General features: G+C 45.6%; 40 protein-coding genes (2 of these 40 cut by a window edge). 19 read left to right on the top strand and 21 right to left on the bottom strand.

Going from position 1 to position 57,671, the window contains the following annotated elements:
- On the top strand, nt 1-1,449 hold the 3' portion of the coding sequence (gene hsdR / locus Q0230_RS12825) for an EcoAI/FtnUII family type I restriction enzme subunit R (RefSeq protein WP_298610541.1). 984 nt of this gene lie to the left of the window's left edge; only the last 1,449 of its 2,433 coding nucleotides appear in the window; its start codon lies off the left edge, out of view; the stop codon is at nt 1,447-1,449.
- Nucleotides 1,450-1,550: 101 nt separating this feature from the next.
- Here the strand turns inward: hsdR and Q0230_RS12820 are convergent, their stop codons facing one another.
- Both Q0230_RS12820 and Q0230_RS12815 read right to left on the bottom strand, forming a co-directional pair.
- Complete coding sequence (locus Q0230_RS12820; protein ID WP_298610540.1) at nt 1,551-1,925, bottom strand: type II toxin-antitoxin system VapC family toxin; 375 nt, start codon at nt 1,923-1,925, stop codon at nt 1,551-1,553.
- A gap of 1 nt (nt 1,926) precedes the next feature.
- Entirely contained in the window at nt 1,927-2,166 is a 240-nt protein-coding gene (locus tag Q0230_RS12815; protein ID WP_298610539.1) for an AbrB/MazE/SpoVT family DNA-binding domain-containing protein, read from the bottom strand.
- A gap of 138 nt (nt 2,167-2,304) precedes the next feature.
- On the opposite strand from Q0230_RS12815, the gene Q0230_RS12810 reads away from it, so the two are divergent.
- Together Q0230_RS12810 and Q0230_RS12805 are read left to right on the top strand one after the other, a co-directional pair.
- On the top strand, nt 2,305-4,116 hold the full coding sequence (locus tag Q0230_RS12810; protein WP_298610538.1) for an N-6 DNA methylase: 1,812 nt from the start codon (nt 2,305-2,307) through the stop codon (nt 4,114-4,116).
- On the top strand, nt 4,106-5,821 hold the full coding sequence (locus tag Q0230_RS12805; protein ID WP_298610536.1) for a hypothetical protein: 1,716 nt from the start codon (nt 4,106-4,108) through the stop codon (nt 5,819-5,821). Before Q0230_RS12810 ends, Q0230_RS12805 begins: the two co-directional genes overlap by 11 nt.
- On the opposite strand, the gene Q0230_RS12800 is transcribed toward Q0230_RS12805, so the two are convergent.
- Nucleotides 5,818-6,519, bottom strand: a complete 702-nt coding sequence (locus tag Q0230_RS12800) for a DUF2270 domain-containing protein (RefSeq protein WP_298610533.1) — start codon at nt 6,517-6,519, stop codon at nt 5,818-5,820. The two genes, Q0230_RS12805 and Q0230_RS12800, sit on opposite strands and share 4 nt — an antisense overlap.
- 118 nt (nt 6,520-6,637) lie before the next feature.
- Here Q0230_RS12800 and Q0230_RS12795 point away from each other — a divergent pair, with 118 nt between their 5' ends.
- From Q0230_RS12795 to Q0230_RS12785, 3 genes are all read left to right on the top strand, one after another.
- Nucleotides 6,638-7,000: a cupin domain-containing protein gene (locus Q0230_RS12795; protein WP_298610531.1), complete on the top strand. Its 363-nt coding sequence runs from the start codon at nt 6,638-6,640 to the stop codon at nt 6,998-7,000.
- A gap of 151 nt (nt 7,001-7,151) precedes the next feature.
- Nucleotides 7,152-7,730: a peptidase inhibitor family I36 protein gene (locus tag Q0230_RS12790; RefSeq protein ID WP_298610529.1), complete on the top strand. Its 579-nt coding sequence runs from the start codon at nt 7,152-7,154 to the stop codon at nt 7,728-7,730.
- Nucleotides 7,731-7,845: 115 nt separating this feature from the next.
- Nucleotides 7,846-8,592 (top strand): SDR family oxidoreductase, encoded by a 747-nt coding sequence (locus Q0230_RS12785; RefSeq protein ID WP_298610527.1) that lies wholly within the window; start codon nt 7,846-7,848, stop codon nt 8,590-8,592.
- Here the strand turns inward: Q0230_RS12785 and Q0230_RS12780 are convergent, their stop codons facing one another.
- The 14 genes from Q0230_RS12780 to bioH all read right to left on the bottom strand — a co-directional run bounded on the left by Q0230_RS12780 (nt 8,593) and on the right by bioH (nt 21,551).
- On the bottom strand, nt 8,593-9,105 hold the full coding sequence (locus tag Q0230_RS12780) for an ACT domain-containing protein (protein ID WP_298610525.1): 513 nt from the start codon (nt 9,103-9,105) through the stop codon (nt 8,593-8,595).
- A 72-nt stretch (nt 9,106-9,177) separates the two neighbouring features.
- Nucleotides 9,178-9,603 carry a GFA family protein gene (locus Q0230_RS12775; RefSeq protein WP_298610523.1) on the bottom strand — a complete coding sequence of 142 codons (426 nt, stop codon included), beginning with the start codon at nt 9,601-9,603 and terminating at the stop codon, nt 9,178-9,180.
- A gap of 2 nt (nt 9,604-9,605) precedes the next feature.
- Nucleotides 9,606-11,609: a hydantoinase/oxoprolinase family protein gene (locus tag Q0230_RS12770; RefSeq protein ID WP_298610521.1), complete on the bottom strand. Its 2,004-nt coding sequence runs from the start codon at nt 11,607-11,609 to the stop codon at nt 9,606-9,608.
- Complete coding sequence (locus tag Q0230_RS12765; protein ID WP_298610519.1) at nt 11,606-13,618, bottom strand: ASKHA domain-containing protein; 2,013 nt, start codon at nt 13,616-13,618, stop codon at nt 11,606-11,608. Before Q0230_RS12765 ends, Q0230_RS12770 begins: the two co-directional genes overlap by 4 nt.
- A 9-nt stretch (nt 13,619-13,627) precedes the next feature.
- On the bottom strand, nt 13,628-14,524 hold the full coding sequence (locus Q0230_RS12760; protein ID WP_298610517.1) for a methyltetrahydrofolate cobalamin methyltransferase: 897 nt from the start codon (nt 14,522-14,524) through the stop codon (nt 13,628-13,630).
- Complete coding sequence (locus Q0230_RS12755; protein ID WP_298610515.1) at nt 14,521-15,597, bottom strand: methylenetetrahydrofolate reductase; 1,077 nt, start codon at nt 15,595-15,597, stop codon at nt 14,521-14,523. Before Q0230_RS12755 ends, Q0230_RS12760 begins: the two co-directional genes overlap by 4 nt.
- Nucleotides 15,594-16,055: a methylenetetrahydrofolate reductase C-terminal domain-containing protein gene (locus Q0230_RS12750; protein WP_298610513.1), complete on the bottom strand. Its 462-nt coding sequence runs from the start codon at nt 16,053-16,055 to the stop codon at nt 15,594-15,596. The genes Q0230_RS12755 and Q0230_RS12750 overlap by 4 nt, the downstream gene beginning before the upstream one ends.
- A gap of 10 nt (nt 16,056-16,065) precedes the next feature.
- Entirely contained in the window at nt 16,066-16,371 is a 306-nt protein-coding gene (locus tag Q0230_RS12745; protein ID WP_298610511.1) for a virulence factor, read from the bottom strand.
- Nucleotides 16,372-16,376: 5 nt separating this feature from the next.
- Nucleotides 16,377-16,979: a DUF1638 domain-containing protein gene (locus Q0230_RS12740; RefSeq protein WP_298610509.1), complete on the bottom strand. Its 603-nt coding sequence runs from the start codon at nt 16,977-16,979 to the stop codon at nt 16,377-16,379.
- A 10-nt stretch (nt 16,980-16,989) separates the two neighbouring features.
- Nucleotides 16,990-17,691, bottom strand: a complete 702-nt coding sequence (locus Q0230_RS12735) for a B12-binding domain-containing protein (RefSeq protein WP_298610507.1) — start codon at nt 17,689-17,691, stop codon at nt 16,990-16,992.
- A gap of 12 nt (nt 17,692-17,703) precedes the next feature.
- Nucleotides 17,704-19,242, bottom strand: a complete 1,539-nt coding sequence (locus tag Q0230_RS12730) for a trimethylamine methyltransferase family protein (protein ID WP_298610505.1) — start codon at nt 19,240-19,242, stop codon at nt 17,704-17,706.
- Nucleotides 19,243-19,365: 123 nt separating this feature from the next.
- Entirely contained in the window at nt 19,366-19,749 is a 384-nt protein-coding gene (locus Q0230_RS12725) for a polyhydroxyalkanoate granule-associated phasin (protein ID WP_298610503.1), read from the bottom strand.
- A 181-nt stretch (nt 19,750-19,930) separates the two neighbouring features.
- Nucleotides 19,931-20,803 (bottom strand): malonyl-ACP O-methyltransferase BioC, encoded by an 873-nt coding sequence (gene bioC, locus Q0230_RS12720; protein WP_298610501.1) that lies wholly within the window; start codon nt 20,801-20,803, stop codon nt 19,931-19,933.
- Entirely contained in the window at nt 20,793-21,551 is a 759-nt protein-coding gene (gene bioH, locus Q0230_RS12715) for a pimeloyl-ACP methyl ester esterase BioH (RefSeq protein WP_298610499.1), read from the bottom strand. The genes bioC and bioH overlap by 11 nt, the downstream gene beginning before the upstream one ends.
- A gap of 62 nt (nt 21,552-21,613) precedes the next feature.
- Between bioH and plsY the strand changes: the two genes are divergently transcribed.
- From plsY to Q0230_RS12675, 8 genes are all read left to right on the top strand, one after another.
- Nucleotides 21,614-22,219, top strand: coding sequence for a glycerol-3-phosphate 1-O-acyltransferase PlsY (plsY, locus tag Q0230_RS12710; RefSeq protein ID WP_298610497.1), 606 nt, complete (start codon nt 21,614-21,616; stop codon nt 22,217-22,219).
- A gap of 14 nt (nt 22,220-22,233) precedes the next feature.
- A complete protein-coding gene (locus Q0230_RS12705; RefSeq protein WP_298610495.1) occupies nt 22,234-22,929 on the top strand; it encodes a metal-dependent hydrolase in 696 nt (231 codons plus the stop codon).
- Between the two features lie 141 nt (nt 22,930-23,070).
- Complete coding sequence (locus tag Q0230_RS12700; RefSeq protein WP_298610494.1) at nt 23,071-23,595, top strand: hypothetical protein; 525 nt, start codon at nt 23,071-23,073, stop codon at nt 23,593-23,595.
- A gap of 58 nt (nt 23,596-23,653) precedes the next feature.
- On the top strand, nt 23,654-26,662 hold the full coding sequence (locus Q0230_RS12695) for a hypothetical protein (RefSeq protein WP_298610493.1): 3,009 nt from the start codon (nt 23,654-23,656) through the stop codon (nt 26,660-26,662).
- Nucleotides 26,663-26,807: 145 nt separating this feature from the next.
- Entirely contained in the window at nt 26,808-33,020 is a 6,213-nt protein-coding gene (locus Q0230_RS12690; RefSeq protein ID WP_298610492.1) for an OmpA family protein, read from the top strand.
- A complete protein-coding gene (locus tag Q0230_RS12685; RefSeq protein ID WP_298610491.1) occupies nt 32,998-35,685 on the top strand; it encodes a hypothetical protein in 2,688 nt (895 codons plus the stop codon). The genes Q0230_RS12690 and Q0230_RS12685 overlap by 23 nt, the downstream gene beginning before the upstream one ends.
- 223 nt (nt 35,686-35,908) lie before the next feature.
- Complete coding sequence (locus Q0230_RS12680; RefSeq protein ID WP_298610490.1) at nt 35,909-38,473, top strand: GEVED domain-containing protein; 2,565 nt, start codon at nt 35,909-35,911, stop codon at nt 38,471-38,473.
- Nucleotides 38,474-38,626: 153 nt separating this feature from the next.
- Nucleotides 38,627-44,044, top strand: coding sequence for an SdrD B-like domain-containing protein (locus Q0230_RS12675; RefSeq protein ID WP_298610489.1), 5,418 nt, complete (start codon nt 38,627-38,629; stop codon nt 44,042-44,044).
- Between the two features lie 52 nt (nt 44,045-44,096).
- On the opposite strand, the gene Q0230_RS12670 is transcribed toward Q0230_RS12675, so the two are convergent.
- Nucleotides 44,097-46,340, bottom strand: a complete 2,244-nt coding sequence (locus Q0230_RS12670) for a DEAD/DEAH box helicase (RefSeq protein WP_367274138.1) — start codon at nt 46,338-46,340, stop codon at nt 44,097-44,099.
- Nucleotides 46,341-46,586: 246 nt separating this feature from the next.
- On the opposite strand from Q0230_RS12670, the gene Q0230_RS12665 reads away from it, so the two are divergent.
- Nucleotides 46,587-47,309, top strand: coding sequence for a proteasome-type protease (locus Q0230_RS12665; protein ID WP_298610488.1), 723 nt, complete (start codon nt 46,587-46,589; stop codon nt 47,307-47,309).
- Between the two features lie 66 nt (nt 47,310-47,375).
- On the opposite strand, the gene Q0230_RS12660 is transcribed toward Q0230_RS12665, so the two are convergent.
- From Q0230_RS12660 to Q0230_RS12650, 3 genes are read right to left on the bottom strand one after another with little or no spacing between them, the layout of a single operon-like run.
- A complete protein-coding gene (locus tag Q0230_RS12660) occupies nt 47,376-50,726 on the bottom strand; it encodes a DUF2126 domain-containing protein (RefSeq protein ID WP_298610487.1) in 3,351 nt (1,116 codons plus the stop codon).
- A gap of 12 nt (nt 50,727-50,738) precedes the next feature.
- Nucleotides 50,739-51,707 carry an alpha-E domain-containing protein gene (locus Q0230_RS12655; protein WP_298610486.1) on the bottom strand — a complete coding sequence of 323 codons (969 nt, stop codon included), beginning with the start codon at nt 51,705-51,707 and terminating at the stop codon, nt 50,739-50,741.
- Nucleotides 51,704-53,167, bottom strand: a complete 1,464-nt coding sequence (locus Q0230_RS12650; protein ID WP_298610485.1) for a circularly permuted type 2 ATP-grasp protein — start codon at nt 53,165-53,167, stop codon at nt 51,704-51,706. The genes Q0230_RS12655 and Q0230_RS12650 overlap by 4 nt, the downstream gene beginning before the upstream one ends.
- Before the next feature lie 372 nt (nt 53,168-53,539).
- On the opposite strand from Q0230_RS12650, the gene phbB reads away from it, so the two are divergent.
- The 4 genes from phbB to Q0230_RS12630 all read left to right on the top strand — a co-directional run.
- Complete coding sequence (gene phbB, locus Q0230_RS12645) at nt 53,540-54,280, top strand: acetoacetyl-CoA reductase (protein WP_298610484.1); 741 nt, start codon at nt 53,540-53,542, stop codon at nt 54,278-54,280.
- 194 nt (nt 54,281-54,474) lie between these two features.
- Entirely contained in the window at nt 54,475-55,575 is a 1,101-nt protein-coding gene (locus tag Q0230_RS12640) for a TRAP transporter substrate-binding protein (protein WP_298610483.1), read from the top strand.
- A gap of 75 nt (nt 55,576-55,650) precedes the next feature.
- On the top strand, nt 55,651-56,193 hold the full coding sequence (locus Q0230_RS12635) for a TRAP transporter small permease subunit (protein ID WP_298610482.1): 543 nt from the start codon (nt 55,651-55,653) through the stop codon (nt 56,191-56,193).
- A protein-coding gene (locus tag Q0230_RS12630; RefSeq protein WP_298610480.1) for a TRAP transporter large permease subunit crosses the window boundary here: on the top strand, nt 56,193-57,671 show its 5' portion. The gene runs 375 nt beyond the window's last position; only the first 1,479 of its 1,854 coding nucleotides appear in the window; its start codon is at nt 56,193-56,195; its stop codon lies beyond the right edge, outside the window. The genes Q0230_RS12635 and Q0230_RS12630 overlap by 1 nt, the downstream gene beginning before the upstream one ends.

Below are 57,671 nucleotides of genomic sequence, written 5' to 3'. Positions count from 1 at the left end.
GAGATAAAGCCTGTCGAAGATGCGGATGGCAAGCGTATTATTAAAGACCCTGAATATAATTTCAAATACTTTGGCGAGCCGATTTATACCTATTCTTTGAAACAAGGTATTGAAGACGGCTTCTTAGCGCCCTATAAAGTGATTCGGATTGCCACCGATGTGGATGCCTTGGGCTATACGCCGGAACAGGGCAAAACCGATAAACATGGTAAGCTGATTGAACAGCGCCAATACAATAGTATCGATTTTGATAGAACTTTGATCTTAACGAAACGTACTGAATTTGTAGCCAAGCGCGTCTGGGAATACCTGAGCAAAACTGACCCAATGGCTAAAACCATAGTGTTTTGTGATGACCAAAATCATGCCGAGCGTATGCGTCAAGAGCTAGTCAAACTCATTCCCGAAGCGGCGCACAATCGGCGCTATGTAATGCGTATTACCGGCGATGACAAGGAAGGCAAGGCTGAACTATTTAACTTTATTGATAACGACAATCCCTACCCCGTGATTGCGACGACTTCAAAACTAATGACCACGGGTGTGGATGCCAAAACCTGCAAGCTCATCGTACTAGATCAAACGATTAACTCCATGACGGAATTTAAACAGATTGTTGGGCGTGGCACGCGACTACGTGAGGATTATCACAAACTGTTTTTCACGATTATGGATTTCAAAGGGGCTACACGCTTATTCGCGGATCAGGAATTTGACGGCGAGCCTGCCACTATCTATGAACCGAAACCGGATGATTCCGTCGTGCCACCAGATACACCCGACTCCTCTAAACCGAGCGGTATTCAAGAAGAACCACAGCCTTATGGTGGCGGCATAGGTATACCCAAACCGCCCCCAACACCTCGAGAACGTTATTATGTCGATGATGTGGAGGTGAAACCTGCCACTGAATTGACTCAGTATCTGGATGCCAATGGCAAATTGATTGCCACGGAATATCGCGTATTTTTACGCCAACAGCTACAAGCCGAGTTACACGCTAGCTTTGGCTCCTTGAATGAATTTCTGCAAAAGTGGAATGCCACTGAACGCAAGCAAGCGATTGTCGATGAAGTCAAAGCACGTGGCATTGAAATCGAATATTTATACGAGGCGGTGGCGAACAGCTCGGATTTAGATGTATTTGATTTATTAGCGCATATTGCTTTTGACCAAAAACCCCTAACCCGCCACGAACGCGCCAATCATGTGAAAAAGCGTGATTATTTTGGCAAATACGGCGCGGAAGCTAAACAAGTTTTGGAAGCTTTATTGGATAAATATGCTAGCAATGGCGTATTGACGATTGAAAATCCGAATGTGCTAGAAATGCCGCCCTTTGATCAACTCGGCTCTAAAACACAAATCCGACGCAAGATTTTTGGCAGCCCTGAAAATTATCAACAGGCGATTAAGGAATTGGAGGCGCTACTGTATGAGGCGAGTTAGCGCTGAGCTAACTGTCTCAAAGCAGTTCTATACTTTTTCATAATTTTCTTAGCGATGCTTATTTGCCTTTTCAGTTCTTTCATAGGAACGCTCACGCTCTACTAACGAATGACTTCAATCTTGATGGGCAGGCTTAGCTTTTCCCATACTTTATCTGCTGTCATCACAGTCTGCTTCTTTTGTATGCCCAAGGCTATGCAAGCGCGGTCACCCAAGGATAAGCCATACGGTTTAGTTAGCGCCCAAAGTCCAGCACATATTTCTGCTTGTTGCACGGAAAAAGGCACAATTTTTAGTCCTGTCGCCTCCAGTTCTGGGCGAATATCGCTTGCGTTTGGATCAAACACACTGAGCTTTTGGATAACCTCAGCCCAATTCACGGAACTGATCAAGGCTTTAGGCAAGACAGCTTGTACTTGTGCTGCACCTGTTTCATTTTGCAAAAGTGCCAATAAGGCAGAGGCATCTAAAACCATATTAATCTTTTTTAGCCTCTTGGCGACGTTCTTCGATGAGTTCTTTCGCTAAGCTCACAGGAATCTTGCTAAAGCGCTTTTGTAAACGTTGAACGATATCGGCTGATTTTTCCATAATGATTAACTCATCTTGGACTCGTAATAATAAACGTTGCCCTTCTTGTAAGTTCAGGGCTTTGCGCAACGCGGTAGGAATTACAATGCGCCCGTTTTGTCCTAGTGAAACACTATATTCTTGCATGATGCCATGCTCCTTTGTGGTACTCTCTAAATATTACCACAGGTATTAAGTGGTAAAAATAAAATATGGTAATAAGATTAGATAGAAAACTTAACTTGGTTTAAAATACCCACCCCATTTTCCGATAAGGCTATGCCCATGAATCTCTCCTCCACCATTAAAACCATTCAAGACATTATGCGTAAAGACGCGGGGGTGGATGGGGATGCGCAGCGGATTGGGCAGTTGGCGTGGATGTTGTTTTTGAAGGTGTTGGATCAGCGTGAGCAGGAATGGGAAGACGATGATGCGTCTTATGAGTCACCCTTGCCGGAGCCTTGTCGCTGGCGCAATTGGGCGGAATATAAGAAAGATGCAGAGGGTAAATCTGCGCCGCAATTATCTGCCGAAGACACCTTGAAGCATATCAATGAGGTGTTATTTCCCACGCTGAAAGAACTGGATGCTAGCAGCGACCCCTTGAGCGCGGTGATTCAAGGGGTATTTGAAGACTCCAATAACTATATGAAATCCGGCACTTTGTTGTTGGATGTGATTGGTAAGTTGGAGGAGGCGATTGATTTTAATGACCTGAAAAATCGCCAACAATTGGGCGATATTTACGAGCAAATCCTGAATGATTTACGCAGCGCGGGCAATGCTGGCGAGTTTTATACGCCGCGTGCTCTGACGCATTTTATGGTGCAGATGGTTAATCCACGTTTGGATAAACGCGAAACCGTGCTTGATCCGGCTTGTGGTACAGGTGGCTTTTTGACTGCGACGATTGATCATTTCCGTGCGCAAATTAACACGCAATCCAGCATTAAAGATCAGCAAGCGATTGAAGCCAGCGTGTTTGGTTTTGAGAAAAAACAGTTGCCGCATTTGCTCTGCACCACCAATTTTTTACTGCATGGCATTGAAGTGCCGAGCCAGATTTTGCACACCAATACCCTTGCGAAAGGGTGGTCGGAATGGTCGGCAGCAGATAAGCATGATTGCATTATTACCAATCCACCGTTTGGTGGCACGGAAGAAGACGGCGTGGGCACAAGCTATCCCGGTGCTACGCGCACCCGCGAAACCGCTGATATGTTTTTGGTGTTAATCGTCGACAAGCTCTTGAAGCAAGGTGGGCGCGGCGCGATTGTATTACCGGATGGAACGTTATTTGGGGAAGGCGTAAAAGCCAAAGTCAAAGAAAAATTACTTAATGAATGCAATCTACACACCATCGTGCGCTTACCGAATGGCGTGTTTAACCCCTACACCGGCATTAAATCCAATCTGCTATTTTTCACCAAAGGGCAACCCACCGACACCATTTGGTATTACGAGCATCCATATCCAGCGGGCTATAAAAGCTACTCCAAAACTAAACCGATTCGTTTAGAGGAGTTTGAGGCGGAGAAGGCGTGGTGGGGTAATGAAGCGACCGGTTTTGCCGAGCGGGTGGAAAATGAGTTTGCGTGGAAGGTCGATTTTAAGGCGAAAAAACAAGACGCTTTGAATCGGGCGCAACCGCTTTGGCAAAGTGCTGAGCAATGTGGCAATCAAGCCTATGCTTTGGAAAATCAATTGAAAGCGGCGCGCGATACGTTGAAAACAGTCGAAGCGGCTAAGCGTGTTGAGTTGGAGCAACAGATTGAAGCCTTACGCACTCAGGCGGAGGCATTGCGTTTGCAGGAGCGGGATGAGAAAGCAGCAGCAGATCGGATTTATTATGCAATTTTCAATTTGGATTTGAAAAACCCGAATGCGCCGGAAGCGGAAAGCCATGATCCTGAGGTGTTGTTGGAGAAGTATCAAAGCTTAGAGTTTCAAATTGCGGAACATATAACCCTTTTGAAGCTGGAATTAGCGCAGGCACTCATGCCTCATGCTTATCAAGAAGGTGTATTTTTGAGTGACACTGAGGAAGACTTTTTGCGTGAAACAACAGGCTTTGAGGTGTCTCATGAGTCCTGATAAATTTCTGATACATTTTTACAAAATTGCGGATGCACCCAATGGCGTTCAGCGGTTGCGGGAGATGATTTTGCAACTGGCGGTGCAAGGGAAATTAGTGGCGCAAGATGAGGCGGATGAGCCTGCCTCGGTGTTGTTGGAGAAGATTCAGGCAGAAAAAGAGCGTTTGATTCAGGAGGGAAAGATTAAACGCCAAAAACCGTTGCCTGCGATTACGGAGGAGGAAAAGCCGTTTGCATTGCCTAAGGGGTGGGAGTGGGTGCGCTTAAATGATATTGGCTTCGATTGGGGGCAAGTTACACCACAAAGCACATTTACCTATATAGATGTTGCGTCAATCAATAATCAAAAAGGATTTATTCAATCACCATCTGTTGTTGAGGCAGAAAATGCTCCATCACGTGCTAGAAAAGTTATTAAGAAAAATACTGTTATATACTCAACTATTCGTCCTTATCTTTTAAATGTTTGCGTGGTTGAAAAAGACTACACACCGCAAGCAATAGCCAGCACAGCATTTGCAATTATTCACCCTTTCAAAGGTATATTAAGTTCATACATTAAAGCCTATTTGAGAAGCCCTGCATTTATAAAGTATGTCGAAGCTATACAGGTAGGTGTGGCTTATCCAGCTATTAATGATAAGCAATTTTTCAGTGGCTTATTTCCTATTGCACCTGAAAAAGAACAAATACGCATCCTCGCCAAAGTCGACTCCCTCCTCTCTCTCTGCGATCAACTCGAAGCCCTACAATCCCAACGCACTCAACTCAATCACAGCACGCGCCAAGCCGTTCTCGATCAACTCAGCAATGCGCAAAGCCCACTGGATTTACACAAGGCTTGGCAACGTTTGCAAACCCATTTACCACGCTTATTCACTGAGCCTCAGCATATTAAAGGCTTACGCGATGCGATTTTGCAATTAGCCGTGCAAGGTCGGCTCGTGCCACAAGATGAAAATGACGAACCTGCTTCGGTGTTATTAGCCAAGATTCAAGCCGAAAAAGAACGCTTAATTCAAGCAGGCAAAATTAAACGCCAAAAACCATTACCTGCGATTACGGAGGAGGAAAAGCCGTTTGAATTGCCTAAGGGGTGGGAGTGGGTACGATTTGATGATTTAGCTTTACATTCAGAAGCAGGTTGGAGTCCAACTTGTGAAACACAACCGCGTGATAGAAATAAATGGGGTATTTTAAAAGTTAGTGCTGTCACTTGGGGCAAATTCAAACCTGAAGAAAATAAGGAGCTGCCTGCCAATCTAGAACCACGACCAGAATATGAAGTTAAAGCAGGTGATTTTCTTATTTCAAGAGCAAATACTGCTGAATTGGTTGCAAGAGCTGTAATTGTGCCAAAAGATGCACCAGAACGTTTAATGCTGAGCGATAAAATTATTCGGTTTGTATTTGCTAGTGACGTTAATAAGCATTTTATTAATCTGGTAAATAACAGTGGCTTTGCACGTACTTACTATGCTGCTGTAGCAGGTGGAACAAGTAGTTCAATGAAAAATGTATCGCGTGAGCAAATCAGAAAATTAGCTTTTGCATTGCCGCCTGAAAAAGAAATACTGAGTATTTTAAAGAAATATTCAGCACTAAATAATCTCTGCGACCAACTCGAATCCAAACTAACCCAAGCCCGCCAAACCCAAGAGCAATTCGCCCTTACAGCTACCGCTATGAGTAAACCATGCTAGCCCATCGCCACCTTACTACTACGCCGTTTACGATCTGCTACATCTTTGCGCCAAGTCACATAAGCAAAGATCATCCACGAGCCATGAAATAAAATACCGCAGGCAATAACTACTTCACCTGGAATGGGTCCAACTACAGCGCGCGCATATAAATCATGCAAACTCTGCAACGGGCTAGGATGAATCGCTAATTTCCCGTAATAAGCAATCGCTTGTACGCTCAAGACCCAAGCATAATTGCGGCGTAAACGTCTGCCAATGGCACGTGGCAAGCTAATATGATGATGAGGTTTACAATAATCATCGGCGAGAATGTGATTCCACTTATTTAAATGCGCCCCCTCACCGCGCAACATCGGAACATAAAACTCGCGCTCCATATGCCGTGCACGCGCCCGCCACACATTGAAATAACGATAGCGATGCGCTTCAAATAGCAGAAACACACAAATGAGAAAGCCCACCAGAATTAAGGGCAGCGGCGAGGCATCTTTGCCTGCAAAAGTAATCGAGAAAGCTAAGCCAGTGGTCACTACCGCCCAGTTGGTGGTGTTATCTAAACGAGTTCGCCAGACCGTCGAGCGATAAACTTCACCCCGATATAAATGCGCTAGAGCACCTATTTCCGCAGCAGTAAATTCACGAGTGGAAATAGCAGGCGCGACAGTTTGTGCGCTTTCAGCTTGTTTTTCGTCCATTTAACGGTTTTTTTCGTTGTTAATCTGGTAGCTTTCCTCCAAGCTCACAATGACATAAAACCTTCTTCACAGCCAACAACAATCCTTAGAACTTCAGTATTCATTAGGAGTTATTTTTATGCAGCCTTTAATCATCTCTGCCAATCCGCACAATGAATATTATTTCCACGAAGGTTGTCATATTCTCGAACTGAGCAATAGTCCCGCTGATAGTGAAATTTCTATTGCACGGGCGCGAGTCGAAGCGGGGCAAACGACCCAATGGCATTGGTTATTACACACCACCGAACGCTATGTGATTTTAGCGGGTAGTGGTGTGGTAGAAATTGGGGCTTTAGAACCGCAAGCTGTACAAACGGGTGATGTGGTGCTGATTCCCCCTCACTGTCGACAACGCATTCGCAATACAGGGGACACTGATTTGATTTTTTTGGCTATTTGCTCGCCACGTTTTCGAGCGGAAAACTACTGCTCCAATTGAAACTGACATTTACCCTAGCTTCGCGCTAAGTCATTCATTTATTTACAGCCTATCCCTTATTTAAGGGATCATGTACTTGTTCAAAAACATCTATACTCAAACCATAATAATTCCAAAATCCACCAACTAGTTCTATCAATGCGAGGTAGATATGAGTAAGCATCCACTGTTCTGCTTATTAGTTGCTAATGCCCTAACGCTTAGTGTTGCTCAAGCCAATTGCGAAGTATTTGAGCATATTAATTATGAAGGGGGGCGCTTTTCAGTGCTTCCTGGGCAAAATATCCCTAGTGTTGGCCCAGCTTGGAATGATCGAATTTCGTCGGTTAAGACCTCCAATAGCTGCCGCCTTATAGCTTTTGAACACGATAATTATGAAGGTGATCAGCGTGTTTTCACGGGCAACACCAGTAGCGTCGGCAACCTATGGAATGATCAAATTTCCTCCTTACAATGCCAATGCCCTACTCCACCCCAGCCTGCCTGTTTAATGTATGAACATATTAACTTTACAGGTGCCGTATTACCGGTTCGTGGTAACTTGAATTCAGTCGGCCCTACCTGGAATGATCGAGTCTCTTCTGTGCGTGTACCCAATAACTGCCAACTCACTGTCTACCAACATATTGATTATGACGGAGATAGCCGAACTTTTGGACCAGGTGCAGTCGCCTCCGTGGGTAATTTGTGGAATGACCAAATTTCATCGGCTGTTTGTAGCTGCAGATAAATACTAAAATATCCAAGCTACCATCAGCATCAAGGCGAGGTTTTGATGCTGGTGTCTATTTCACTTTCTGACTCTAGCCTGCTTTAATAAGCTTTTCACTCAACGAGCTTTGCTTATGAGTAAGGTCATCCTCATCACTGGCGGTAGTCGTGGCATTGGTGCTGCTACGGTAAGGCTTGCGGTGCAACAAGCTTATGCAGTCTGCTTTTCCTATCACAGTCAACAACACACTGCTGAGGCTTTAGTTCAAGAGCTGCGAAAGCAAGGGGGAGAACTTCTAGCTATTCAAGCTGATCTCAGCCAAGAAGACGATATTCTCAAACTGTTTGCTGCTTGTGACCAAACTTTTGGGCGCTTAGATGCTTTAGTGAATAACGCTGGCATTCTGGAGCAACAAATGCCGGTGCAAGCCATGGAGGCAGCACGTCTACAACGCATTTTAAGTACGAATGTAATCGGTAGCTTCCTTTGCGCCCGCGAAGCTATCAAACGTATGTCGACTGAACTAGGTGGACGAGGTGGTGCTATAGTCAATCTCTCATCGGTTGCAGCGCGTTTAGGTGCACCTTTTGAATATGTCGACTACGCAGCTTCTAAAGGCGCTATTGATAGTTTCACTGTGGGTTTAGCCAAAGAAGTTGCACAGGTTGGCATCCGTGTAAATGCAGTACGCCCCGGCATTATTCATACTGAAATTCACGCCAGTGGCGGCGAACCGAATCGGGTCGAACGCGTGAAGGCATCCATTCCAATGCAACGCGGTGGTTATCCAGAGGAAGTAGCCAGGGCAATTCTCTGGCTAGTTTCCGAGCAAGCTTCTTATACCAGTGGTGCTATTTTAGAGGTCGCTGGTGGACGCTAATTAAGCGAAATTCAAATCCACCATCAATTGATCGCTTAATTCTTCCAGTTTAGTTTGCACCTGCTCTGCACTGACGCCTGCAGGCAAACTCAAGCTTAAAGCTGCAAAAAATAGCGTGCCACCCGACATCGGAGCAGGGCGCTGTTCACTAAATAGCTCTTCAATATTGACCTTGAGACTAGCTAATTGCGTGGTGATATCGCGAATAATACCAGGGCGATCTAAACCCAAGACCTCTACTTTCAGAATTTCATTGGTAGCAGGTACTGCATTGGTTTCTGCAATTAAGACTTTTAAACCATTATCCTGCAGCACATCTAAAGCTGCTTTCAGATTGGCCACACGCTCACGTGGCAAAGCTACTTGGAGTAAGCCTGCAAACTGTCCACCTAAATGCACCATACGGCTTTCAGTCCAATTGCCTTGTTGCTGATTCAGTAGTTCGGATAAGGACTTCACTAAGCCCGGATGATCAGGGCCTAAAACTGTAAGAATTAATGTGGTGTGCATCATTACCTCCTCGCAATAGGGCTTTATTATGAAGATAGCAAACTATCACTACAACCTTAGCTAAGGCTAATGATATTAAACTGGCAACTGCACCGAATGATTGCCATCCGCTAAAACCGGCACATTGTGATCAATTGAATAATAATCGCCCGCCTCAGCTGCAAAAATATGCGCAGCGATTTGCAGTCCTTGCGCTTGATCTAAAGAACCGGCAGCAATTGAAATGCGTTCACCCTGTTCATCTTCAAAAAATAAGCTAGAACCACAGGCTTGACAAAAACCTTGGCGCAAACCCGCTTGATAGCTATACCATTTCAAGCCATCCGCTTTCAGGAGTTGAAAATAAGCCTTACGTGTAGCGGTTGCTGCCACGAAATGCCCACTAAAGCGCCGACATTGCTCACAATGACAGGCAATCACCGGACGCAAAGACCCATTGACTTGATAGCGCACTGCTCCACAAACACAGCCGCCAGTGATGACAGGTTTAGTCTCACTCATAGTTAGGCTCCTATAGGGCGGGCTAAACACTCCGCCGTTAAACTAGCAGAAATTAAACCCACATCCCCTGTTAAACCCGGTACATCTAAACGTTCTATTTGTACTTCAGTCGCTAAAACCTCACCCGCCATCTGTTGAGCTTTGGTTTCTGCTAATTCCCGCACCAAACGATCCGCCTCTGCTAAGGCTGGTGAAGCCTCAGTGAAAATTAAAGGCTCACCCGTATGATGTAAGGTAAAACCACCTTGCTCACGCATCGCCACCGTAACCACTGCCTGCACACGAATCAAACCGATGGCAGCACCAATAGCATTAGCGACTTCACTGCCCGCAGGAATAACTGTGTCCACGCCTAAGCGCCTACCAACTTCACGATAAAATACGGGGGCTGGCCCACCGACCGCAACTAAAGGAATGGATGGCTGCAAACTGACTTGCAAATGATTTAATAGATTTTGACCGCGTGCCACTAAGCTCACTACAGGATCGTTCGCGGCAAAACTACAGCCTGCTAAAGATTCGAGGAGCACATGTACACTTTTTGCCACCATCACTTCAAAGATTTCTTGGGCAAAGGCTTGGCATTCCGCCGCACGATTCGCTTCATTATAAGAAACCTTGCCATAAGAACGCCCAATCATCAGGCAAGTTAACTCAGCAACCTCTTTCGACCATTGGGCTTGTAAACCCAATACATGCGCTGCATCACTTGGTGTAAAACCGGCTAATTGAACTAAACCACGCTCTACAAAACGCAAGACCCGCCGCCGATCACTCACTGAGCTAACGACTTGTGTCCAAGGCTTAGGCTCTTCACCAATCGCGGCTAATAAACTTTTTTCAGCGGCGGTTAAATCTGTAGGATCATTCGCGGGATCAAAACCCTCAGGGCGTAATAAGAATAAAGTGGCAATCCCTAAGCCCATACCTTGGGATAAGGAATTCTGTAAAGCCTTTTGCACACTCGGCCAGCGCGCGCCAATTAAAGCAACGGGTACCACCCGATTCGCTTGTAGCGAGACTTTGCCTTGCGGGTCAACGGCGACTTCACTATCCCCACCCAAACCAATGGTGCGCATATCTATCGCTTTCACCATCGTGCGATGAATCCCCACCATTGCGCCTTTTTCATTTAAGGCTGGCCAGCCATTGCACACAATGGCTACATCGGTCGTTGTACCGCCAATATCGGAGATAATAAAATCTTTTAAACCGGAGATGAAATTCGCACCAATCACACTCGCAGCAGGCCCTGAAAGTATCGTTTCAATCGGCTTTTCCATCACTGCTTGCGCACTGGCCAATGAACCATCACCTTTGACCACCATTAAAGGCGCGTGAATGCCCTGAGCCTGCATCGCGGTTTGCACGGCATTAATTAGCGCGACAATCATCGCAATAATACGTGCATTAAAAGCGGCAGTGAGCGCGCGCCTGGGGCCATTTAAAGCTTCGGATAAATCACAAGAAGCGGTAACGGGGCAGCCGGTTTTTTCTTGGATTAAAGCTTGAACGCGGCGCTCATGGTTGGGATTACGGACTGAATACACACCTGCCACTGCATAAGCATCGACCGTACCGGCGATAGTTTCTAATTCAGCGAATAAAGCAGCTTCATCTAAAGCAGCCAGCTCGCTACCGTCGTATTTATGCCCACCAGCAATCCGTACTACTTTAGCCGCTGGCAAAGCAGCTTTCAGCTCAGTACGTTCTAGCATGGTGTCATCGAAACCCAGCAGAATCACCGCAATCGCTGAACCTTTACCTTCCACTAGAGCATTGGTGGCTAAAGTGGTGGATAGAGACACTAAACCAATTTGCTGCGGATCAACTTGACCTCGACTGGCATCGAGGACTCGCTGCAAAGATTCGAGTACCCCAATGGATAAATCACCACGTGTCGTCAGTGCTTTCGCCGAAGCCAAAACTTTGCGCTGCTGAGTATCAACGACTACCGCATCGGTATAAGTACCGCCGGTATCAATTCCGATATTAAAAGCACTCATTTACGCCGACGCCGCCGTTGAGTTGAATCATCCGCAACGACTAAATCCCTCTCAGCAGGCTTTTCGACCACCGAAAATAAATGTGGGAAAGGATCAGTCTTATGCGGGAAAGCCATTGCACCTACAAAATACTCTTGGAATTTAGCTTCGACCGCAGTTTCTATTTTGGTAATTTGCCGTACTACGGTTTCTACAACCTGACGCGCATCTTGATTGAGCAAAGCAATCCGCGCCCCTGTCCCCGCTGCATTACCGGCTGAAGAAACCTTATCCAGAGGGCAATCGGGAATGAGACCAAGCACCATCGCGTGTTTGACATCAATATGATTACCGAAAGCACCGGCCAAACGAATACGTTCGACTTGCTGCACTTGCATCTTATCCATCAATAAGCGCACGCCTGCATACAGGGCAGCTTTGGCAAGTTGAATCTGGCGTACATCATTTTGTGTGACTGAAATCGACCGTCCTGCCCCATCGTTATACAGCACATACGACCAAGTACGGCCATTCGGGATAATTAACTTAGGATGTTGCTCAGCCAAACCGCCATCAATCACCCCATCGGTACTAATCACTCCGGCAAGATACATTTCGGCGATGACTTCAATAATGCCAGAGCCGCAAATCCCATTCACCCCAATCGCGGCTACTGATTCAGCAAAACCGGCTTGATCCGACCAAAGCTCAGAACCAATTACACGAAAACGTGCTTGTTTGGTGAGCGGATCAATCCGCACCCGCTCAATCGCCCCCGGTGCAGCGCGCTGACCACTGCTAATCTGCGCACCCTCGAAAGCTGGCCCCGTAGGGCTAGAACAAGCAAACAATTGATCACGATTACCGAGCACAATTTCAGCATTCGTACCCACATCGACTAATAAAGTGACTTCTTCCTGCAATTGCGGCTCTTCAGCTAGCACCACACCTGCCGCATCTGCGCCCACATGCCCAGCAATACAAGGTAATACGTAAACCATGCCGGCTGGATGAATTTGCAAGCCTATTTCAAGTGCTTTGATATTCACTGCTTCATCGGTCGCGAGGGCGAAAGGGGCACCACCTAATTCCACCGGATTAATTCCCAAGAAAATATGATGCATGATCGGATTGCCAACGAGCACCATTTCAAGGATTTCATTGCGCTGAATGGCTTGGTTTTGGCAGAGTTCACCAATAATTGTATTTAAGCCATCTCGAATCGCTTGGGTAAGTGCTTCAGCCCCTTCTGGGTGCATCATTACATAAGAAACGCGACTCATTAGGTCTTCGCCGAAGCGAATTTGTGGATTCATCAAACTACTAGAACCTAACACCGCCCCAGTCCGCAGATCACACAAATGAGCGGCAACGGTGGTTGAACCCACATCAACCGCAATCCCATAAACGGTTTCACGTAAACCCGGCCACACTGCCAAGATACGCTGATTTTGATAAACCGCAGCCGTTACCGCCCATTTACCTTGGCGTAAAGCGACTTGTAAATCGGCTAATAAGCTAAAGTCGTAAGTCAAACCCGCAAGCTGCCACTCAAACTCCAAAGCCTCCAGCAAGCGCTGTAAATCGCCTTTAGGATCATGCATATCCGCTTCGGTAACTTCCACATAATGCAAAGTCACACTGGGATTTAGGACAATATCGCGCTGCTCAGCCGCTTTGCGCACAATCTGTTTATGCACTTGGCTATCGGGTGGCACATCAATCACCACATCGCCTTGCAAATAGGTGTGGCAACTTAACCGCCGCCCCGCGGCCATCGGTTTGCGCTCTTGGTTATAGCGCATTTCAGTAAGCGTGAAATCATTCAAATGTTCAAGGCTAGAATGGATTCCATGCTTGGGAAAACTGCCTTCAGCACACAGAATCTGACAACGCCCACAGAGACCACGCCCACCGCAGATGGAGTCAATATCGACACCAAGCTTTTGTGCAGCCTGTAATAAAGGGGTGCCAATGGGAAATTCCCCACGTCGACCCGAGGGGAGGAAAACAACTTTAGCAGTACTCATAGTGCTCCTTTAAGCACGACGACGACGGCGATTCTCACGTGCGCCACCCTCACCTTCTGGTGCTGGCTCACGGTATTTACGAATCCAGTTCGCACAGTTGGGATCATGCCCCATCATAACATCCGCGCCTAAGACAGCGGTCATCACTTCGGCATGCAGCGGGTTGGTAATCGCTGAGGTCATCCCAGCACCAATCGCCATCGTTAAAAACGCGCTATTGATACCATTGCGATTCGGTAAACCGAAGCTCACATTGGAAGCACCGCAAGTAGTATTGACCTTTAGCTCTTCACGTAAGCGGCGCACTAAAGCCATGACTTGACGCCCCGAATCATTGATCGCACCAATCGGCATGACTAAGGGGTCAACAACGATACGATCCCGCGAAATCCCATGATCCGCAGCCCGCTCGACAATCTTTTTCGCGACGTTGTAGCGCACATTAATATCTTGGGAAATACCGGTTTCATCATTCGAAATCGCTACGACTGAAGCACCGTATTTAGCCACTAAAGGCAATACGCGCTCTAAGCTTTCATCTTCACCCGTGACCGAGTTGACCAAAGCACGGCCTTGATAAACCGACAAACCAGCTTCCAAGGCCGCAATAATGGAAGAGTCAATACAGAGCGGCACATCAGTAATCGATTGCACCAGTTGAATCACTTCCGCCAGAATGCGCGGTTCATCCGCTAGAGGAATACCTGCGTTCACATCCAACATTTGCGCGCCCGCCTCGACTTGCGCTAAGGCATCCGCTTGTACACGGCTGTAGTCGCCATTTTTCATTTCTTCTGCAAGAATTTTGCGCCCAGTCGGGTTAATACGTTCCCCAATAATTACAAAAGGCTCATCAAAACCGATGCGCACTTCTTTGCTGGGTGAACTGATAATCGTGACTGTCATACGGATGCTTCCTCTGTGGTAATCGGTGAATTGGCGGATTCATTAGTTTCATACATACCCGGATGCCAAGGGGTACGCCCCTCTAAAGCACCAGAGCGCTCAACAATCTCAGCGACATTGTGCTCTTGGCGATAAGCCATAATATGCACACCATGTACGCCTTCGATTTCACGCGCTTGATTAATCATATCAATACAAATATTGAGACCTTCTTGCTTCTGATTTTGCGCACCCTTCAAGCGATTAATAATGCTATCGGGGATATGCACACCGGCAACATTACTGCGAATCCATTCAGCAGTTTTAGCCGACGCCAAAGGACCAACACCAAGCAGGATAAAGACTTGTTCATGCAAACCTAAATCACGCACTTTCTGCATATAGGTTTTGAACATCTCCATATCAAAGCAATATTGGGTTTGTACAAATTGCGCACCCGCTGCAATCTTTTTCGCTAAGCGCAAAGGACGATAATCAAAAGGTGGGGCGAACGGATTAGCTGCGCCGCCTAAAAAGACTTTGGGTGGATAAGTGAGTTTACGGCCACTTAAAAAGCGGCTTTCATCACGCATGGTGCGGATAGTATTGAGTGCGGTCATGCTATCGAGGTCGAAGACCGGCTTAGCTTCAGGATGATCCCCTGCTTGCACCCCATCACCGCTTAGACAAAGGATATTACACACCCCCATTGCCGCCGCACCCAAGACATCGCCTTGAATCGCGATTCGATTGCGGTCACGGCAGGAAATCTGCATGACCATCGCATAACCTTTGCGAGTAAGAAGTGAACACATGCCGACACTCGACATATGACAATGTGCGCCAGAACCATCAGTCGCATTCATTGCATCGACATAGCCATCAAAGAGTTTAGCGCGCGCATAGACCTCTTCAGGATCAGCGGAATCAGGCGGAGCAATTTCAGTGGTCACGGCAAAATGCCCGGCGCGTAAGACCCGTTCTAAACGGCCGGGCGAGACGTGACCTGGTAAAATTGGTAAATTTTCCCCGGGCGTTGGCTCATCTGCATACGAGAAAGTGGGCAACTGACTTCTTTTTAGAATTGCACTCATGAACGCAGCTCCCGAACTTTCTGCTCAGCCGCCCGCAACCAAGCCGATTTACCTTTCAAACGCCAATCGAGCATCGGTTGAACGATTTGAATCGCACGCTCTTCGGGCTTTAGATTTTGTGTACCTTCCCAAGCAACCACCCAAACGCAATCCATCTCGGGTTTAACTTCACATTTGCCATTCGCACGCACCCCACCACATGGGCCATTGCGAATGGTTTTTGGGCAATTCATGGGGCAAGACATGCCTGTGGAACCTAGAGTACATTGACCGCACGATTGCGAATCAAACAGAAAGCTTTTGGTAGGTTTTTCAATGAACATCAACGGCTTTTCAATGTTCTGAATGCCAATTTTTTCGAATTGGGGATAAAGCTTTGCCAGTAGATTTTCAAGCTGGTGATATAAAGCTTTTAAGGTACTTGAATGGCGCGCGGACCAACGACGCATAGCATACATAGCAATCTCCTCAAGCAGCGACAAGGCCACCATTGCGTATGACTTGTTCTAAAACTTCATCAGGGAATTGCGCTTCTAATAAAGCCGCTTCTTGATGAGCCGCTGCATCTAAATCAGCACCGACTTCAACCTCACTGCTAACCCGATGCCATTCAGCTACATAATCATCCGTACCTGCTTTGCCGGCACGAATCGCTGCTTTATCAATCGCCTCTTGAAATTTTTCACTCAAAAGTGCCTTTCCTTTCAAGCGACCTTTTTTCAAAATGACTTGAGAAGGAATATCTCGCCAGTACACGATCACACGCTCTGCCATCGTTATCACCTTTGCGCAATCCGCGCTAATTCTGTGGCTAGTTCACCATAGCCGGTTGGAACCAGCTTAAATTCTAAGTGCAAAAACTCGGCTGCTGCTTGCGCTTTAGCGAGCAGATCAGGATTCGAGGTTTGAGCCAAATACACAAGACGCTTGTAGTGATTGAAATAAAGTGGCAATAGCTCGGGGTGCTTGTCGAGCTGCATACCCTTAATCACTAAGCGCTCAAAATGTCTGGCGAGAAAATCAGTTAAATAAAAACTACCTAACTCAGCCTCTGCTAATTCAGCAAACGGCTGTTGGCCGGCAAACGTAGCGTAACAATGTGCACCGGGTAGGCGTTCAATGTTCTCTTCTGCCAAAACCTTATCCAACAAACCACCTGTGCCACAATCTGCATAGGCTACAAAGATTTGCGAATATTTTGGTCGATAGCGTTGAATATCCGCCCTGATGCGCTCAGGAATGCGTTCAGGGCGATTATGTAAATCAGCTTCAAGGCACTTTATTTTGAGATGCTCCCAGCCATTGATTAGCTTAAGCTGTTGAATCTCTCGGGCTAAGGCACCACAAGCCAGCACTAAGACTGGCTCTACTTGAGCTGACATAGCTATTAACTTAGGCTGCTTGGCGCTGTTGAACCATGCTTAAACCGGTACTAGAAGCTGCTGCCGCATCCCGACAATAAGCATCTGCACCGACCGCTTTACCGAACTCTTCATTCAGTGGTGCGCCGCCAACTAGCACGATGTAGTCATCACGAATGCCTTTCTCGACCATCGCATCAATAACCACCTTCATATAAGGCATAGTCGTAGTCAAAAGCGCAGACATCCCAAGAATATCCGGTTTGTGCTCTTCTAACGCAGCTAAATATTCATCAACTGAGTTATTGATACCTAAATCGATCACTTCGAAACCAGCACCTTCCATCATCATCGTCACTAGATTTTTACCGATGTCATGGATGTCGCCTTTAACCGTACCGATTACCATCTTGCCAATCGGTTTAGCGCCGGTTTCAGCTAGCAGTGGACGCAGAATCGCCATCCCACCTTTCATAGCATTTGCGGCTAATAAGACTTCCGGTACGAATAAAATACCATCACGGAAATCCACGCCAACGATACGCATGCCTTCAACTAGAGCTTCGGTCAACACTTTGTCTGCAGCCCAACCACGCTCAAGGAGAATATTGACGCCTTCTTCGATTTCCTCTTTCAAACCGTCATACAGGTCATCATGCATCTGCGCCACTAACTCTTCGTCATCTAACTCGGAAAGAATTAGTTCATCACCATCATCGTATTCTTCTGCCATAACCTGTGCTCCTTAATAATCTTTATCGGGAAATTCTGCTTTGCGCTTAGCCATAAACTCGAGCAAAGCCTCATCAATAGCTTGATCCATCGGTGGGAGTTCATACTCAGCCAACACCCGCTTAAATAGGGTATTTGCGCGCTGTGCCATGTCTTGGCTGCCCTCCTCCGTCCACTGCTCAAAACTATTGTTATCTGCGAGTGTAGACCGATAGAAAGCTGTTTCAAAGTTACGCTGGGTATGCTCAGCACCAAGGAAATGTTTGCCAGGGCCAACCTCACGGAAAGCATCCATGGCTTGACCATTTTCGCTCATGTCTACACCGCCGAGCAGCACCGACATCATATTTGCTTGATCGACATCCATCATGAACTTTTCATAGCCCATGACTAAACCACCTTCCAACCAACCGGCTGTATGCAGCATGAAGTTCACGCCAGCTAAAGCGGCTGTTTGTAAGGTATTAGCTGCCTCATAAGCGGCTTGTGCATCGGGTAATTTGGAAGCACATAAGCCACCGCCACTCCGGAAAGGCACACCTAAACGCCGCGCTAAAGCCGCGACGGTATACATCACTAAGCTAGGCTCAGCACCACCAAAAGTAGGAGCACCAGATTGCATGGAAACAGCACTAGAGAAAGTCCCGAACACCACTGGAGCACCAGGGCGGACTAATTGCGCAAAGGCCATCCCGGCTAAGGCTTCCGCCAGAATTTGTGTGGCTGTACCAGCAACTGTCACGGGTGACATCGCACCAGACAGAATAAATGGAGAAATGACCGTAGCCTGCATATTGCGCGCATAGACTTTCAAAGCACCTAACATGGTGTCATCGTAGGTCATCGGCGAATTGGCATTAATTAAACTGGTCGTAACGCAATTATTGGTCGCAAACTCTTCACCGAATACAATCTTTGCCATATCCACGGTGTCTTGTGCGCGTGAATGATGGGTCACAGAACCCATAAACGGCTTATCACTGTATTTGAGATGGCTATACACCATATCGAAGTGACGTTTATTCACTGGCAAATCAACGGGTTCGCAAACCGTACCGCCGGAATGATGTAAGCCGGGGCTCATATAAGCGAGTTTGACGAAATTGCGGAAATCTTCGATGGAAGCGTAGCGACGACCTTTATCTAAATCGCGCACGAAGGGTGAACCATAAGCTGGCACTAAAACAGTGCGTTTACCACCGATAATGGTACTACGCTCAGGATTACGTGCATGTTGGGTAAATTCTTTGGGGGCAGTCGCTTGAATCAGCGAGCGGCACATGCCGCGTGGAAAGCGCACACGCTCCCCTTGAATATCTGCACCCGCATTTTTCAGCAGGCTGATAGCTTCGGGGTCATCACGGAAATCAATCCCGATTTCTTCAAGGATGGTGTCTGCATTGTGCTCAATCAGCGCCAAATTTTCTTCGCTGAGCACTTCAAAATAGGGAATGCGTCGCTCAATGAAGGCTGCTTGTTTGGTCTGAGAAACTTGGCGGGCTGCGCGCTTACTATCGCGTCCACCGCCTCGACGTGCTGGCCTTTCGCTCATGTTCAGTACCACCTGACAAACTGTTGATGTCTGGCATATTAAATATCGTTGACTGAACAGTCAATCAATAAAAGCAGTCACTTGAACTAACTGCTTTTAGAAAGCAAGCAAGGGCTTGAAAACTTAGATTAAGCTAGTCTTATTTAAGCGCTTCGCATTAGAAACTGCCCGCTTATGTAGGGGTTTAATGCCGCTGGTCAAAATCTGCGTTGCTGCTTGCTCTAGCTGCTCAACTGGGTTTTTGGAAGATGCTTGCGCTGCCCAAGGAAACCAGAAAGAGAAGAATAAACGCTGGTTAATTTGTAAAGATTGCAGCAGCATTGCATTCCAAGACTCATAAAAAGCCTCTACTTTTTCCGCACCCATTCGATAAAACTCACGTTGATCACGAGCAGATGGATTAGCCCCTGCTAAAGCCATACGGGTTAAGCGATGCGCAATCACTTGCGGTGCTGCATAAGCAACTTCAGTTGCTAAAGTCGGTAAAGATTTGGAAGAGCTTGCCACAGTTTTCTCCTAGAAAAACTCTAAATTGTTGCAGTGCAGCAAATATAGCATAAAGCCTTTACGAATAGATACAATTATCCACTTAAAACTACTTGACTAAAGGTATAGCTGGTCATTTAAGCTACTTAATTCAGCCCGAGATTAAGAACAAAATTTATCAGGCGATTCGCCTAATCCTTAGCTAGCGAGCTTGAATCGGAATAAAGCGCTCAGGCTTAGCACTAGGTTTAATTGGTGGTGCCCAAGCATGGCCAAAAATCACTTCATAAGTTGCCGGATAAGTTTCATCAGCCAAGCGATAATGTTCATAAGCCTGATAAAAAGCCTGCAAGCGCTGTTTACCCGTCAACCCCCGATTGCGCCCTAAAGTGGCATTATTGGCACCAATTGCTTTTAAATCCTGTAATAAACCTTTCACTACTGGATAAGTGACCGTAATCACGTCCCGATCCATCACCGGATCACGAAAGCCTGCTTGCAATAAGGCATCGCCTACATCGTGCATATCTACAAAGCGACTGGCATGGGTATAACCATCTACCTGCCCCCAACTATTCCGTAACTCATATAAAGTATCTGGCCCGAAAGTGGTAAAAGTGAATAGGCCTTCTGGCCGCAATACCCTTACACATTCTTGAAATACTGCCACTAAATCATTACACCATTGCAGCATCAGGTTAGAAATTAAGAGATCTACACAATCATCTTGAAACGGTAACTGCTGCACATCTGCACAAATCCCATTGAGCCTGACATTAGCGGTTTGGCGTTTAGTCTCTTCCACCATGCCTAAAGCCAGATCAAGACTAATGACCTCAGCTTGTGGATAGCGACTTAAGAGTTGTTTGCTAATCGCACCGGTTCCACAACCTAAATCCACCACCCGCTCCGGTTGTAAACGCACATAATCCAAACGCTCTCCTAAGCGATCACCGATTTCACGTTGGATAAAAGCCGCTTGGTCATAGGTTTGTGCAGCACGATTAAACCCTGACCTGGTTTTAAACGGATCAAGATAATAGGCTAACTCAGCAGGAACAGTCTTAGAGGCCATAAATAAAATTTTCCACTATTAGCATGAATTCATCGGGGTGCGTGACAAAAGGTACATGTGCAGATTTAGGTAACACTTGCACTTCGTTATAATGCAAGGCTTGCAAACCCTCTGCCAAACTAATAGGAATTAATTTATCCAAACGCCCTAAGATCCATAAACAAGGTAATTGGACAAGGTTTTGCCGGCAATCGGCAGTACGCAATATATCCAAACCCACGTTGAGTGCCTCCAAACTTGCTGGATATTGCAAAATTTGGTCACGCAAAGCATTTAAAGCAGCCGGATCACTCCGCACCCCCATAAACTGTAAGGCAAAAAAGCGCCGTACTGTGGCTGCATAATCTTGCTCCAAATTATCTGCAAAACCTTGTAGAACTTCGGTGCTAAGTGCATAAGGCCAATCCGGAGCCAGCACAAATCGTGGAGTACTGGCAACCAGAATTAAACCAGCCACTTGCTCTGGCAGGCGTTGCGCTAAAGCTTGGGCAATAAGACCGCCTAAAGACCAGCCCATAATGATGGCATTAGCTGGAATATGTGGCCTAAGTTCTTCCACCACTGCTTCAAGGCTGGTTAATTGCAGCTCAGCACTACGCCCATGACCAGGCAAATCGATCCAAGTCACTTGAGCTTGTTGAGTCAAACGCTTCCTAATGGGCTGCCAAACCAATTGATTCATTCCCCAGCCATGCAAAGCCACGAGTGGGCGGCCTTGGCCTTCGGTAATGGTAAAAAGCTGCGACAATTCTGTTCCTTTCAGGCTATCATGTTGGCGCATTCTACCAAGCAATAAGGGATCACGCTGCTATGTCCTACGCCCTATTAGTTTTAGCTTATTTATTAGGCTCGGTTTCGACCGCAATTATTACCTGCAAATTAATGGGCTTACCCGATCCGCGTACGGCTGGCTCAAATAATCCGGGCGCCACTAATGTCTTACGCGTAGGTGGAAAAAAAGCTGCCGCAATCACCTTGGCAGGCGATATGTTAAAAGGTTTAATCCCAGTCTTACTTGGGCAACTCTTGGGTTTGAGCTACGGTTGGTTGTTTTTAATTGGATTTGCTGCATTTTTAGGTCATTTATTTCCAATTTATTACAACTTTAAAGGTGGTAAAGGCGTAGCGACTGCCTTAGGGGTGTATTTTGGGCTACATTTGTGGGCAGGGGTATGTGTCGCTTTAATTTGGTTATTTATCGCCAAAGTTCTTAAAATTTCTTCCCTTTCAGCACTTATCGCTACTTTAGTAGCACCCATTATTTTCTATTTATTTACCCAGAGTGGGTATTTAGCCTTAGGTTTAATTTTAATGACTGCCTTAATTTGGTGGCGGCATCAGTCGAATATAAAAAACCTCTTAGCTGGTAAAGAGGGATTAATAAAAATGAATAATACAGACGATACTAGTAATTAGTAAATTTTCACTATATGGCTAACTTTCATACTCATATTACTTGGGCTGCTGCGGGTTCAGGCTTGCTGTCGATTCTTTGTTTACAAGTCGGCTTGGTCGGCCAACAAGATGCTTTGACTCTTGCCTTGGTTGGAACGATTGGCGGAATTTTACCAGATGTTGATTTACAACATGCTTATCCCAGTCGAATCATGTTCTCGATGCTTGGGATTTTTGTCGCTTTTCTCATGGTATTTTCAGTTAAAAATGACATGTCAATCAGTGAGTTATGGTTAGTGGGCATAGGTGCCTTTTTAGGGATTCGCTTTGTCTTTTGGCAGATCTTTCATAAATATACGACTCATCGTGGCTCTATCCACTCCTTGATTGCTGCTTTATTTGCTACTTTTTCAATTACCGCAATGAGCTACCACCTTTTAGGCAAGAATGATTTTACCTCGTGGCTAATTGGTTTGTTTTTATTCATCGGATTTATTCTACATTTAGTATTGGATGAAATTTATAGCGTTGACTTTATGAACTATCGCATTAAGCGCTCGTTTGGGACTGCTTTAAAATTATTTGATAGTTCCAAACCTGCTAAATCTATGTTTTTGTTAGGGATGACTTTTTTAGTTTGGTTTGCTACCCCAAGTGAACAGCGCTTTTGGGACACCTTCACCAGCCCACAAACTTATCACATTATTGCTGGCCGTTTACTTCCTGAATAAATACCATTAATTCCATTTATCGGCTTTTCCCCCTCTTCTGGCAATATTTAGTTACAATTCTTTATCCTTGCTAGGATTGATTAGACCACAACGCCAAATTAAAAAAATACATAACTACTAGTTGTTAAGAGGGGTTCATTCATGTTTCCAAAAATTCATCTGTTCAAAAAGCGCGACTATGCCTATTTATTAGTGGCCGCCTCAGTAATTGCCGGTGGTATTGCAATTGCTAATACTCAAGCCTCTAAAGCACCCTTGCAAAATAGTATGACCGCTTATGTGGTTAGTACTGATAAAGCGGGTAAAGAAGTTCTGCAACCTGCGACTGAAGTAGAGCCTGGTCAAACGGTTGAATATCAGTTGACCTATGAAAATACCGGTGCGAATCCATTAAAAGATCTAGTTATCACTGGCCCTGTGCCACGTGTAACCGCTTATATTGGTAAAAGTGCTTTTACGGAAGCCAAAGCAGCCTTACAAGTCAGTATCGATGGTGGCAAAACCTTCGAAAACGAGCCGGTAAAACGCATGGTTAAAGATGCGAATGGCAAGAAAGTTGAAAAAATTATTCCACCAAGTGCTTACACGCACTTACGTTGGACAATGAAAGAGCCATTGAATGCAGGTGAAGTACAAAACTTTGCTTACCGCTCTACCGTTAAATAGTTAAAAAAACAAACCCTTAAGCGTCATTAATTAATAAAAACAAGAGAGAGTCAACCCTATGACCTTCAATAAAAGAAAACTAAGCCAAGTTTGTGCAGGTGCATTATTGGCTGGTGGTCTAGTCGTGAGTATTGCCCCAGCGGTTGCAGCGACTGCAGCTGGCACATTGATTAAAAACTTAGCAACTGTCACTTATGAAGATAGCGCTGGTAATAAATACTCAGCTCAATCGAATGAAGCTGTTATTACTGTCAAACAAGTCTATAAAGCTGAAATCGCGAGTGACACTGACAAGACTGCAACGGCAGGCCAAATGGTTTATATCCAGCACACCTTAACCAATAATGGTAATGGTAGTGACACCTATAATTTGACTGCCACCAATGATGCAACGATCACGGATAATATTGACTCTAGTAGTGTCAAAGTTTACCGCGATCTGAATGGTAATGGTTTAGTGGATGCCGGTGAACCTGAAGTAACTAATGTTACCTTAGCCGCTGGTGCAAGTGCTGAATTAGTTATTGCTGTTGCCGTACCTAGTAGTGCAACCACAAATCAAAAACTGGGGGTTATCTTAACTGCTACCTCAGCAAATGGCCCAGTCACTGATGCGACCGATACCACCGGTGGTACTGATAGTACCCAGGGCACTAACCAAGACTTAATCACTATCTCTGGTGATGCCGTTCTGAACTACACTAAATCAGCGGTATTGAATGCTGCGACTAACCGCATCACCTATACCTTAACGATTACCAATACCGGCAATCGTGCCGCAACGGGTGTCAATATTTATGATGCTATTCCGACTGATAAGAATGGCGTCCCCATGACTTTAATTAGCACCAGCGCTCAAGGCATCTTGACGGCTAATGGTGACACCTTACCTGCTGCTGCTACTCATAATGAAACAACCTTAAATATTGATGTTAACAATGATGGCGATAAAAATGATACTGCAGTAGCCGGTATTAGTGCGATAGATGCATCTATTGCACCTAACCAAACCGTTAGTGTCAATATGGTGGTCGAATATGACCCTGCTACCTTCAATAACAATGCAATTGCTGGCTCTGCAGGCGATATTATTAAGAATACTGCTTGGTTACAAGCTAACTTAGATGGCATACCAGGTAATGAAGACCCGATTTCTTCTAACCCTACTCAAACTGTATTGCCGCAGAAATACGCTGTAGACGCGAATGATACCGATGAGAACATGAATGACACAGTCAACGATGGCTTAGACGATGACGGTGACAATGATACTCAATATGTTACTCAAGCACCTGTAGGCTCTTCAGTTCAGTTCATGGTTGATGTTACGAACAATGGTTCAGGTACTGATACCTTTGAATTATTGATTGCTAAAGGCGACTTCCCAGTAGGTACCACTTTCACGATTTGGAATCAAGCTGGAACCGTTCAATTAACGGATACCAATAGTAAAGGCGGGGTTGACACTGGCCCATTAGCTGCAGGTGCAACCACAACCTTTATGGTAAAGGCACAACTACCAAACAATGCTAGCGGCATTGGTCCTGATCCTGATGGTACAGGCCCAATTCTCCCTGGCTTTACTGCCACGGTAACAGCTAGTTCAGCCAACGATCCAGCCACAACCCCCGCTAACAATGCGACTACTCTAAAATTAGGTGCAATTACCAGCTCTGGCGTGGACTTAACTGATAGTGTTGACGGCCTTACAGTCGGCGTGGATAAGGACGAACTAGGCAACTCGCCTTATACCATTAACAATGGTAGTAGTACGACCAAAGGCTCACGCCCAACCTTTAACGCAACAGTAGGCAGCCAAGTAGAAATTCCATTCTACCTTGACAATGACTCTGGCTCTGCGGATTCCTTTAAGCTAAGTGCAGGTGGCAGCGATGGTACAACTTTAGGTGCCTTACCTACTGGTTGGAAAGTGGCTTTTTATGCCACTGATGCCGCCGGCAATCGTACTGGTAGCCCAATCACCACTACTCCTTCTTTACCAGGAGGCACTGCAGACCGTAAGTATATTGCCGTTGTGAGCATTCCAACTGATCCTGCTAATGCAGCAGCTGACTATGGTACAGTGGATACCAATGGTGATGGCGACGGCGATCAATTAATCTCTATTAAAGTATTGTCATCTGCAACAGGTGCCACTGACACCATGATGGATGCGATTGACGTAGCACCTTTACGTCAAGTTGCCTTAACACCTCCTGGAGCTGATCAAATCCAAGCGGGTGGTTCTGTAGACTATACTCATACTTTGGATAACACTGGTAATACCAAAGAAACCTTTGAAATCAGTGCAACTAATCCAGGTACTACGCCAAATTGGAACAATAACCTGTTAGTTGATACTAATGGTGACGGCACTCCAGACAAGCCAACTAGCCAGCTACTCCCCACAGATAAGATCTATGGTATGGATAACGCCGGTAATATTGTTCCTGTAACATGGACAGATAGTGATGGGGATAAGAACCCAGAAGTAACTCTACCACCTGGCGTCTCTATGCCTTTGACTCCAGTAGTCTTTGCCCCTAGCGATGCTGATCCAGGCGAAATCAACACATTAACAGTCACTGCTACTAACACTGACCCAGCTGCAGCAGCTCCAGATGCTAGTGTAGAAGACATTTCTACCGTTATTTTAGGTCAAGTACGCCTAGTCAAAACTGTAGCTTATGACGCTGCTTGTGATGGCACAGCTGATGGTGCCTTCGCTGCTAACTTAACCTCTAAAGTCGCTCCAGGCGAATGTGCTATTTGGCAGATCGTGGCAGAGAACCAAGGGGATGCTAATGCTCTGAAAGTAGTCATTCGCGATAATGTTCCAACTTATACTACTTATCAAGCTGGTAGCTTGCGGTACAAGTTGGATAACACCAGCTTCTCAGTACCTACTGATGCAGCAGATAATGATAATGCAGAGCAGGTTAACGGTACTGTCTCCTTCTTCATCGGTGATAGTCCAATTGCTGCAACTGCTACAACTCCGGCAGTGGGCGGCACCTTGGTACCGGGTCAAACTGCAACGGTTCAATTCAGCACTAAAGTTGATTAATTTTAGCACTGAATAGATCAAGCATAAGGCCTACTCCCTCTGCCTTTGGGTAGGGGGAGTTTTATGAATAGAATAGCGCTGTGGTGATCCCACAAACACCACCTTGCAAGCACAAAAATTAGAAAAATAACCAAGAGAGGCATGCATGTTACGCATTCTCAGCGCATTGATGCTCTTCCTGCTCCTTAATGTTGTCTCCTATAGCCAAGCAGCGACTGCTCCGGGTGTAGAGATTAGTAACCAAGCAGAAGCATCGTACTCTTATAAAACTAAAAATGGCACAGAGATTAAAGCAACTGCGCTTTCTAATGTAGCTACGCTAGTGGTTGCGCCCCTATTACAGGTCGAGCAGAACCAAGATCAAACTCAGCCTGCTGTAGTAGGCAAACCCGTTTCTTTCCCGCATAAAATTACTAACACTGGCAATCAGTCAGATAGCTACCTTCTGAGCGTTGAAAACCTCATGGGTGATAATGGGGATTTAGAAAATCTAAAAATTTACTTGGATGAAAATGGTAATGGTCAAGTCGACCCCGGTGAGCGCGAAATCACTAAGACTGACCTATTAAAACCGGGTGAAAGCATTCAAGTGGTCGTGGTCGGTACCGTACCTAGTACCAGTCAACCTGGCGACCAATTTACTATTAAACTTACAACAACCTCGACTAATGACCCAAGCGTTAAAGACAGTGATATTGATACGGTCAATATTAAACAAGGCGCAGTCTTACAGCTGAATCAGACTGGTGATGTGGATTGCCAAGTGACCCAAGCGATTGGCGATCGTAGTTATCATGAAATCAGCTTCACTAACAAAGGCTCCGCTGCACCTGAAGAGCGCACCATTAGTGTGGGTGGCGTTTCTTATAAAGGCGTCTTGCTGGAAGAAGCGCTTGATTCTAATTATTTTACCCTGCTGAAGCAGCCCGCTTTCTTTGTACAACCAACTCAAGGTCTGACCTTAGTAGCTAATGCTTTAGGTCAGTGGAATTTTTATAGTGCGTGGGATGGTAGCAGTCCAGTCAGCAAGGTTGGAGTATTAATCCCCGCTAGCTATTTAGCAGCGAATCAAAGCGGTAAATTTGGCTATACCCTTACCGTGTCCAAATTACCCACTGAGCAAACTGTCTTTAATCAACAAGCGATGGTTGATTTGAATGGCGATGGCACTCCTGATTTCCAAGGCAATACCGTCTGTAATACTTTAATTGCTGATCCAATTATTAAGGATCGTGATGGGCAGGATATTGAAGGCACTGTATTTGACTCAGTAGAACTTAATGGCATCAGCAATGCTAAAGTCGACTTAATTACCGTAGCGGATAATATCGTTGCTAAAACGGTTTATTCAGATAATCAAGGTGATTTCAAATTCACTGGCTTAGAAGTGGGTGAATACTATATTAAGACTACCCCACCTTCGCCCTATACCTTCCCGTCTACCCATCCGCCTGCAGAATACACAACTACTGAGTACGATCAAGTACGGGAAGCTTCCTATGGCTTAGAGGGCTATCAAGCAGCAGCTAGAACGATTGCGGCGCGGGATAATGCCGGCATGATCTCAGTGGTTGAATCAGCGACTAGTTATACTTTAGATATTCCAGTCGACCGCCCAAGCACACCCAGCACTGAAATTGCGATTCAAAAGCAAGCTTCCGCCACTACGGTTTCGATTGGTGAGCTAGTCTCGTATACAGTCAAGATTCGCAATACTTCCAGCGAAGACTTATACAACACCATTATTCGCGACCTCTTACCAGTTGGTTTTAAATACATTAATGGCACAGCCAAAGTCGACAGTAATTTTATTAGTGATCCTCTACTAAGCACCAATGGCAAAACGAATCAATTAGAGTTCCGCATTGGTAATTTCCCAGCGGGCACTGAAATTACGCTGACTTATATTACCCAAGCGACGGCAACCGCCAATAATAGTAATGGGATTAATACGGCTCAAGCGCTTGGTTATAGTGCCACCAATACCGCGATTTCCTCACCCGTAGCGAGTGCACAAGTACAGCTACAAAAGAGCGGTGTGCTCTCCGATCGGGCGATTCTATTTGGACGCTTAGCTTTAGAAAAAGGCTGCGCAATAGGTACTCCTGATGAGCAAGCCAATGGCTATCCGTTAGCGGGTGTACGTCTGTATATGGAAGACGGTACTTATGTGATTACTGACATCAATGGTCAATACAGCTTATATGGCTTACAACCAGGTGTGCATGTACTGAAAGTAGATCAACATACTGTCCCTGAAGGTCTGCAATTCCAAGTTCTGGATGTGGCTCAAGCGGGTGATCCTGATAGCCGTTTTGTGGATTTGATTCCGGGTGATTTCTATCGGGCGGATTTCACAGCAGGTTGTCCACAAGTAGAAACCCGCACGGTAGAAGAATGCGCTGAGCCAGTGAAAAAGCAGGTTCAGGAATGCACCCAAAAACCAGTAGTCACTACCACCACTGAAATAGCTACCCGCACGGTAAAAAACCCAATTCAAGCAGTTCACTTTGACTCGGGCAAAGCAGTGATTCCAAGCGAGTACTTAGCCAAGCTCAATAAAGTCGTGCAAATGACCAAGGATAAGCAAAATGTTCGCTTCCAATTTGTCGGGCATACAGACAATCAGCGCTTGAAACCCTCGACTAAAGAACAGTTTGGTACTAACCAAGGCTTATCGGAAGCCCGTGCTAAAGAAGTAGCTGATTATGTTCAGCAAAACTTAGGTCAACCGATTCAAGTGAGCGTCGCTGGTCACGGTGAAACTCAACCGATTGCAAGCAATGACAATCCAGAAGGTATGGCACAAAACCGGCGGGTTGAGTTGATAATGACTTATGAAGAGCCTGTACAAAAACAAGTTCAGCAGCAACAACTGCAACAAGAATGTAAAACACGTGAAATTGCAGAAGAACGCTCAGCGGGTTGTACCACCCGCACGGTAACGGTGGATAATCCAGCGATTAATGCCTTACTGGCGAAAAATAAAACCACTGCTCAAGGCTGGAATAATGAAGTACAAAGCTTAGACCCTGCGAATACTGAGAATTTACAGAACTTAGCGCGCTTTGCGGATAAGAATGGTGATATTTCCAATGGCTTGATGGAAGCCCATCGTCAACAGGTGAAGAATCAACAAGAAAACTTTGCGACTGAACATGCGGCGGAAATTGAGCAGCAAACTCAAGAATCGGCCATTCCTAATCCAAAAGAAGTAGTGAAAACCATCACCACAGAACAAGGTAAAGCGGGTACATGGTTATGGCCTTTAAGTGATACCAGTTTAGATGGGCGCTTTATGGTGGTAATTCGTTCCGAAGTTGATCCTAGTTTAATGGTGAATGGCAAAGCTGTGTCTAGCAGCCAACTGGGTGAGCAGATTGTGAATAAAAGCGCGAAAGCCCAAGTCTTAGCCTGGTATGGCGTTGATCTGCAAGAAGGTATGAATGAGATTAAAGTCGTTGCTAAAGATGCCTTTGGCAATGAACGTACTTTAGCAGAGAAAAGTGTGAAGCGTCCTTCGGCTGGGGTGGCTATTAAACTGAAAGTTGATGGCACGCTAACAGCTGACAGTGGTCGCTCTACTGTTCCAGTGCAAATCGATATTCTGGACGTGAATAACTACCCAGCCAAAGGAACTTACTTCCTGACCTTAGAAGCCAGCGATGGTACTTGGGCAGAACCAGATATTCAGGACAAAGTGCCAGGTCACCAAGTGAAGGTTACTAGCGGTACTCGTACTGTGCATCTGCGTAGCTCTGCGACCAGTGGTGAAATTACACTGCGTGTCTCCACGGGTACGCTACAAAGTGAAACTGATGTCGCACAAATTGCAGAAATGCGCCCACTGATTGCGGTTGGTTTATTAGATTTACGTGCACATACTGGTTATGCAAAAGGCTATAAGAGCTTAGGCTTAACTCAGCTCGATGATACTGCCGATGGTACTGAATTCGATGGTCGCTCTGCCCTCTTCCTGAAAGGTAAAGTACGTGGTGATATGCATCTGACTGCTGCCTATGACAGCGCTAAAGACAAAGAGGCTGAACTGTTACGCGACATTAATCCAGATGAATATTATCGGGTCTACGGTGACTCCTCTTTACGTGGCTTTGAAGCACAAAGCCGTAGCAAGCTGTATGTGAAATTGGAGAAAGACCGCAATAGCGCTATGTGGGGTGATTATATTACCGACAATGACACTAGCAGCGCTGATATTGCACGAGTTTCACGTACCTTGACAGGCTTCAATGGCATCTATGACAACGGCAAAACTCGTCTACAAATGTTTGCTGCTCAACAAGATAATCTACGTGGCTATGAAGAGATTCCGGGTAATGGCACGGCGATGCATTATCAGTTGCAAGGCCATCCGATTGTGCGCAACTCGGATATCGTTGAAATCATTACCCGTGATCGCGGCAATATTGGTTTGATCACCAAAACTGAGAAACTCGAACGCTTCCGTGATTACTCGATTGATGAAGTCACTGGCTATATTACTTTCCATAAAGTCATTCCGACTTTGGATGATCAGTTAAATCCAGTATCGATTCGCATTACCTATGACCGTGTTGAAAAAGGCGATGATTATCTAGTAGCGGGTGTGCGCTTAATGCATCGCTTCACAGATGAGTTCAGTGCAGGTGCAAGCTATACCAAGGATGACCACGCCACTGAAGGCTATGACATCAGTGGGGTATTTGCTCAGTACAAAACCGCAGATACTGAAATCCAAGCGGGTGTTGCTAAAATGAACCATGCGGATGGCAGCGAAGGTGGCACAGCAGTACGCTTACAAGCTAGTAAGAAATGGAATGAAACCGCACAGACTCAATTCACGGCAGTACAAGCAGATGCGGGTTATACCAATTCTACAGGGGGAGTGACTGCAGATCGGCGCGAATTGAAATTGACCCACGAGCAAAAGCTTGGTGCTAATTTAGAAGGCAAAGCCGAACTAACCCATAGCGAATCGTTAAGCACTGACGACCAACGTCAAACGGCGGAATTAAGCGCTACCACCAAACTGGATGAGTGGAAACTCAAAGGTGGGGTACGTCATATCCGTCAATCTGATGCCAATGGCGAAGAGAACATCAACACCGCCATTGTCGGGGTCGAGCGTAATATTAAGATGTTTGAGCGCAATGGTAATGTGAAAGCTGAATACGAGCGTGAAATTGGCGGGAACTCGGATCGTCAACGCGCTAGCATCGGTGCTGAGCTGGAAGTGAATGATAAAACTAAAGCTTATATCCGCTATGAACAAGCGGATCGTTTATCCAGTGGTACTTTAGCCGGTGCGGTGGATACCAGTAATAATTTAGTGGCCGGTGTCAAAACCCAAGTACTGCCTTCCACTGAGCTTTACTCTGAATATCGTATCGAAGGCGATATTAGTGGTGAAGATGTGGTGGCAGTGAATGGTGCTAAGTCAACCTTCGATCTAGAGAAAAACTTGGTGGTCACACCGGGGATCGAGTTCATGAACTATGATAAAAACTCCGACAAAAGTGACAGTATCGCTGCCTCTGTAGGCTTAAGTGATACCCGCGATCCAGATGCGAAGAAGTTGCTGCGTTTAGAAACTCGTCATAGCGATGATGAAGACTACTATGGCTTAAGCGGTACGTATGTGCAAAAGCTAAACGAGACGACCACTGTGATGGCGCAAGACGATCTACGCCTGCAAAAATACGGTGATGGTCGCGAAGATGCGATGCAAAATACCCTGACTTTAGCCGCTGCGCATCGTCCAGCCGGTGCGGATGACTACAATGCACTCTATGCCTACAAATGGGATAAGAATGATGCGGACAATACCAATACGCATATTCTGTCGACTCAACAGCATTATCGGGTGAATGAGGATGTGGATGTTTCTGGCCGCTTAGGGGCTAAACACCAAACCTTAAAAAGCGATGCGGGCAATAGTAGCTCGAATGCTGTCCTAGCCGATGGACGTGTGATTTGGGACATCAATGATCGTTTCAGTTTCGATGCACATGGTGGTGTACTGAACAGTGATTCGAACACCGCTTACTCTTTAGGTGCTGGCGTCGCATTCAATGTAATTGACAATGTGCGCTTAGGTGCGGGTTACAACTTCCTTGGCTTTAATGATAGCGACTTAGACTCCGAAGGCTTCAATGCCCAAGGTGGCTATGTTGGCTTACAGATGAAAGCGGATGAAGCCTTATTTGGCTGGTTGACTGGCGACAAACCGGATTGCAACCCGCGCTATATGGCAGGCCGAGATCAATTAAGCGAGCAAGCCAAACGTGCTGAAGATGATTGCAACAAAAATAATAATGAGAAGAAGGCTGCGAATCATGAGCAAAAACCAACTGAATAACCTGAATCGTCTGCTTCTACTGCTGGTAATGAGCTTCGTGCTCATTCCCTTGCAGACTTGGGCACTGACGGCGGCGAATACCCTGATTCGTAACCAAGCCAGTGCCACTTTCAAGGATGAAGCCGGCACAGCCTACAGCGTCACCTCTAATATGGTGGAAACGCTGGTACAACAAGTGGCTGGTTTAGAATTGGTGCAAACGCAGACTAAGCTGGCCAGTAGTGGAGCCACTGTCGAATTCCCACACGTTGTCACCAACACTGGGAATGGCGATGACAGCTTCAGTTTAGCCTCGGCTGAAATGACCGGTGATAGCTTCGACTTCGCTACGGTGAAATTCTATGCCGATGCCAACCAAGATGGCCAAGCGGATGACCTCAGCAGCCCGATTACAAAAACACCTTTGCTAAAATCAGGTGAAAGCTTCTCCTTTGTAGCGATTGCGGAGGTACCAGCTAGTTTAAGCGATGCGACAACGGGGAAATACACTTTAACTGCAGCGAGTGCTTTCACACCCACAACACAAAAGACGAATGTTGATACTGCTGAAGTGAATAGTAGTGCGGTCTTAGATGTCACTAAATCAATGAGTGCTACTCAAGGCACAGCGGGCAGTGGTAACTACACAGTGACCTTACGCTATCACAATAGCAGTGCGCTGGATGCCAGCAATGTCACTTTGATTGATGCTCTGCCAATAGGTATGACCTATGTGGCTAATAGTGCGCGCTGGAGTGAATCTAGTTCGACGATTCTAAGTGATGCAAATCCTAGTGATGTTCAAGGTAGCGTACAAACCATTACTTATTGTGCCTACAACAGTAGCTGTACAGGTTTGCCAGAAGCCACTCAAGATGCTGACACTAATAGCACCAATCAAGTGACTGCGATTATTAGCCAAGTCGCAGCGGGGGTGACTGGTGAGTTGCGTTTTGAAGTAAAAATTGCCGCAAATGTGCCAGCCTCTATACTAACTAACACTGGAGAATATTTATTTAATGATGGCACTGCAACTACACCCAGCTTCAATACCAACCCAGTTAAATTTGAAGTGCTACAAGATGTGGGTGTAATCACTAATGGTAGTCTTTACACCAGTAATGATGGCGATGACGAGCCTATTTTATCCAATCCAATCTCTCAAGGCGGTACTGCCATCTTCAGAGATTATGTATGGAATAAAGGTAATGGCGTTGATAGTTTTGACTTAAGTTTTAGCAATAGCAGTTTTCCAGCTGGAACTGTCCTACATATGTTCCAAGCAGATGGTAATACCCCTTTGTTGGATACAAATGGTAATGGTATTCCTGATACAGGTAATTTAGATCCAAACACCAATGCCTTAATCATTATTAAAGCAACTTTACCAGCCAGTGTTAACGGTGGTACGCCCTATTCAGTCACCTTAAATGCTACTTCATTTAAAGATAATAGCGTCTCAAACCCAGCCATCAATACTTTAACTTATATTGGCTCTAGCCAAGTTGACTTAACTAATAATACGGCACTCTCTACTCTCGTAGTGCAGACTCGCAGTGTCAGTTATCCAACAACTCCGCAACAACCTACCATCAATGTACCAGGAGAAGGCATGGGGCCAGAGCCAGAACCCGTTACCGTCAATAATTTGATGCCTGGTAGTAAGACCGAGTTTGTCCTTTATGTGAATAATACCTATATCAATGCTGATAACTACAACCTACAAGTCAGTACGGATAGCAGCTTTTCAACTATTACGCTTCCAACTGGTTGGAAAGTACGCTTTTTAGATGAACAAGCTAAAGTCATTACCAATACAGGCCCTATTCCATCTCAAGGCAATAAGCGAGTATTTGCAGAGGTCACCGCACCGGCGAATGCTACTAGTAGCATTATCCATTTATATTTCCGCGTTTTATCACCCACGACTGGTGCTAGTGATATTAAACATGATGCTGTCGCGGTAGGTGCTATTACTGATTTAGTCTTATACCCTGATAACACTGGGCAAATCTTACCTGGTGGCTCTATCGTGTACTCACATTGGTTGAGCAATCAAGGTAATGTAGACAAAGCCAATATCAGTCTGACTACCACTGATGAGCAAGCTGGTTGGACGTCACTGTTGTATGCAGACACGGATGGGAATGGTGTGTTAAGTGGTGGTGATCAACGCCTAAGTAACTTAGCGAATTTAGCAGTAGGCGATACTATGCTAATCTTTGCCAAAGTCTTGGCTGCTTCTGATATTCAAATGGGTCTAGCCAATATTACGACGGTCAAAGCGACTTGGGATAATGGTGCTTCTAGTGTTCAAGCACTTGATATCACCACCACCAATAGTTCCGATGTTTCTATTCGGAAACAACAAGCATTGGATAGTAATTGTGATGGCTCGCCAGAAACGGGCTTCACCCATGCACTGTTTACCGCTGAGCCAGGGCAATGTGTGGTTTATCAATTAACTGCTACGAATACTGGCGCTGAGGAAGTCCGCAATGTGCGTATTCAAGATGCTACCCCCGCTTATACCTTTTTTAATACAGCGGGGGGACTACCACAAATGAGTCAAGGCAGTCTTGCCCATGCAATTAATCAAGGCAGTACAGGTGATATTACGGGTGTCGTAGGTACTTTGGCAGCTGGGAATAATGCTAGTTTAACCTTCGCCATTAAAATTCAATGAATCAGAAAGTAGCTTGTTACAAAAGTAACAAGCTACTTAAAATCACTTATTGATTTAAAAGAAATTTTGGTTAAGTTTAGAGCATAGTTACAGTTTGTTATAATCATAATTGCCAAAACTTAAGAAAATACAACTCAATAGGGTATAGCTTGTTTAGTTTTCCTAAGTGAAAAGCACTACGGACATTAATAAATTCATAAAAATAACTGACACAAGGCTAGTTATGTTAATTAAAAATAAATACTCTAGCACTCATTACGCATCAGATAAGCTAAAATATTATAAGCTTTTTGCTTTTGATCTAGTACCTTACTGGAGTACTGTTCCTAATAGTCCTAGCGATGGGGCTAGTTTTGCCTCACGCAATAGCATTGAGTTGTGGCAAAACGGCTTTTTGGGCGTACCCTCTTATGAGGGGCAATATTTTGCAGAGTTAAATGCCGATGTTGCAGGCGCTTTATATCAAGACAGTGAAACCTCACCGGGCACCGTGCTCCATTGGAGTTTTGCGCATCGTGGGCGTGCAGGCAATGATACGATTAATTTGAAAATAGGTTCGCCAGGTGCTGAAGTGATTATCGCTAGTTTCACGACCGGCACTTCTGGTTGGAAATTATACTCTGGCACTTATACCGTTCCGGCAGGACAATACATCACCCGCTTTGCTTTCCAAGCCAATGGTGCTGGTTCTTATGGTAATTTCGTAGATAGCATCGATTTTAAATCAGCATGCCCAGATTGGTCAGATGCTCCTGCCAGCTACGGTGATGCTTCTCACCAACAAGTGTTAAGCATGAAGCTGGGCACTAGCCTAACCACTGATGCAGGCCCCTACCATGATGCCAATGCCAATGCTGACCCGAGTGATGATGGCGTAACCTTCTCAACGCTTGCCCTAGGTCGTACCGGAACCATTAATGTCGCGGTATCCAATAGCACGGGTTATTTACAAGCTTGGTTTGATCTAAATAATAACGGTAGTTTTGATGCTGGAGAGCAGATTGCTATCAACGCCCGTGATGGCAGTACCGGCGATGCTGATGGCGCGGTTAATGGGGTTATCAAACTGAATCTCCCCATTCCTGTCACCTACCCTGCTAATTATATATTTAGTCGTTTCCGCTGGTCATCCACTACAGGTTTAGGGGCTACCGGTGATGCTAATGATGGTGAAGTTGAGGATTATAAAACCACCGTCATCCGTACCGATTTTGGTGATGCTCCAGCGTCCTATGGTAATGCTGTACACAATATTACGACTAATCTCTATTTAGGATTAAATGCATTGGATGCTGAAGCTGTAGCCTCTCCCCCCTTAAATGGCACAGGTGACAATATAACAGGAGTTAATGATGAAAATGGAGTTGTTAACTTACCTGTGTTGAGTAGTGCAAGCATGGGAGCAAGTGTGAATGTCATAGCTACCAACACCACCACAAGTAAAGCGTGGTTGGTAGGATGGTTAGACTGGAATCAAAATGGAATATTTGACGCTATTGAGGCTGCTACTGTTCCTGTAGAAGTAGGTTCTTCTCAAAAAGTTGTAGGTTTAACATGGAAAGGCTTCAGTGGCCTTACCACGGGCACTACTTATTTACGTTTACGTTTAACTACTGATCCTAATATTGCGACTGGCAAAGCACCAACCAGCCAAGCTCAAGGTATAGCGGCTGATGGGGAAGTCGAAGACTATGCTATTGTTGTTAACGATGGCGGTTATGAACTCAGTGGGCAAGTTTTCTTAGACACCAATGTAAATGCTGCCAACGATAGTGAAGCAGGTATCAAGGATGTCAGTATCGTGTTATACAATACAGTTACTCATACTTGTGTAGCTACAAAGACTGATGCTAATGGGCAATATCATTTTATTAATGTTGCCAATGGTAGTTACGAACTGTATGAAGCTGCTGCTGAAAAAATCAAAGCACCAAAGGTTTGCCCACCGGTAGCTCATGATTCGAATGGCTATCAATCCAGTACAGCTAATAGTTTTGCAGTTACTGTAAATAACAATGATGAAACAGGGCTTGATTTTGGCGATGTTAAGACACCTATTTTTAGTATCGATAATCAGAAAAGCATTCTCCCGAACACAACTATCACCTACCCTCATACTTTCCATAGTTTTGTAGACGGGATTGTTAGCTTTAGTGTGTTAGATGAGCAAGCAACCCCTGCTAATTTAGACTGGGGCACTAGCATCCTGTTAGATAACAACTGCGATGGCAAATTAGGTCAAGGAGATGCGCCTTTGAATAATGCCCTAGCGGTTAGTGTAGATACCAAAGTTTGTATCTTGGTAAAAGTTCATGCGCCATCTGCAGCCAGTGAAGGGGCACAACATAGCCTAGTCATACAAAGCGACTTTCAGTTTGGAGCGGGGGACGTAATCAGCAATGATATCCAAACCCATACTGACTTCACGACTACTGTTGCAGGTACGCCCCAACAGCCTGTTGACGGTGCAGGTAAACTACAATTAGAAAAGAGTGTTTGGAATGTGACCCGAAATATCGATGGCACGGTCGCCTTACCCGGTGAAACCCTCCGCTATACCCTTCACTATGAGAATATCGGCAATGGTTTACTCAATGACTTAGCCATTCAGGACTCAGTACCTGAGTTTACCCAGTTGGTGCCGAACTCCTTAGGGTGTGGCACGACCCCACCCGAACTCACTACCTGTACGCCTCAGGTCAGTGCGACTAGTTTGGAGTGGGTATTCACGGGGCAGCTCAAGGCCGGTTCTAAGGGAAGCGTCAGCTATCAGGTCATCGTCGAGTAATTTTACTTTACCCTAGCTACCTAAACGCTCTGAAAGAGTTTAGGTAGCTAGCAACTCAGCAAAAACTGATAATTTAATAATTTTATTAATCTTAGGCTTATTATAGATCTTTTATTTTTGCCCAAAATATAACAAATATAAGGCTTACTACTTATGATCGTTGTACTGTCCAAGCATCTGCACAAGTCTGGCCCTTGGTTTCACTTTAGAAATTTTTGTTTACTCTTCAGTTTACTGTTATTCAGCTTAGCTAGTACTCAAGCTTATGCCTTGCCAGAGTTGAGCCTTGGTCTATTTGGTCCAGGTACACAAGAAGGCACGGCACCCTTTAATGAATCCGGAACTTGTAGTAGTACTAGCGCTAAAGCAGCACCAGGCGATGACTGTGGGGACGCAAATGGACAGGTACGTACCCAAGATAATGTCATTTTTAACTGGTCGATCACTGCTAATAGCTATACACCCGGGCAAACTAATCCAAAGAATGTAGTCCTAGAACAAACGCTACATCCTAGTGCTAATGCAGTGCTTTCTTTTGCACGTATTCCAGCCCGCTGCTTGCCTGCAGGCGGTGGCGGTTCCAATCCACCCTCGGCGATTACCACTGAAAGTAATGGCGATATTAAACTCACTTGTAACTTAGGTGAGCTAGCTGATGGGGGGCAAATCTCGTTCTCCATCTTTGCGCGTATTTCTGGAAAATCATGGAATGGCTCTAGCTTCACGAGTAGCCAGCGTTTGTATTCAAATGATGACACTGGGGTGCCGAATGCGATTGCGGATACTTTCCCAACCATTGGCCCGATTGAGATTTCAGCACGCCCCATGATGGATTTGAGTAGTAGTGGCTTTCGGGGCTATTACCTCTATGGCGACCGTGATGTCGGACAGGGCTTAGAAAAAGGCTATTACACTTGGGTGAATATGCGCCTAGCTTCACCACAAAAATCCGGCACTGAGGCAATTAAACAACCTTTTACCTATAGCTTTGACCTATCTGCTACCAAAGCAAGCGCGAGTGGGCCTGACTATACCAATTCGGGCTTTGAATATCATATGGTGGATTGTTATTACAATAGTATTGGTTGGGGCGATAACCTGTGGGGACGGGAAGCTTATGGGGCAAGTGATTTAACAACTTATCCGCTAGAGAAGAAAGTGGCGGAGTCTGGCACTTGTAACTTTAATCGTTCCAATCCTAGTAATCCTGCCTCTCCCTACACGATGTCCATTAGTGGTACTGATTTGTCTGGGAATCGCTACCCAACCCGCACGATTGGAGATACCGATCTTTCGGCCGGCCCTTATTACTATATGGACATGCTGGCGCTCTTTTTTATTCCTATGCGAGTGATTGATGGCGCTGACGGTAATATGGATGGCCAAGGCAGTATTTATATTAAAAATACGCTTAGTAACTTTAGCCCTGAAGGTGTGTCTGGCGCTAAAAACTATAATGGTGCAGAAGAGCCAGGTTTTAATGGCAATCCAATGCCAGACAGCTCCATCAGTAATAATATTGCACAGCCTTATAATTATTACCTCATTACGCAAGGTTCTTGGGCACAATATGCCTTTCCCCAAGATAATGATGCCGGTACAGGTTATTCCTATTTTGCCCCTAATGACTCGCACTCAGGACAAGGTTTATTACCCCCCGGCAAAGCTTTCGCTAGTGTATTGCACTTCGGGAATAATGGCTCAAATGATTTATCCCATCCACAAGCTTGTAATATTTTCGACAATAGCACTTTAAAATTAGTTGATCGCAGCTCCTTTGGCGCGACTGCAGGCACTTATGCCTATGTGGGAACCTATAATGCAAGTAACTTCAACGCTAGCAATTACGTCGTTGAATACGGCCACATGGATTTCACTGGAGATGACCCCATTGACAAAAATGCCGATGGTACAGCTGATTATAATAATCAAACCGGACGTTATGAGGGTAAATGGAGTGCTCAAGGCTTAGCGCGTTGCGATAATGCGGCTACTACGTGGAAAACTGATCCAACTCAAGTTGGCTCAGGGATTGATGATGTCAATATGGTACGAGTGCGTCTGAAAGACAGCGTGCAAGATACGGTCAAATTATCCAGTGCTCAATACATTCGCTTTGTAACTCCTTTAGCAGCGCGGAATAACTTTCATGGTGGCCCACATAACGGTCAACTGATTCCGATGGGTACGGTCATGGCTACCTTCGGCAGTGTGCGTACCGATGAATATTGGAGCGGCAACTGGACACCAGATAATACCCGCCCTTATCAACCCTCACCAGAAAGTGGGCATGTAGACGGCGATCGGGTTACTTTAGCCCGCACTAGTACGCGCTTGGATTCTGAAACCTTAGTGCCTTTAGCCACACCTGGTAACACAGCTAGCACCTTGGCAGGCAATCAAATCGTCTGGAAAGTGAGTACTGCGATTCAAAGCTTATTAAGCACGCCACCCCAAGAAAGCAATGTCAAAATCATCGCCGAATTACCCCCCGAAGTCAGTTATAACCAAACTTGTACAGCAAGTTATACCAACTCCAGCGGTACAGTGATTGGCACTGCGGCTGATTTAGTTGAATTTAATACTGATCGGAATGGTGCCACTAAAACAGGTTATACGCGCTTAATCTGGAACTTAGGTACTGTTACCGCTGATGTACCGATTCCTCCAAGAGTCATTTGTACTGATAGCGATCCTTTAGCTAAAAATAACACCAGTGTAGTCGGTTATTTTGAGATTCAAGGTGATACCCTTATTTCGGCTCTCTCTCAGCGGAGTGATACACACACGATTACCCTAGAGCAGATTGGGAGTATTCAGCTTTCGAAAAAAGTCGATACCAGTCTAGACAATCAAAATGATAGCCAAACTTATACCTTGAGCTGGGCGAATTTTGCTGAATCTTTCAGTATTGCGGCCCCCACCATTATCGATGTATTCCCTTACAATGGTGACTCCACAGCCCTCAGTGCAGAGCGTAGCCCTGCCTCCAATTTTGTCGGTACTTTACTGCTTAAACAAGCGCCCACTATTACTTGGCTGAATGGCTCGGTACCCAGTGGCACAGAAGCCAGCATGGGTACTTGGTATTACAGTAAAGATAATCCCAGTACGATTAATTCCAATCCTGATCAAAATACGTCGAACTGGTGTTTAGAAACAGATTTTGGCAATGGTGCTATGGGATGCCCAAATAATTTTGCTGAAGCCACAGCGATTAAATTCGTAGCGAATTACGCCCTAGAGAAAGATGGCAACCCACGCCAAGGGATGAAAGCGACAGTAGTCTTAGAGGCTACGGGCAATAAACCGGGTAACCGTTATACCAACCGCTTTGCTTTTGATACACCCTCACTACCTAGTACGCAGTTTCTACGCTCTAATGGTGAAACGGTGTATATCGCTAGTTACTCTTTGGGGGATTATCTATTCAGCGATAATAATCACAATCAGAAATACGATGCTGGTATCGACAAACCAGCGCCCGATGGCGTCACAGTAAATTTATACAAAGCCGATGGTAGCTTAGTGACTAGTACCACGACTGGCTTGCAAAAACCGGGGCGTTATTTATTTAATTTACTTCCAGCAGGTGATTACTATATCGAAATTCCAGCCAGTGAATTCCAAACAGGTGGCAAACTCACCGGTTGGGATATTGATAGCACCAGTGCACCCGCTGCTAATGATGTCAATGAAATCAATAACCAAGATGGCTACAAAACGGGTACACCTGCCAGTGTAGGAATTCGCTCCAATACGCTGACTTTATCGGCGACTCCCCCCTTACCCGGTCAAGTCCCAAAAGGTGATGAACCCACAGGTGATAATAGTGCAGGCTTAACTGATAGCACGGGTGATGACTTTTCTAACTACACCCTCGATTTAGGTTTAACCCCAATTTATGACTATGGCGATGCCCCCGTAAGTTATGGAGTAGCCGCACACATTCAACAAGGTTTGCCAGCCCCCTATATTGATGTAGTAGCTCCCGATGCAGAAGCCACAAGTGCGCACTCTGCCGATGCAACCGGTGATGGCAATGATGAAAGCTCCCTAACTGAATTCCCCGCTTGGGAAATCGGCAAAAAATGTAGTGGCTTATTATCCAATGGACAGTTTGGTACGGTACAAATGACTGCTACCAGCTATTGCTTAACAGTGAAGGCTTCGAACCCAACAGCTAAAGCAGCACAACTCATGGCTTGGCTCGACTTGAATAACAATCAAGTCTTTGATGAGAGTAGTGAGCGCTCAGTAGTTGTTTTGAATAACAACAGCACTGATGATGCAACGCAAGGTAATGTGCCAGCGAATAGCTTAAACAAGTTGATTGTTTTGCAATGGACAGGCATTACCCCACCGACAGGTAGTTCTATTTTCGCTCGCTTACGGATTACCACTGATCCCGACTTTAAAACCACTACTTTAGCTAGAAGTACCGAAGTGGCTGCCGATGGTGAGGTAGAGGATTATCAATTTGCCCTTAGTCTCGGCTATCCTGTGAGTGGACGAGTTTATCAGGACAAAAATGTAAACGGGTTAAGTGACAGTAACGAACCGGGCTTAGCAGATATTCCAGTAGTCCTACTCAATACCAACACCAATACTTGTGTAAGTGCCAATACCGATGCACAAGGCAACTATGTGTTTAATCAGGTAGCCGCTAGTAACTATCGACTTTATGAAGCTGCGAATGCAAAGACTCCCCCTGTTTGTGACATGAGTACTGCACGTGATCCAAACCATTATCTCTCTTCAACTGCTAATGTCTTAGCAAGCTTTACAGTCGGCGCACCCATCACGGATAAAAACTTTGGTGATGTAAAACTACCTAGCTTTACCCTTGATAATGAGCAAACCACCAATCCGGGCGGCAGCGTTTTACATCAACACATCTTCCAAGCAGCCACCAACGGTAGTGTGTTATTTAGCTTGAAACAGGCAAACTCTAATCCGATGAATCTGACTTGGGGGGTGACCTTCTATCAGGATCTGGATTGTGATGGACAATTAGCAAGCAATGAACCTGCCTTAACTAGTAGCTTAGTGGTGACGGCAGGACAGAAAGTTTGCTTATTAACTAAAGTTCTAGCGCCCACTAATGCTAATGATGGTGCTACTCATACTGCTGAGATTGAAAGCAGCTTTACCTTTGGTAATGGCAGCCTCATCAGTTCACCGAATCTACAAGTCCACACTGATCTGACTAAAGTGATTGACTCAACTGTAATAGATCCCAACACAGGAAAAGGCAAACTCAGTTTAGTGAAATCGGTCTGGAATGTGACACGGAATATTAATGGGGATGTTGCCTTACCCGGAGAAAAACTCCGCTATAGGATTCACTATGAGAATATTGGTACTGGTTTGTTGAATGAGCTAATCGTGCATGACTCGGTACCAGAGTTCACGCAAATGGTCAGCAACTCTCAGCAATGTGTTACCACACCGTCGGAACTCAGTGCTTGCATCCCAAGTTTGAGTGGAAACAGCTTAGACTGGACTTTTAGTGGCAAGCTAAACGCTGGTTCAAAAGGTGAAGTCGCTTATGAGGTAATCGTGGAATAAACGGTTAGGTACCCAAGAAGCTGAGTCCATCAGCTTCTTGGGCTTATCGAAATTATTTTTTAGGTGATTTCAACGTTAATTTATGCCGTGGCTTGTCATTACTTGGCGTGGCATTGGATTTCCCCTTCGTATTGCGCTTAGGTTTGTCATCACGTGCTCGACTCGGCTTAGCCTTTTCGCGCCCCGCAAAACTTTCTTGAGTTTTAGGACGATCACTACGTTCACGACTGCTAGTGCTACGATTAGCATCACTACGCTCTCTATAGGAAGCACGCTCAGTCTGTTCACGCTCCCCCTCACGCGTAGGTCGACGCTCACGCTGCGTACCTTGTTCAGAACGTTCTGCATAGCTGGTACGTGCTCTAGAATCACTATAAGTTTCATCTGAAGCGGCACGACTAGGACGTTCACGCTCTGACCAATCTGCACGCTCACTCCGTGCACGACCACCCCGCTCAGAATCTCTGGAACTAGACTCACCTGAAGCTGGACGGCTAGGTCGCTCACGATTTGACCAATCTGCACGCTCACTCCGTGCACGCCCACCACGATCTGCATAAGGTTTGCGTTCGGAACGCTCATAATTGTCCTGTGAGCGCCCACCCGTATCGACGGCAATATTTAAAGGTCTGCCGCATACTCGGACATTTTTCAGATGGGCAAATAAGTCCTTGGGCATACCTTCTGGCAAGTCCAGCAAGGTGAAATGATCCCGAATACTGATATTGCCGATAAAGTTACTGTCTAAACCAATCTCATTGGCAATGGCACCGACGATATTTTTTGGCTGTACGCCATGCTCACGCCCCACCTCAATCCGATAACGACACATATCCATATCGCTCGTCGCATTGAATCGTTCGCGGCGCTCACCACCTTCTCGCCCACCGCGCTCACGCCCACCTTCTCGCCCACGCTCAGGACGATCATTGGATCTACGCTCTTGCTCAGGCGGTAAATCTTCAATTTCAGGTTGTAACGGCTGATCTTTTTGCACCAAATAGGCTAAAGCAGCCGCGACATCTTCCATGTCTACCGCTTGCTCATTCTGGAAGGACTCCATTAACTCACGGAAGAAATCTAATTCCTCTGACTGAATCGTCTCAGTGATTTGGCGTTTAAACTGATCAATGCGGCGATCAACAATTTCGCTACGAGTCGGTAATTGCATGGGTTCAATGCGTTGGCGTGTTGCCTGCTCAATCGCATAAAGCATGCGTTTTTCACGAGGTGCAACGAATAAAATCGCCTCACCCGTGCGTCCTGCCCGCCCAGTCCGCCCAATCCGATGCACATAAGATTCGGTATCGCTTGGAATATCATAGTTGACTACATGGCTAATCCGCGGCACATCCAAACCACGTGCGGCTACGTCTGTTGCCACGACAATATCTAATTTGCCATCTTTCAAGCGCTCAATAGTGCGTTCACGTTGCTGTTGATTTAAGTCGCCATTTAAAGCGGCCGCCTCATAACCACGAGCCTCTAATTTTTCAGCTAATTCTTCAGTGACAATTTTGGTACGCACGAAAATAATCATCGCGTCAAAATCAGTCACCTCCAAAATACGGGTGAGTGCATCTAATTTATGCAAGCCCCGCACTTGCCAATAGCGCTGGGTAATCGCTTCAACTGTAGTGGTCTTAGCCGCAATTTTTATTTCGACCGGATCATGCAAATGGCGCATCGCAATCCGCCGAATAGGTGCAGGCATAGTCGCTGAGAATAAAGCTACTTGCCGCTCTGGCGGCGTGTGACTGAGGATTTCATCCACATCATCGATGAAACCCATGCGCAACATTTCGTCCGCTTCATCGAGCACCACTGCCTTGAGGCGGCTTAAATCTAAAGTTCCACGCCCTAAATGATCTAAAACCCGCCCTGGTGTTCCGACGACGACTTGTACACCGCGCTCCAGTTGACGCAACTGCTGCCCCATGCTTTGCCCACCATAAATGGGTAGAACATGGAATCCCGGTAAATGGCGTGCATAAGTTTGCATCGCCTCGGCTACTTGAATCGCCAGTTCACGGGTAGGTGCTAATACTAATAGCTGCGGATAATGCTCATTACTATCAATGCGGCTTAATAAAGGTAAAGCAAAAGCAGCTGTTTTCCCTGTCCCTGTTTGTGCTTGGCCGAGCAAATCCTGGCCTTCTAGTAGTAGAGGTATACTTTCGGCCTGAATAGGAGAGGGGGTTTCATAGCCAACTTCGCTAATCGCCTTCAGAATAGGCGCGGCTAAGGCCATTTCATCAAAACGGAGTGAAACGGGAGGGGTTACATCATTTGTCATGGAGCTGCCTGTTTGGAGTACCGGTAGGTGCGCGGTCAGATGGATTGGGTAAAGCTAAAAAGGTTGACTACCTTACGCTGTTTAAGATTAGCATGCAAGGCTCGTACTGACCAGTTGTTAAGGATTAGTTAATATTTAAACGCCTTTAACTTATATATAAGCAGATTTAGCATAGAAACCTGTTGACCTTGCCCCCTTGTCTACCCTAGTGTAGACATTCCTTGACTGCAAATTCCCGATGACTGTATGACATATTGTATTGGCATTTCCCTAAATGAAGGCTTGGTTTTGACTTCAGACTCGCGCACTAATGCGGGTATCGATCATGTCAGCACTTATAGCAAAATGAATATTTGCAAAACCAATCCTGATCGCTTTATCGTCCTCATGACCGCTGGCAATTTGGCAACGACTCAAAGTGTAGTTGAGCAAGTCCAGCGCGATATTCGCGATGACAATAAAACCAACCTGAATACATTGAACTATATGGGGGATATTGCTGATTACGTAGGTGACTTATTAGTCAATCGTATTCGCCGCTATACCGAAAGCTCTGGTTTTGTACCTGATGCCTCCCTCATTTTGGCAGGGCAAATTCAAGGTGGACGTGTACGTGCTTTTTTGATTTACCCACAAGGTAATCACATTACTACCTCAGAAGAAACCCCTTATTTGCAAATTGGTGAAAGTAAATATGGCAAACCCGTGCTAGATCGCTTTATTGATCTAGAGACTACTATGGATGATGCTGCAGTCTGCTCACTGATTTCAATGGACTCTACGATGAAAAGTAACGCAAGCGTCGGGCCACCGATTGAAGTGTTAATGTATCGCAAGGATGCTTTAGTAGTTGAACGCCACTATCGTTTTGGCCCTGACCATCCTTATTTGCTGCAAATTCGCCAGCAATGGGCTAGCCAGTTGTATAATGCATTCCGTGCGATGCCCCCATTACCCACCACCAATTAATGTAGACTTAGATAAAAAATATAAAAGGCAGGTTAACCCTGCCTTTTTGCTTTTTAAGTTGCGACTTTAATGACGGCGTAAATCCAAAGTATGCGGATATTCTGGATTTACTTTAGCGGGTTTCAAAGATATAGCAACTCCCGGCTCACTACCTTGAGGTAAGAAAGTACGTGTTGCTGTAGAGCTAAACATCTTCGGCTCAGGGACTGGTTGGCGATCCTGCATAATGTCCATATCAGCGCGGAAACGCGAAATTCGCCGCCCTTCAGCTTCAAAAGCATTCACAGGGAAAGTCTCATAGCTGCGTCCACCCGGATGTACCACATGATAAGCACAGCCACCAATCGAACGATTATTCCAAGTATCCACAATGTCAAAGACTAAAGGTGAATGCACGCCAATGGTGGGATGTAAGGCCGAGGGTGGTTGCCAAGCCCGATAGCGAATCCCAGTCACATATTGACCATGTACATCGGTTTTACGTAAGGGAATCTCAACGCCATTACAAACAATAATATAACGCGACTCGGTTAAACCAGTTACTTTGATCTGTAAGCGCTCCATCGACGAATCCACAAAGCGCGCCGTGCCTGTATTACTTAGCTCCTCACCGAGAATATGCCAAGGTTCTAAAGCCGCACGTAGTTCGATTTCAATCCCTCGATATTGCACCCGCCCATACACAGGGAAGCGGAATTCTTGGAAAGGCTCCAACCATTTTGAATCAAAGTTATAGCCTGCTAATTGCAACTCCTCACAGACTTCCTTCATGTCCTGCTCGACATAAAAAGGCAGCATAAAACGATCATGCAGCTCAGTGCCCCAACGCACCAATTTATGCTTATAAGGCTCTTTCCAGAAACGTGCCACTAAAGCACGCACCAACAGCATTTGCATAATGGACATCCGTGCATGCGGTGGCATTTCAAATGCACGTAGCTCCAACAAACCTTGGCGACCACTGAAGGAATCGGGTGAATACAGCTTATCAATACAAAACTCAGAACGATGCGTATTCCCAGTAATATCCACCAAGAGATTACGCAATAAGCGATCGACTAACCAAGGCTGATTACTTTCACCATCGGGCATTTGCTGGAAAGCAATTTCTAGCTCATACAAGCTTTCATTACGCGCTTCATCCACCCGTGGCGCTTGGCTGGTCGGGCCAATGAACATGCCTGAGAATAAATAAGATAAACCCGGATGATGCTGCCAGTACGTCAATAAACTGCGCAATAAATCGGGGCGGCGCAAGAAGGGGCTATCAGTCGGTGTCGCCGCACCCATCGTCACATGATTACCACCACCCGTGCCGGTATGGCGACCATCCAGCATGAACTTTTCTGTACCTAAGCGGGATTCACGCGCCAGCTCATACAGCACCTCAGTATTTTCTACTAAAGCATGCCAGTCAGCTGCCGGATGAATATTCACCTCGATCACTCCTGGGTCTGGAGTAATTTTGAAGGACTTCAAGCGTGGATCAGAAGGCGGCTCATAACCTTCAAGCATGATAGGCATATTAAGCTTAGCGGCTGTTTTTTCCAAATGCGCCAATAGCTCTAAATAATGCTCCAAATAATTCAACGGGGGCAGGAACACATGCAAGCGACCTTGGCGAACTTCAATGCAAATAGCGGTACGCGGAATATCATACCAACTCGCATAGAGTGGCTCTTTTTCCTTAGACTCACTAGTACCCGCTTTTGCTGCTTCCTCATGAAAATCAGGTAAAGCTTGCTTATCCTCAAACGGGCAAGGCTGATTTTCAACATCGCGCTCAGTCTCTGCTACCCACACTAAAGAATCGAGGGGTAAACGGAAACCCATCGGTGAATTTCCCGGAATCAAATACATCTCTTCACGACGGAAATACCAAGGTGTGCCTGTCCAACGCTGTTGCTCATGACTCCAACTAAGCGGCAGCGCGAAACCCGTTGGAGTATCCAAACCACGCTGTAAGCTCAGCACTAAATCGTTCCGATGCTTGCTATCACGTAGATTGAGAGTCAACCAATCGACATTTGGTGGCTGGTTAGATTCCTTCCACAAATAATACAAACGGTCTTCATAGCCTGCACGCACATAGGTAGGCGAAATCCCTAAACTAGTACAGAGCGTATCTGCAAAACGTTTGGCATCTGCTTCAGTTAAGCCGTAATCTTTGCCATCTTCAGCCAGCCATTTTTGCTCAAGCCATACGGGTTTACCATCAGGACGCCAAAAGCAACCTAAAGCCCAACGCGGAAAGGGTTCACCCGGATACCATTTACCTTGACCGTACTGCAGCACACTATTCGGCGCAAAATGTGCCTGCATCTTCTTCAAGAGCACGCCCGCTAAGGAGCGCTTATGCTCTCCTAAAGCAGCCGTATTCCATTGTGCTGAATCCATATCATCAATCGAAACGAAGGTTGGCTCCCCCCCCATCGTCATGCGCACATCATTAGCTTTTAAGTCTTGCTCAACTTGCTCCCCCAAGCTCAGAATTTGCGCCCATTGCTCATCAGTATAGGGTTTGGTGACACGGGGATCTTCATGAATCCGACGCACACTATTTTCATAGGCGAAACTAACCTGACAAACCCCAGTTGCACCCTCTACCGGCGCTGCGGAAGCAGGATCTGGCGTACAAGCCAAAGGAATATGCCCTTCGCTAGCAAACAAGCCTGAAGTTGGGTCAAGGCCAATCCAGCCCGCACCGGGTACATAGACTTCAGTCCATGCATGTAAATCAGTGAAATCCGCCTCTGGCCCACTGGGACCATCCAAGGATTTTTGATCAGCCGTGAGTTGCACTAAATAACCCGAGACAAAGCGCGCGGCTAAACCTAAATGACGCAGAATTTGCACCAGTAACCAAGCGGTATCACGGCAAGAGCCACGCCGAATCGTTAAAGTTTCCTCGCAACTCTGAACCCCTGGCTCCATACGGATGTTATAGCCAATATCTTTTTGCAAGCGCTGATTTAGATTAACCAGAAAATCATTGATATTGAGCTTGTCGCGACTGACTGAATCTACCCAACCTTTTAATAAAGAGCCTGATTCAGTAATTTCTAAATAAGGTTGTAATTCCTTTTTTAAATTATCTTTGTAGGCAAATGGATATTGAGTCGCATACTCTTCCACAAAGAAATCAAAGGGATTAATCGACACCATATCGGCGATTAAATTGACTTCAATGCTGAGTTCTTTTAAACGCTCAGGAAAAACTAGGCGCGCAAGGTAATTCCCAAACACATCTTGTTGCCAGTTAATAAAATAATTAGTTGCGCCAATTGTTAAAGAATAAGCATGAATCGGTGTACGGCTATGTGCTGCTGGTCGTAAGCGAATGACATGCGGAAATACATTAATAAATTGGTCAAAGGTGTAAGTGGTTTTATGGTGAAGTGCAACTTGGATACTCATGTAAACCCTCAATTAGCCCTGTGATTGCGCTTGCAACTGCGAAAAATCCGTTTCTGGATAAAACCAAGTTTGGGCAATTTCACTATGTAAAACAGTTAAATCAGCTTGTAAGCGATCCATAAACCAGTGAATCTGATCCACCGGAATCGCAGTAATGTCTTGTTTAGCAAATTGCTCAGCAATCTTTGAACTAATAGCACTCACGGCACTAGGTTCAGGTAAGCGCTTTAAATAGAAATTAACACCGGTCAATGAATACAATAAGGAACGTGGGAACTGTAGGTCCTGACATAAAAACTCAAGAACATCGCGTGCCACAATCCGCGAATTCTTATGCCGCAAATACATTTGTTGTCCGCCTAATGCGGATAATAAACTCGACCAGAGTATGCTTTCATAGCGCCGTAATGCATGGCTACGATCTTCTGCTAATAAGAGGGAGGTCATTTCTAAGGTACGACTGGTCATATCGGCACGTTCGACGTGCTTACCAATTTGCATGAAATCGAACGCATGATCACGGCTTAAGTGATTTTCTAGAACCCCGCGAATCCGCTGACAAGCCGCCATCACATCCCTTAACACCATTTGCCGACTGTGCCGACTACTTAAGGACGGCAAAGCAGCTTGTAATTGCATATAGGTTTGATTGACCTGTTCCCAGATTTCTTCGGGAAGTAAATCTAAGGAAGTGCGTACATTTTCCCGTACATTCGCAAACGAGCCTAACAATGAAGAAGAATTATCCCGATCAGCAATCAGGAAACGCATCACGTTTTCTTCGTTGATTTCAGGATAAGACTCTTTGTACTGTGTCTCAGCATTGAAAATAACGACTGGCGTAAACCAGTTAAACTCTAAAGCTTCTGGCAAATCCATTAATAAAACGGTATGGGCACTAATCAGGCGTGCGGTATTGTCAGCCCGCTCTAAATAGCGCGCCATCCAGTAAACCCGCTCAGCCACACGAGATAACATCATAGTGCCCCCCCTTCCAGAGCCTGGTCAGCAACAATCCAAGTGTCTTTACTCCCACCACCTTGGGACGAGTTCACTACTAAAGAGCCTTCTACCATCGCTACTCGAGTTAAACCACCAGGAGTTACATAAATGTCTTTGCCACTTAAAATAAAGGGGCGCAAATCTAAATGCCGCGCGGCAACCTTATCGCCACACCAAGTAGGATTCACCGATAAGCTCAAAGTAGGCTGAGCTATATAGTTATTGGGATTCTCTTGGATCAAAGTGCGGAATTCTTCAACTTTTTCAGGCGTGGAGTGTGGCCCGACCAACATGCCATAACCACCTGATTCATTCGCGGGTTTAACTACTAACTCGGGCAAATGCTCTAACACATACGCACGCTCTTCTGGCTTACGGCAAACCCAAGTGGGTACATTGGGTAAAGATGGCTCTTCACCTAAGAAATAACGAATCATATCGGGTACATAAGCATAAATGACTTTATCATCCGCTACCCCGCAACCCGGTGCATTTGCAATTGCCACTTTGCCTTCACGCCAAGCGCGCATAATCCCCGGCACCCCCAGCATTGAATCTTTGCGGAAGACTTCAGGATCAATGAAATCATCATCAATCCGCCGATAAATCACATCAACACGCTCAGGGCCTTGAATAGTTTTCATATAGACATAATTGTCTTTGCCAACCATTAAGTCAGCGCCTTCCAATAAAACTAAGCCCGCTTTTTGCGCTAAATAGGCATGTTCGAAATAAGCAGAGTTATAAATACCTGGAGTGAGTAAAGCGATAGTCGGTTGCTCTAAATCAGGGCGCAGGGATGCCAACATATTATAAAGCTGCTCAGGATAAGGACTCACTGGACTAATCGGCAGCAAATTAAAAATTTCCGGCAGTACACGCTTAGTGATACGGCGATTTTCCAGCATATAGGCAACACCAGAAGGCACCCGCAGATTATCTTCTAGCACATACATAACACCATCATTATGCCTTACCAAATCTGAGCCACAGATATTCGCCCAAACACCATGCGGTGGAGTCATGCCGACACAGGCTTCGCGATAACCCTTGGATTGCATCACCACCTCTTCAGGGATGACACCATCGCGAATCGCCCGACGCTCATTATAAACATCCTGAATGAACATATTTAGTGCGCGGATGCGTTGCTTCAGCCCTGTTTCAGTGCGACTCCATTCACTACCAGAAATAGCGCGTGGAATGATGTCAAAAGGCCAAGCCCGATCAATATTGCCAGCATCGCTATAAATCGTGAAGGTAATCCCCATTTCGCGGATCACCCGCTCGGACTCCTCGACCCGATGACAGAAATTATCACGGCTAAGATTAGCCAGATAATTCACTAGCTTACTGCTATGTGGCCGACTCTCCTGACAAGCAACCATGAGCTCGTCATGAAACGGCTGCGGGTTATAGCGGCTCCACTCCTGATTCATACACAGCTTCCTTTTTTAATGTTATTCACTAACAAGCAATTTTTGTGCCTAGAAATTATAAAGACTACTCGATCAGCTAGCTTTATAGCTAAGCACAGCAGCCCCATTAGCACCTGTGGTAAAACTTGAGTTTATCAAGATATTGAGCGAATTGCTGTGGAACTGCACACTTAAAACGCATACTCTTGGCATAGCTCCCTGATACTGGCAATAAGCCAGTACAACCACCACAGTAGGGTATGACTAGGCTAGAAAGCGCTTTATGAGCAAAATTAATAGTAAATCGGGAGTTAATTAAAATTAGCCTGTCATGCACACACTAAGTTATTATATAGTTCGCATTCTAGACCAATAATTAGGAGGAGAAGTCATATGACTCAAAAAGTAGCTTATGTTACGGGTGGTATGGGTGGAATTGGTACGTCTATTTGCCAAGCTCTGTCTAAAGCAGGTTTCACTGTTGTTGCGGGTTGTGGTCCAAACTCACCACGCAAAGATCGCTGGCTTGGCGAGCAAAAAGAACTGGGCTATGAATTCCATGCTTCTGAAGGTAACGTCTCTGATTGGGATAGCACTAAAGCCGCTTTTGACAAAGTCAAAGCCGACTTAGGCCCTGTCAGTGTGTTAGTCAATAATGCAGGCATCACCAAAGACGGCATGTTCCGTAAAATGACCCTAGAGAATTGGAAAGCGGTCATTGATACCAACTTAAACTCCTTATTCTTCGTCACTAAGCAAGTGGTTGATGATATGGCTGACCAAGGTTGGGGACGTATTATCAATATTTCTTCTGTCAACGGTCAAAAAGGCCAAGCCGGTCAAACTAACTACTCTACTGCGAAAGCGGGTATGCACGGTTTCACTATGGCCTTAGCGCAAGAATTAGCGAACAAAGGTGTTACGGTGAATACCGTATCTCCGGGTTATATCGCTACCGATATGGTGCGTGCTATTCGTGAAGACGTTTTAGAGAAAATCGTTGCCACTATTCCAGTCAAGCGCTTAGGTACTCCTGAAGAAATCGCTTCTATCGTCACTTGGTTAGCCTCCGATTCAGCAGGCTTTACTACCGGTGCGAACTTCGCTTGCAACGGCGGGAACCACATGACCTAATCGTAAGATTGAAGGCTCTATTGAAAAGGCTACTTCATTTAGACAGTAGCCTTTTTTATTTCTACTCCTAAAAAAAATCAGCTTTTCACCCTCTAGCCTGCTAGACAAGACTACCAATTCCCCAGTTCCTACAGTAGGATAAGGACGAAACCGCAACATTGTGTATGAGTTTACAACATTGATGGAGGAGCAAAATGGAACGTCGTGCATTTTTGAAACAGGGTGCGCTTGGGGCAGCGGCTCTGGCAGCATCCACCCAATTGCTTGCTGAAGATAAACCAGCTACCACTGGTTTACCTGAACTTAATTGGCGTCTCACATCCAGTTTCCCAAAATCCTTAGATGCGATTTATGGGGGCGCTGAAGTCTTCGCCGGCATGTTAGAAAAATTAACTGATGGCAAATTTAAAGTTCGTGTCTTTGCTGCGGGTGAAATTGTTCCCGGCTTGCAAGTCTTAGATGCCGTACAAAATGCTACTGTTGAAGCCGGTCATACCGTCTCCTATTATTATTTCGGTAAAGATCCCACCTTCGCCTTTGACGCTGCAGTACCGTTTGGCTTGACCTCACGCCAGCAAACTGCCTGGATGATGTATGGCAATGGCATGAAACTGATGCGGGAACTGTTTGCTGAATACAATATTGTCAACTTTATGGGCGGTAGCACCGGCGTACAAATGGGTGGCTGGTTCCGTAAAGAAATCAACACGGTTAAAGACTTAGAAGGTTTGAAATTCCGCGTTGGAGGCTTTGCTGGTCGGGTTATGTCTAAGTTGGGGGTTGTGCCACAACAAATCCCTGGCGGTGATATTTATCCAGCTCTTGAAAAAGGCACGATTGATGCAGCTGAGTGGGTTGGCCCTTATGACGATGAGAAATTAGGCTTCGCGAAAGTTGCGAAAAATTATTATACCCCAGGCTGGTGGGAAGGTGGTCCGCAAGTTTCTTTTTATGTGAACAAAGAACAGTGGGAAAAACTCCCTCCTCCTTATCAAGCTGCTTGGGAAGCAGCTACCATGTATGCTCACATGGATATGCTGGCCAAATACGATGCGAAAAACCCACAGGCTTTAGCGAATCTATTAGGTGGTGATGTTAAATTACGCCCTTTCCCTGATGAAGTTTTAGAGGCTTGCTTTAAAGCATCCGTTGAAACTTACGAAGAAGAGTCTGCGAAAAATCCCAAATTCAAAAAAGTATTTGATGATTGGCGTGTATTCCGCAATAACGAAGCGCAATGGTTCAATGTTGCTGAGCAATCATTTGCAAAATTTAGCTTTAATAAGAAACTCTAAGTAATGATCTATTTAGCCCTTCTGCTGTGAGGGGCTAAATCCCACCCATCTTTACTCTCACCACTGGAGGCTGCGATGTCCGTCCTCATGCAGTTTTCGCGAGCCATTGACACTATGAATGGCCTCTTTGGCCGAATCGCCAATGTACTTATCTTGCTCGCTTGTTTAGTCAGCGCTACCAATGCTTTGCTGCGCTATGGTTTCGATTTAAGTGATAACTGGCCGCTTGAACTACAGTGGTACTTGTTTGGTGGTGCTGTCATGTTAGGTGCCGCTTATACCTTACGAGAAAATGGGCATGTACGTGTTGACTTGCTGTATGGCAATGTCTCTGATCGTACCCGCTTATATATTGATATCTTTGGCTTTATTTTCTTCCTACTACCCGCCTGTATTTTATTTGCTTGGTTATCATGGACTACTCTCTTTCTGCCATCTTGGCATGTGATGGAGCAATCCTCTAACTCTGGTGGCCTGCCTCGTTACCCTGTTAAATTTATTGTACCGTTTGGGTTTTTACTCTTAACCCTACAAGGTATTTCTGAGCTGATTAAACGCGTTGCGATGCTGCGTGGCCAGCTTGAACTAAAAACTGACTATGAAAAGGTGGCTCAATAATGACAATTGAAATAATGCCACCCCTCATGTTCGGTGGTTTAGTTCTATTTATGATTATTGGCTTTCCTGTTGCTTTCTCCTTGATGGCAGTAGGTTTGTTTTTTGCCTTGATTGCGATTGAATACGGTTTCTTTGGTACTTCTTTTCTGCAAGCCATTCCTCAACGGATTTTTGGTAGCGTTATCTCCAACGATCTACTCTTAGCTATCCCCTTCTTTACCTTTATGGGGGCAATACTGGAGAAATGTGGGCTTGCCGAAGATATGCTCGATTCGATGGGGCAGCTGTTTGGGCGTGTTAAAGGTGGTTTAGGCTATTCGGTTATTTTAGTTGGTTTTGTGTTAGGTGCCGTGACGGGTACGGTCGCAGCTCAAGTTATTGCAATGGCAATGATTGCTCTGCCAGTGATGATGCGTTATCGCTATAACATGCGGTATGCCACGGGCGTATTAGCTGCATCTGGTACCATTACACAGATTGTTCCGCCGTCTCTAGTTCTGATTATTATGGCGGATCAAATGAAAACCCCAACGGCTAGCACGGATGTGGGCAGCATGTATTTAGGTGCATGGATTCCAGCCATAACTCAATCTGCCCTGTTCATGCTCTATACCTTCTTCTTAACGCGGATTAAGCCTGATTGGCTACCAGGTATTCCCCCCGAAGAAATCACCCTAAAGGGTAAAGCTTTAGTCATTCGCTGCTTACAAGGGATTCTCCCAACCGCTGTGTTAATTTTCTTAGTCCTTGGCACGATTATGTTTGGGGTAGCTACTCCCACGGAGTCCGGTGCAATGGGAGCTGTTGGCGCAGTCGTTTTAGCAGTCATGCGCAATCCTGCCTTTACGGGTTCTGATAAATTAGTCCTCAGAGCAGGTTTAATGGCGGCAGGGATTGGTTTAATCCTCGCTATTTTAGTTACCGATAGGAATAGTACTTTAGGGCATGGGATTAAATTAGCCTTAGCGGTTCTTTACATGGCCTTAGTCTGGGTGTTAATTCGCGCAGCACAAATTACTGAATTGCGTAATTGGATTACTGACGCTTATAAAACCACCATGCGCATCACTTCAATGGTAATTTTCATCTTGATTGGTTCCACTTGCTTCTCAGTAGTCTTCCAAGGTGTTGACGGTGGTAAATGGGTTGAGCATCTATTCTCTAGTTTACCGGGTGGTTGGGTAGGATTCTTGATCATCGTGAATCTAGCAATTTTCTTCTTAGCGTTCTTCCTCGACTTTTTTGAAATCGCTTTTATTTTGATTCCACTTTTAGCACCGGTAGCACAGAAAATTTTAACGCCCGTGTTATTAGCGCAATTTGGTGGCAATGAACAGGCAGCCTCAGCAGCAGCTTTGGTCTGGTTCGGAATAACGCTAGCGGTTAATATACAGACTTCATTTATGCACCCACCCTTTGGTTTTGCTTTGTTCTATCTACGTGGTGTAGCCCCTAAAGAAGTGAAGAGTAATGATATT

The organism is uncultured Thiothrix sp., assembly GCF_937876535.1.
Taxonomy (GTDB): domain Bacteria; phylum Pseudomonadota; class Gammaproteobacteria; order Thiotrichales; family Thiotrichaceae; genus Thiolinea.
This window is presented reverse-complemented; position numbering and strand designations above follow the sequence as displayed.

What these genes read in the sequence shown, in the direction of transcription:
- Q0230_RS12820 (WP_298610540.1), bottom strand. Translation starts at nt 1,925, where the DNA reads ATGGTTTTAGATGCCTCTGCCTTATTGGCACTTTTGCAAAATGAAACA.
- Q0230_RS12815 (WP_298610539.1), bottom strand. Translation starts at nt 2,166, where the DNA reads ATGCAAGAATATAGTGTTTCACTAGGACAAAACGGGCGCATTGTAATT.
- Q0230_RS12810 (WP_298610538.1), top strand. Translation starts at nt 2,305, where the DNA reads ATGAATCTCTCCTCCACCATTAAAACCATTCAAGACATTATGCGTAAA.
- Q0230_RS12805 (WP_298610536.1), top strand. Translation starts at nt 4,106, where the DNA reads ATGAGTCCTGATAAATTTCTGATACATTTTTACAAAATTGCGGATGCA.
- Q0230_RS12800 (WP_298610533.1), bottom strand. Translation starts at nt 6,519, where the DNA reads ATGGACGAAAAACAAGCTGAAAGCGCACAAACTGTCGCGCCTGCTATT.
- Q0230_RS12795 (WP_298610531.1), top strand. Translation starts at nt 6,638, where the DNA reads ATGCAGCCTTTAATCATCTCTGCCAATCCGCACAATGAATATTATTTC.
- Q0230_RS12790 (WP_298610529.1), top strand. Translation starts at nt 7,152, where the DNA reads ATGAGTAAGCATCCACTGTTCTGCTTATTAGTTGCTAATGCCCTAACG.
- Q0230_RS12785 (WP_298610527.1), top strand. Translation starts at nt 7,846, where the DNA reads ATGAGTAAGGTCATCCTCATCACTGGCGGTAGTCGTGGCATTGGTGCT.
- Q0230_RS12780 (WP_298610525.1), bottom strand. Translation starts at nt 9,105, where the DNA reads ATGATGCACACCACATTAATTCTTACAGTTTTAGGCCCTGATCATCCG.
- Q0230_RS12775 (WP_298610523.1), bottom strand. Translation starts at nt 9,603, where the DNA reads ATGAGTGAGACTAAACCTGTCATCACTGGCGGCTGTGTTTGTGGAGCA.
- Q0230_RS12770 (WP_298610521.1), bottom strand. Translation starts at nt 11,609, where the DNA reads ATGAGTGCTTTTAATATCGGAATTGATACCGGCGGTACTTATACCGAT.
- Q0230_RS12765 (WP_298610519.1), bottom strand. Translation starts at nt 13,618, where the DNA reads ATGAGTACTGCTAAAGTTGTTTTCCTCCCCTCGGGTCGACGTGGGGAA.
- Q0230_RS12760 (WP_298610517.1), bottom strand. Translation starts at nt 14,524, where the DNA reads ATGACAGTCACGATTATCAGTTCACCCAGCAAAGAAGTGCGCATCGGT.
- Q0230_RS12755 (WP_298610515.1), bottom strand. Translation starts at nt 15,597, where the DNA reads ATGAGTGCAATTCTAAAAAGAAGTCAGTTGCCCACTTTCTCGTATGCA.
- Q0230_RS12750 (WP_298610513.1), bottom strand. Translation starts at nt 16,055, where the DNA reads ATGTATGCTATGCGTCGTTGGTCCGCGCGCCATTCAAGTACCTTAAAA.
- Q0230_RS12745 (WP_298610511.1), bottom strand. Translation starts at nt 16,371, where the DNA reads ATGGCAGAGCGTGTGATCGTGTACTGGCGAGATATTCCTTCTCAAGTC.
- Q0230_RS12740 (WP_298610509.1), bottom strand. Translation starts at nt 16,979, where the DNA reads ATGTCAGCTCAAGTAGAGCCAGTCTTAGTGCTGGCTTGTGGTGCCTTA.
- Q0230_RS12735 (WP_298610507.1), bottom strand. Translation starts at nt 17,691, where the DNA reads ATGGCAGAAGAATACGATGATGGTGATGAACTAATTCTTTCCGAGTTA.
- Q0230_RS12730 (WP_298610505.1), bottom strand. Translation starts at nt 19,242, where the DNA reads ATGAGCGAAAGGCCAGCACGTCGAGGCGGTGGACGCGATAGTAAGCGC.
- bioC (WP_298610501.1), bottom strand. Translation starts at nt 20,803, where the DNA reads ATGGCCTCTAAGACTGTTCCTGCTGAGTTAGCCTATTATCTTGATCCG.
- plsY (WP_298610497.1), top strand. Translation starts at nt 21,614, where the DNA reads ATGTCCTACGCCCTATTAGTTTTAGCTTATTTATTAGGCTCGGTTTCG.
- Q0230_RS12705 (WP_298610495.1), top strand. Translation starts at nt 22,234, where the DNA reads ATGGCTAACTTTCATACTCATATTACTTGGGCTGCTGCGGGTTCAGGC.
- Q0230_RS12700 (WP_298610494.1), top strand. Translation starts at nt 23,071, where the DNA reads ATGTTTCCAAAAATTCATCTGTTCAAAAAGCGCGACTATGCCTATTTA.
- Q0230_RS12695 (WP_298610493.1), top strand. Translation starts at nt 23,654, where the DNA reads ATGACCTTCAATAAAAGAAAACTAAGCCAAGTTTGTGCAGGTGCATTA.
- Q0230_RS12690 (WP_298610492.1), top strand. Translation starts at nt 26,808, where the DNA reads ATGTTACGCATTCTCAGCGCATTGATGCTCTTCCTGCTCCTTAATGTT.
- Q0230_RS12685 (WP_298610491.1), top strand. Translation starts at nt 32,998, where the DNA reads ATGAGCAAAAACCAACTGAATAACCTGAATCGTCTGCTTCTACTGCTG.
- Q0230_RS12680 (WP_298610490.1), top strand. Translation starts at nt 35,909, where the DNA reads ATGTTAATTAAAAATAAATACTCTAGCACTCATTACGCATCAGATAAG.
- Q0230_RS12675 (WP_298610489.1), top strand. Translation starts at nt 38,627, where the DNA reads ATGATCGTTGTACTGTCCAAGCATCTGCACAAGTCTGGCCCTTGGTTT.
- Q0230_RS12670 (WP_367274138.1), bottom strand. Translation starts at nt 46,340, where the DNA reads ATGACAAATGATGTAACCCCTCCCGTTTCACTCCGTTTTGATGAAATG.
- Q0230_RS12665 (WP_298610488.1), top strand. Translation starts at nt 46,587, where the DNA reads ATGACATATTGTATTGGCATTTCCCTAAATGAAGGCTTGGTTTTGACT.
- Q0230_RS12660 (WP_298610487.1), bottom strand. Translation starts at nt 50,726, where the DNA reads ATGAGTATCCAAGTTGCACTTCACCATAAAACCACTTACACCTTTGAC.
- Q0230_RS12655 (WP_298610486.1), bottom strand. Translation starts at nt 51,707, where the DNA reads ATGATGTTATCTCGTGTGGCTGAGCGGGTTTACTGGATGGCGCGCTAT.
- Q0230_RS12650 (WP_298610485.1), bottom strand. Translation starts at nt 53,167, where the DNA reads ATGAATCAGGAGTGGAGCCGCTATAACCCGCAGCCGTTTCATGACGAG.
- phbB (WP_298610484.1), top strand. Translation starts at nt 53,540, where the DNA reads ATGACTCAAAAAGTAGCTTATGTTACGGGTGGTATGGGTGGAATTGGT.
- Q0230_RS12640 (WP_298610483.1), top strand. Translation starts at nt 54,475, where the DNA reads ATGGAACGTCGTGCATTTTTGAAACAGGGTGCGCTTGGGGCAGCGGCT.
- Q0230_RS12635 (WP_298610482.1), top strand. Translation starts at nt 55,651, where the DNA reads ATGTCCGTCCTCATGCAGTTTTCGCGAGCCATTGACACTATGAATGGC.